Below are 55,369 nucleotides of genomic sequence, written 5' to 3' on the forward strand. Positions count from 1 at the left end.
CACCGTCACCATCGACGTCAACAACAGCTGCCTGGCCACCGGTAGTAACGTCGTTCCTAACTCGCCGCCGGTGGCGGTCGCTGACCACGTCATCACCAACGTGCTGTCGGGCACTCTCGTGGTGCCGGGTGAGTTGCTGCTGACCAACGACACCGACGTTAATGGCGATCCGCTGACAGCGACGCCGACCACGTTCAATACCGGTTGGGTGGCCAAAGGCGCGGACTTCACCGGCACCGGCGTGCTCCCATTCGCCGGCAGGGGCAACATCGCCGACAACCAGGTACAGGCCGATGTGCGCAACTTGTTTGCTGCCAATACCGCTGCGATGACGGCGGTGCTGGTGGTCAGTGGCTACCTGGGCGCGGTCAATCATGCGACCGCCAACGATGAAGACCTCATCACCGTAAATCTGAAACAAGGTGAAACCCTCAATCTGGACCACGACCTGGGGGCCGGCCAAATCAACATGGAGTACTCGCTCAACGGCGGTGCGTTCGTCACCATCCCGGACGGAGGGACCATCACGGCGCAGGCTGATGGGACCTACCAGATTCACCTCACCAACATCACCGACCCCAGTGGCAACGACGCCAAGGGCGCCGAAGACTACCAACTGACCATGACCGTCAACTACGCCGGGGCTCACGACCTCGCCCCGGACGCCCACGGCACCTACACTGCCAATGACAACCATGGCGGCAGCGACACGGCGAACGTAACCATCAGCTATCAGGACGGCCACACCCTCACCGGCACCTCGGGTGATGACATCCTGGTGGCCGGCACCGGCAACAACATCATCAATGCCGGCGACGGCAACGATGTGCTCACTGCCGGCTCAGGCAACAATGAACTGCACGGCGGTGCCGGCAATGACTTGCTGTTCAGTGGCCCGGGCAACGACCTGCTCGACGGCGGAACCGGCATCGACACCGCCAGCTACGCCCATGCCACGGCGGGCGTCACCGTCGATCTGAGCCTGCTCACCGCGCAAAACACCCTTGGCGCCGGCACCGATACCTTGACCGGGATTGAAAACCTCACCGGCTCCAACTTCAACGACACCCTCACCGGAGATAACAACAACAACATCATCGATGGTGGTTTGGGCAACGACATACTCAAGGGCGGGGGCGGCGATGACCTACTGATAGGCGGTCTTGGCGACAACACCCTCACCGGCGGCAGTGGCGCCGACACCTTCCAGTGGCGCCAAGGCAACAGCGGTCATGACGTGGTCACCGACTTTACCCCGGGCACCGACAAACTCGACCTCTCGCAGCTGCTGCAAGGTGAGAACAACACCGCGGCCTCGCTGGATGACTACCTGCACTTCAAAGTCACCGGCAGCGGCGCGACGCTGGTCACCAGCATCGACGTCAGCAGTATGGCCGGTGCCGCGCCGAATCAGACTATCGACCTTGCAGGTGTGAACCTGGCCAGCCATTACGGCGTCACGCCGGGGGCTGGCGGGGTGATTGCGGGGGGGCATGACACGGCGACGATCATCACCGGGATGCTCAATGACCATTCGCTGAAGGTCGATACGGTGTGATCTGAAACGACAAATCCCGCCATTCCGATAATAGGAATGGCGGGATTTTGTCTGGTGAGAGGTGGGTTGATATGGGTGATGTATGCCTGTTTCGCCGACTTGCTCTCGAAGAACGATAACGCGGTCAATCTGATAAAATCACATCGGCTCAGGTGGCCCGATCAAACTGCCCATCACCCCAAACAATCCCAATGCCTTGATCACCTCCAGCTCCCCTTTGGTCTCGACCATCTCCGCAATCAGCGGCAAATCAATGCTGTTGGTCGCCCTGAAGATCGCGTCGATGAACAGCCGTTTGTCACTGAACTGGTCGATGGCACGGATATAGGTGCCGTCGATTTTCAGGTACGCCAGCCCCAGTTGAGTCAGGTTGCCGATCTGGCTGAAGCTGCCCCCAAAATGTTGCAGGCCGATGTGGTATCCCGTTTGGAGCAGGCTGTGGCTCAGACGCTGGAGCTCTTCAGGGGGGGGCAGTTGGCGTTCGTCTATTTCCAGTGTCAGCAGGGGCCCCAGTTCGGGCAGTGATTGGAGCAACTCCAAGATGTGTTGCAGCTGTGCGTGATCGCGCAGGGTGCTGCCCGACAGGCTTAACGCCAGCGGCCAACGATTGACGACGAGGTAATCGAGGGTGGCTTCGAGCATCGCCCGGTCGAATCGCGCCGACCAACCCAGGCGCTCGATCCATGGCAGGAAATGCCCGGCGGCAATCGCTTCGCCCTGAGGATTGAGCAGGCGCGCGAGGACTTTGTGATGCAGCACCTGACTGGTATCGGCGCACTGCACGACGGGTTGGAAATACAGCTGCATTTTGCCGTGGGTCAGCGCGTCGTCGATCCAGTTGCTCCAGTCGAGTTGGGCCGAGGTTGGCGTGGTGTCGAAATGTTCCAGATGTATCCAAGGCCGCTCAGAGTGTTGCCGGGCCTGGGTCAGTGCCTGATCGAGGCGCAGTAGCACATGACTGGCCGGTTCGCCGGGGTGGTAGGCGACGATGCCCAGATGCGCCACCGGCATGCAATCGCTGGCGCCGGTCAGGCGCAGGTTTTCCAGAGTCGCGCTGATTTCGCACGCCAGGCGCACGGAGTCTGCGCTATCCAGGCCTGGTGTCAGCAGGCTGAATTCGCCGCCGCGATTGCGCGCCGGCAGCCAGGTGCGACGCTCCGGCAGTTGGGTCAGGCGCTTGAGCAGTTCGCCCACGGTCCTGATCAGCGCGTCGGTGCGCTGGCCGCCCATTCGCTGGTTGAGGCCGATCAGATCGTTGATCCGCAGCATCAGCAAATGGCCGTCGCTGCTTTGTTCGCTGATCAGCAGTTGATCGGCCAGTTGCTCATCCAGCAAGCGCCGATTGGCCAGCCCGGTGAGACTGTCCTGATAGGACTCGGCGCGTAGTTTTTCACTGCGTGCCGCCTCTTCGGCGTACAGCGCTTTGAGCTTCTCGACCATTTGGTTCATCGCCAGCACCACCCTCCTTAATTCGGGTGTGCGTGGCAGTTTTGGCACGCTCAAAAACTCGCGTTTGCTGATGGCTTCAGCCTGTTTGACCATCCTGTCGAGCGGGCGCAATTGCCGGCGCAACAGCCAGCCACCGAACGCTGCGCTGAGCAATCCGCACAGCAATAACCAGATCAGACTGCCAAGGGTGCTGTCCCAAAGTTTAGCCAGTGCGAACTGCGGATTGCTCAACACTTCGACCCGCGCGACTTGTTCCCAGCCACGCGTGATTAACGCATCGCCACCTACCGGGTGCAGGTTGACGAGACTCTCGAACCAGCCAGGGACAGCTTCCAGTCGCGTCGGCGCGGTGCGCTCCACCAGCACCTGGTCATCCACGATGTTGACGACACGGATACTGTTGAAATAACCGCTGTCGAAAATCGAGCTGACCATCAACTCGATCATCGCCGGGTCGTCGATTTGTGCGGTCAACGACAAACCCAGGGCAGTGGCGGCGTCCTGGGCGTGGGAGCGGAGTTGGCCGACCGTCTGGTCGCGGGTACTTTCCAGGCTGATAAAAAAACTGCCGCTGAACGCCACCAGCAAGAACAGGCAAATAGCGAGAAACAATTGTTTGCGCAGTGACATACATGCTCCTTGCCGTGATGCTAGCCATCGCCTACGGAGAATCCTTCGGCCTGCATCTTTTTCAGTACGTCTTGCCAGCGCGACAGTTTTTTCAAGTCGCTGCTGCGTTTTTCGCCATGGGCGCCTGGCATGTACAGGCCTTCAGCGTTGAAGGCGTACACCGGTAACAGGTCTTTGCGTTGGGAGGCAGGGCGGATTTCGCCGAACAAGTTGTCCAGCACCAGCGGATCGGCCGTTGGGCTGTTGTAGAAGGTCAGCACCATGTGCGCCTGGTTCTGGGGCAGGGCTTTGACGTAGGTGATGCGCAGTTTCTCGCTGGGAATCCCGAGGTGGCGCAAGCTGAAATATTTCGCCAGGGCGAAGTTCTCGCAATCGGCAGCCCCCTTGATCAGGGATTCGACGGGCGTGGCCCAGTATTCGGTCTGATACCAGATGTGGGTGTCATCCTCAAACCTCAACTGCTGGTTGAAGAAGCGATTGACCGCGATCAGTTGCTCGCGCTCAGGCGCGTTGACTTCGCCTTGCAGCATTTGATTCCAGGCCTCGATTCGTCCCCGTCCCGGACCGAGAGAGCCGTAGCGTTGTTCGGCCGTTTGCAGAATCTGCGTAAAGGACCAGCTAGCCCAGGCACTGCTTACCCCGGACAACAGCAAATTTGTCAGCAGCAGCCATCCGCCGAGCCGAAGTCGGGAGCTTGACCATCCTGGACTACGCAGGCGGCGGGGCATGTTGGGTTGCTCGGGTGCAGAGTTTGAAGTCTAGGCGGTGTTTTCAGGAAGGGAGGGTTGGTCGTCGGTTTGGTACGCGGACTGATCCGTTCAGCCACCTCGACTCTGTAGCAGCAGGCTTCGCCAGCTGCTACAGGGATCGGGGTGTTTTCAGGGTCTTTTGTCGAAGGATGTAGATTGTTACCAACACGGCGCTGGTCAACATGAATCCGCGTGCCCAGGGCAGGGGTACGAGGTAGCAGGAGAACAGGATGCTCGCCCACATCAGCCCGATGGCGTAGACCTTGCCCCTGAGCGGGATGCCGTTGCCGTCGAGGTAGTTGCCAATCCACGGGCCCAGCCGTGGATGCTCCACCAGCCACTGATAAAACCGCGGCGAACTGCGGGCGAAGCAGGCAGCCGCCAGCAGCAGGAAGGGCGTGGTGGGCAACACCGGCAGGAAAATCCCGATCACCCCCAGCGCTACGCTCAGCCAGCCGATGGCCTGCAGCACGTAACGCAACATCAGGGAGCGGTTGCCTATGGGGTTATCCATAGGCAAATCTTAGTGGTGACGTGGCTTGAGGATCGCCGGTTTTTCGTCTGGCGCGTTGCACAGCAAGTACAGTGCGGTCAGGGCTTCCGGGATTTGTACGATCATGTCGTCCATCAGATTGGCATCGGCCGCGATGTCGGAGAATTCTGGCTGCTCGTCGAACAGGCCCGAACCGACCATGATCGGCAGCAGCATTTCGCTGACTTCGTCTTCGGCGGTTTCGAACCAGGCTGCTTCGCGCAGGAACACGCCTTCCATGAAACCGATGCACCAGCCGCGCAGGTCGGAGTCATCCGGCTCTTCGCCCAGGTCCAGGTCGCATGGCAGCTCGAACTCTTCATCGGAGGCCAGTTGGCGAGCGATGTGAGCCTTCAGGGCCAATAGGGTGGATTCAATCGCTTCACGTTCGGTGTCGTCGGCGTAATGCGGCTCTTCAGCGAAGAGGGCATCGATCCATTCACGGTCGGGAACGATTTCGGAACAGATCGATAGCGCAGTGAGGTAGCCGTGGGCGGCCACGTAGTCCAGCGCCTCGTCATGCAGTTCGTCGGCGTCGAGGAAGACTTGCAGGCGGGTTAGTTGCTCAGCGAAGGACATTAAAGGGCTACCTTGGGAATTAAACAGATGCGCGAATTCTAGGCCTTCTTGAGCGCTCAGGCCAGCCGCGCGGGATATTTGCACCCTTGTGGCCTCGCGGAACACCGCAATCCCTGTAGGAGCGAGCTTGCTCGCGATGACTGAGTGTCAGCCACCATGAATGTTGAATGTGCCGCCGCCATCGCGAGCAAGCTCGCTCCCACAGGTTCTCTATTGTATTGGCGTACGTGTGTCTTCTCAGTGGCGCCCTTTGCCGGACAGCGCTCGGGTATACTCCCGCGTTTTGTGATGCCCTGCTGGCGTCGCGGCTGAAATGTGAAGCGTCATGCAATGTGCACTTACGATTTGTCAGTGCAACCTGCGTGGTTCTGAACCAGTCTTGCAGGGATGTTTCGGTGATTTTTGGAGTTTTTATGCTCGAACAGGCTCAACGCGTCCTCAAGGACATCTTCGGCTACGACAGTTTCCGTGGCCGTCAGGGTGCGATCATTGAGCGCGTGGCCAGTGGCGGCGACGCCCTGGTATTGATGCCTACCGGTGGCGGCAAGTCATTGTGCTTCCAGGTGCCGGCGCTGTTGCGTGAAGGCCTGGCGGTGGTGGTGTCGCCGCTGATCGCCTTGATGGACGACCAGGTCGCCACCCTCGAAGAGCTGGGCGTCGCTGCGGCTGCGTTGAACTCCACGCTGAGCGCCGAGCAGCAACGCGACCTCGCTGCGCGGATCAAGCGTGGCGAAGTGAAAATGCTCTATCTGGCGCCTGAGCGTCTGGTGCAGCCGCGGATGCTGGCCTTCCTGCAAAGCCTTGAAATTTCCCTGTTCGCCATCGACGAAGCGCATTGCGTATCCCAATGGGGCCACGACTTCCGCCGCGAATACCTGCAACTGGGTCAGTTGGCGGAATTGTTCCCCAACGTGCCGCGTATCGCCCTGACCGCCACCGCCGACAAGCGCACCCGCGAAGAAATCGTCGATCGCCTGCATTTGCAGGACGCCGAACGCTTCCTCTCGAGTTTCGACCGGCCGAACATTTTTTATCGCATCGTGCCCAAAGAGCAGCCGCGCAAGCAGTTGCTGGCGTTCCTCGCGGAGCGGCGCAGCGATGCCGGTATCGTCTATTGCCTGTCGCGCAAGAAAGTCGACGAAGTCGCGGTGTTCCTCAGTGAGCAAGGTTTCCCGGCGCTGCCGTACCACGCGGGCCTGCCCAACGACACCCGCGCGCATCACCAGAAGCGCTTCCTCAACGAGGAAGGGCTGATCATGGTCGCTACCGTGGCGTTCGGTATGGGCATCGACAAACCTAACGTGCGTTTTGTCGCGCACCTGGATTTGCCGAAATCCCTTGAGGCCTATTACCAGGAAACCGGTCGCGGCGGCCGTGACGGTCTGCCGGCGGATGCCTGGATGGCCTACGGCCTGCAAGACGTGGTGATGCTCAAGCAAATGCTGCAAAACTCCGAAGGCGACGAGCGCCACAAACGTCTGGAACAGCACAAGCTCGACGCCATGCTCTCGCTCTGCGAAGAGACCCGCTGCCGTCGTCAGACGCTGCTGGCCTACTTCGACGAAGACATGCCCGAGCCGTGCGGCCACTGCGACAACTGTGTCGATGGCGTACAGACCTGGGACGCCACCGAGCCGGCCCGTCAGGCGCTCTCGGCGATCTACCGCACCGGCCAGCGCTATGGCGTGGGGCATTTGGTGGACGTGCTGCTGGGCAAGGACAACGAAAAAGTCCGCAACTTTGGTCATCAGCATCTGTCGGTCTTCGGCGTCGGCAAGGCGATGGGGGAGAGCGAATGGCGGTCTCTGTTCCGACAGCTGGTGGCTCGTGGTCTGGCGGATATCGACCTTGAAGGCTACGGAGGCCTGCGTCTGAGCGATACGTGCCGGCCGCTGCTCAAGGGCGAAGTGACCCTGGAACTGCGCCGCGACCTCAAGCCGCAAACCACTGCGAAAAGCAGCAAGAGCCAGGCGAGTCAGTTGGTCCGCGGCGAAGAGCGCGAACAGTGGGAAGCCTTGCGCGCGCTGCGTCGCAAACTCGCCGAAGAGCACGGCGTGCCGCCTTATGTCATCTTCCCCGATTCGACATTGCTGGAAATGCTCCGCAGTCAGCCGACCTCGCTGGCGGAAATGGCCACGGTCAGCGGCGTCGGCGCGCGCAAGCTGGAGCGTTACGGCGAGGCTTTCCTCGAAGTGCTTGGCGGCCAGGTCGAGGCGCCAAAAGTGGTGGCCGATGTGCGCCACGAACTGATTACCCTGGCGCGGGCTGGCATGACACCGCTGCAAATCGCCGGTCAGCTGCAATGTTCGGAAAAGAACGTTTACACGATGCTGGCCGAGGCGATTGGCAAGCAGCAATTGTCGTTGGAACAGGCACTGGACCTGCCTGAAGACTTGATGGGGGAAATCCAGGACGCATTCCTCGACGGTGAGGGCGAGTTGCCGCCGGTTGCGGAGATTGCCTCACTGTTCGCCGGTCGAGTGCCGGAGGGTGTTTTGTACTGTGTCCGGGCGGCGCTACAGTCCGAATTCGAGATATGAGTCAACTGATTCGTTGATGTAACGATTCATCACAGGGCAAACCTTGCCTCCAGCCGACGGCCATGCTTAGCTGACTAATAATTAGTTTTTCTCTATTTCAGTCTGACCATGAGTTTTTTATGCCGTTAACCGATCAACACCGCTTTGGCATGCAACTGGCCCAGATGTCGCGCGGCTGGCGTGCCGAACTGGACCGCCGGCTGGCCGGCCTCGGGCTGTCCCAGGCACGCTGGCTGGTACTGCTGCACCTGGCGCGATTCGACGAAGCTCCGACCCAGCGTGAACTGGCGCAAAGCGTTGGCGTTGAAGGGCCGACCCTGGCCCGCCTGCTCGACAGCCTAGAAGCCCAAGGCCTGGTGCAACGCCAATCGGTGCTGGAAGACCGCCGCGCGAAAAAAATCGTTCTCTGTACCCCGGCACGTCCTCTGATCGAACAAATTGAAACCATTGCCACCCAGCTGCGCCATGAGCTGTTCGAAGGCGTTGATGAGGCGGATTTGAAGACCTGCATGCGGGTTCACGGGCACATCCTGGCCAACCTGGAAAAGCCTTGAGGCATAACCGCACGCCAGGTCTTTAGAGAGACCCCGTTGGGCAGACTATAAAGAACTACCAGGCAATATCGTGTTCGTAACGGATGTGCGAACACGCACAGGTTGGTTCTGGTTATCTAAGGGATGCTCATGCTCGAGAGTTGGCACGTTGTATTGCGGTGTTGCGCCAGGCTGCTGCTGGTCGGTGGTGCTGTCACTTACTCGGCATTGACGCCCGCGTTGGGCCTGGGTGATATCACCCTGCATTCCGCGCTGAATCAGCCGTTACGTGCCGATATCGCCCTGGTCGATACGGCGGGGCTGGAGGAGGGCGAACTGTCGGTCAAACTGGCAACGGCGGAGGAGTTCAGCCGCGCCGGTGTCGACCGGGTGTTCTTCCTCAACGATCTGAAGTTCACACCGATTCTGCGGGGTAACCGCAGCCTGATCCGGGTGAGCTCCAACAAACCGGTCAATGAACCGTTCCTGAATTTCCTCGTGCAGCTCAATCAGCCTAATGGGCGTTTGCTGCGTGAGTACACAGTGCTTATCGATCTGCCGGGCGCGCCGGGGATTGATCCGGTCGCTGACGAGCCGATTACCCGTTCCCAGTCTTCTGCATTCCCGACGGTCGAACCGGCCGTTGCGCCGGTACCTGCGCCGAAGAGCAAGACGCCGGCAACCCCACGGGTTGATGAACCTGCCCCCGTGCCGGGGGTTGATCCCCTTGCCGAGCAACTGGCCGCCAGCGTGCTGCAGAACCGGCAGCTACAAACAACCATTGATGAGCTGAAGGCGACGGTTCAGGGTCAGGGCGAGCAGATCGCCGGCCAGAAAAAACAGGTCACCGACCTGCACACTCAATTGGCAGAAATTAAACAGGCACCAGCGGTGACGCCGGTAGCCATTGCGCCAGTGCCCGCTCCCGTTGTCGAAGAGGCCGAAGCGAGCCACTGGTCGCTGATTTTCGGGTTGTTGGCGCTGGTCTGTTTGTTATTGCTGGGGCTGTTTATCCGTCGCCACCGACAGCAGGTTCAGACGCTGCCCGAACCTGCACCCGAACTGCCAGCGCGGCATCAGCCGGAACTGCCGGCATTGAACAGTGTGGTGTCTTTGGCTGCCACAGCGACCTTCGTGCCCCCTGATGCTGCGACAAACGAACCGGCGCCCATCGATGAATTCCAGTTGAACCTGGATGACCTGTCGATGGATTCGAGTTGGGACCCGATCAGCCCCTTCGAAAACACCTCGTCCGCCGTCCTGGACGATCATTTTCTCAACGATTTCACCTATCCCGGCGAGTCGCTGGCGCTTGAACCATTGAGCCTGGCGCCGGCGGAGCCCTGCAGCGCCGGCAAACGGGAGCAAGTGCAGAACTGCATCGATGACGGCAACCTGGACAGCGCCATCGAGTTACTCAAGGATGGTAACGAACCGCTCAAGCAGACCGCCCGGAATCTGTTGGCCGGGCTATCATAGCGACGCCCTCGGACTCAGGAGCTTCGCCGATCATGACTGCACGCAAACCGGAAATCGTCATCACTTATTGCACGCAATGCCAGTGGCTATTGCGTGCGGCCTGGCTGGCCCAGGAACTGCTCAGCACCTTCGGTGACGACTTGGGCAAGGTCTCCCTGGTGCCCGGCACTGGTGGGGTCTTTCACATTTTCTGTGACGATGTGCAGATCTGGGAGCGCAAAACCGACGGTGGTTTTCCAGAAGCCAAGGCGCTCAAGCAGCGGGTCCGTGATCAGATCGATCCGGACCGCAACCTTGGACATAACGACCGCACTCAATGAGACGCGGCTTCTGCGGCGACGATCTTCTTGCTAGAACCACCCGACAAGTTGCTGGACACTACGATTGCCACGATGATCAACGCGCCGCCCATCAGCATGCGTAGTGTCGGATTTTCATTGAACAGCAGCCAGGCCACGGTAATGCCATACACCGGCTCCAGGGCGAACACCACGGCGGCTGTCCGCGCCTTGATTACTGCCAGGCTGGCGACGAACAGGCTGTGAGCGACGGCGGTGCAGAACACCCCGAGCAGACCAATCCACAGCCAGTCGAGGGCGCGCACTTCGTTCAGCTGTGGTGCCGCCGCCGGCAGCAGGCACAGCGCGACGACTACGTTCTGACACAGCGCGGCCTGTACCGGCGCAACTCGCCCGGAGCTGGCACGGTTGGTCAGCGATAGCAGGGCGAACAGCAAACCTGATCCCACCGCCCATAGCAGACCGGTGGTGGCGCTGCTGGCCATGTCGAAGTCAGGCGTCACCAGCACCAGCCCGACAGTCACCAGTACCACCAGCAGGATTTCGTTGGCGCGAATGCGTTCGCGGAAGATCAGCCCTTCGAGGATCACGGTAAATGCCGGAAAACTGGCAAAACCCAAGGTGGCGATCGCCACGCCGGCGACTTTTACGGCAATGAAAAAGCTCACCCAATGCCCGGCCAGCAGCAAGCCACTGAGCAACAGCCGGCGCCAGTCCACGGCTTCGAGTTTCTGCCAGCGTGTATGGCCGGCGAACCGCGCGAAAACTGCCAGCGCCAGCACCGCGAACGCGGCACGACCGAAGACGATGACGGCGGGGGAGGCGGCAGCGAGTTTGCCGAACACACCGGTCAGGCCGAACATCAGTGCGCCAATATGCAGGGCGCCAAGGGCGGTACGGGGAGTCATTGCAATCCTTGATAAACGTATAAAACCCGGGCCGACAGACACCGTCACCCCTGTAGCAGCTGGCGAAGCCTGCGTTCGGCTGCGAAGCAGTCGTAAGGTGTATCTGAAAGACCGCGGTGCCTGTGATTACGACTGCTTCGTCCGAACGCAGGCTTCGCCAGCTGCTACATTTAATCGCGCAACGCTCAGCTACGTCTGTCGTCAGGCTATCGTCTTTTGTCGCGAGCCTCGCGGCGCAATTTGCCGGGCGACGCACCAAACTCCCGCAACACCGCCGCAGCGAAGGCACTTTGAGAGCTGTAACCGACCCGATTGGCAATCTCGCCGATGGGCAGCGCCGAATCCCGCAACAGCCCGACGGCCCGGTGCAATCGTCGACTGCGAATGTAATCCATCGGTGTCTGTCCACACTCAGCCACGAACCTGGCATGCAATCGAGCGCTGGACAGGCCGGCCACGCGAGCCAGATCCGCCACTTGCAGCGGATAGGCCGCGTACTGATCGATGTGCGCATTCAGTGCGGCATAGGGCAGGCGCCGACCGCCCACGACTTCAGGTTTAGAATTATTGAGACTGGCCAACAACAGCACCGCACCTTGCTGCGCGATCAACGGGTCACTGACCTGGCTTCCCGCCAGCCAACTCACCAACTGGTTCTGCCCGGCATCCAGCGGCAGGCGCCCAGCGTTGTCGAGCAATCGACGGCTGGCGTCGGCGTGATCCCCTAACGACTGAGAAACCCATTGATCGCTCGGCACATCCAGGACCAGGCAACGGCTGCCATTGCTGCTGCCACAGGCGTGATGGAACCCGGAGGGCACGACCACGAAACTCTGCTGAATCACCTGGCTGCCACGGCCGTCGACCTCGAAATCCAACGCGCCCGAGAGCCCGAACACCAGTTGGGCGTGGTCATGGCTGTGGACGATCAGGTCTTGGGTGTACTGGCGTAGCGTGAGGATCGGTCTCATCGCAGGTCTCCCGGTCAATATGCGGCCAGTCTACACCGGTCGGGAACTGTCACAGGATTGACTCTCCACTGTCATGGACAATTAACCCGATCGGCGCACGCTTGACAAAACTTGTTAAGAGGGTTGCCCATGACCAGCGCCGAGTTCGCCAAACCCAGCCGTAAGCAACGAGTGCGCACCTTGTGGATTTCCGACGTGCATCTGGGGACCCGTGATTGTCAGGCCGACCACCTGTCGCGGTTTCTCAAGGGCTACCACGCAGACAAGATCTACCTTGTCGGTGACATCATCGACGGCTGGAAACTGCGCGGCGGCATGTACTGGCCTCAAGCGCACACCAATGTGATTCGCCGTTTGTTGACCATGAGCAAACGCGGCACCGAAGTGGTCTATGTCACCGGCAATCACGACGAGTTTCTACGCCGCTATTCGACGCTGATACTGGGCAACATCCAATTGGTGGATGAAGCCGTGCACGTGACGGCCGATGGTCGACACTTGCTGGTGATCCATGGCGACCAGTTCGATGTGATCACCCGCTATCACCGCTGGCTGGCCTTTCTTGGCGACTCGGCCTACGAATTCACCTTGACCCTCAATCGTTGGCTCAACCATTGGCGCGCCCGTTATGGCTACGGTTACTGGTCACTGTCGGCCTATCTCAAGCACAAGGTGAAGACGGCGGTCAGCTTCATCAGCGACTTCGAAGAAGCCATCGCCCATGAATGCGTCAAACGCGAATTGCATGGGGTGGTGTGCGGGCACATTCACCATGCCGAGATTCGCAAGGTTGGCGGGGTGGACTATCTCAATTGCGGGGATTGGGTGGAGTCGTGCACAGCGTTGATCGAGCATTGGGATGGCTCGATCGAGTTGTATCGTTTGGCGGACGCCCAAGCCCGTGAGGCTGAGTTGAAGGCGGTGAAGGTTGCAGAACCGACCTAAAAGTCAGGTTGCCTGGTCTGGCCCCATCGCGAGCAAGCTCGCTCCCACAGTGAACCGTGTCTAACGAGAGAATTCGGTCAACTGTGGGAGCGAGCTTGCTCGCGATGGACCGCGCAGCGGTCCCGCTGGATTGATCAGGCTGGCGAATACTCTTCCATCGCGGCTATGTAAATCGAATGCCTGGGCCGCGCAAACAACCGCTCCATCATCGGTTCAAAGAAGCTCAACGGCAGCGCCTCGTAAGCCGGATCAAACGCCGCCGCATCGTATTTGGCGCAGAATTCGATGGTCGCCTGATACTGCGGATGCCCACTGAATTGCTCGCGCAAATGCCGGTCCATGCCTAAATGATGGAAGAAGTAATACCCTTGGAAAATCCCGTGTTTCTCCACCATCCACAGGTTCTCGGCACTGACGAACGGTTTGAGAATGGCCGCTGCGATGTCCGGGTGGTTATAGGAACCCAGGGTGTCACCGATGTCATGAAGCAGCGCGCAAACCACATATTCCTCGTCGCGGCCATCGCGCCAGGCACGGCTGGCGGTTTGCAGGGAATGGGTCAGCCGATCCACCGGGAAGCCGCCAAAATCACCCTCAAGCAATTTCAGGTGCGCCACAATCCGGGTCGGCAATTGTCGGGCGTATGCACCGAAATCTGCAGCAATGATCGCCCAGTCTTCCTGCGTGCCGTCCTGCATGTGGGTAAAACGGGCATTGGCATTCATCGGCTTTCCTCGTGTGACTGATTGCACCTAGAACGGCACGCGACCCAGAATCATGTCGCGGTACATGACGAAATCGCCGATCAGGCTGTAAAGCGGATGTTGGAAGGTTGCAGGACGGTTCTTCTCGAAGAAGAAATGACCGACCCAGGCAAAGCTGTAACCGGCCAGCGGCAGGGCCCATAAGAACAACCACGCGCCTACACCGACTGTCAGGGCCAAAATGAAGATGACCAGCGTCGTGCCGATGAAGTGCAATCGTCGGCAGGCGCTGTTGCTGTGTTCGCTGAGGTAATACGGGTAGAACTCAGCGAAGCTGTTGAAGCGCTTGATGTTTTCCACGACTGCCATCTCTGTGGTTGCTGTTATGACTGCAACTTGTTCTGCGGGGAGCTTATTTGAGTCTAGAGTGAACAGTGGCATCAGCCAGTGACAATAGGCGCCACTTTAGTATCCTTCGGAAATTTGCCGCGGTAGACGGCTCATCAAGACAGTAAACGCCATGAGCGAACGAACGACTTCTGCAAGCTGGGCGATGGGGATTGTCAAAGCACTGGAGATGGACGGCCTGGATTGCCGGGTTCTGTTCAATCAACTGGGGCTCGACTACGCGTCGCTGGATGATCCGGACGCACGCTTTCCTCAAGATTCCATGACGCGACTCTGGCAGCGCGCGGTCGAGCTGTCCGGCAATCCGGCGATTGGCCTGAACATGGGCAAAGTGGTGCGACCGGCCTCTTTTCATGTGGCAGGTTACGCCTTGATGTCCAGCCAGACCCTGGCTGAAGGCTTTCAGCGACTGGTGCGTTATCAGCGGATCATTGCCGAAAGCGCTGACCTGAGTTTCCGGTTGTTGGAGGAGGGCTATGCGCTGATTTTGACGGTGCATGGCGATCACCTGCCGCCGACCCGGCAGAGTGCTGAGGCCTCACTGGCCTGTGCGCTGGCGCTGTGCGGCTGGTTGACCGGACGCACCCTGCAACCGCGCAAGGTGCTGGTGCAGGGCGATCAACCCGCCAATCTCGAACCCTACAAGCAAGCGTTCCATGCGCCGTTGGTGTTCAACGCGCCTTACGATGCGCTGATTTTCGAATGCGCGGACATGGAAGCGCCACTGCCGACCGCCAACGAGGCGATGGCGCTGCTGCATGACCGTTTCGCCGGCGAATACCTGGCCCGGTTTTCCGAGTCCCGCGTGACCCACAAGGCGCGCCAGGTGCTGTGCCGGTTGCTGCCCCAGGGCGAGCCCAAGCGCGATACCGTGGCGCAGACGCTGCACCTGTCACAACGCACCTTGCAACGGCGTTTGCAGGAAGAAGGCACGAGCTTTCAGACGTTGCTGGACGACACCCGACGGGAATTGGCTGAGCAATACCTGGCGCAACCGACCATGACGCTGCTGGAAATTGCTTACCTGTTGGGGTTCGCCGATCCGAGCAATTTTTTCCGCGCCTTCCGACGCTGGTTCGACGTCACTCCCGGCGAATACCGGGTGCGGCTAATGGCGGCACCTGCGTTGGTCAGTGACGCCAGAACGCCGGAATACACAGCACAAACACCGTGATGATCTCCAGTCGGCCCAGCAACATGCCGAACGACAGAATCCATTTGGCAGCATCCGGCAGGGTGGCGAAGTTACCGGCCGGGCCAATGGTCTCGCCCAGTCCCGGACCGACGCCGGAGACGGTACTGGCCGCGCCCGTGAGGGCGGTCATCCAGTCCACGCCAAGCAGCGACAGCAGCAGCGCGATCACGCAGATGGTGATGGCAAAGAAGAACGAAAACGTCAGGATCGAACGCACAATCTCTTCGTCGAGACGGTGACCGTTGTACTTCTGTTTGATCACCGCGCGCGGGTGAATCAACTGGTTAAGGTTGGCCTTGAGCAGAATGTAAGCGACCTGGAAGCGAAAAATCTTGATCCCGCCGGCGGTCGAACCCGAGCAGCCCCCCACAAAACCCAGATAGAAGAACAGCATCAACGAGAAATTGCCCCACAGGCTGTAGTCCCCCAGTGCGAAACCTGTGGTCGTGACGACCGAAGTCACGTTCAGCGCCACGTGTCGCAACGCGTCCAGCCAGTGCATCTTGGTCGTCCACCAGTACCAGGTGCCCAGCACCAGCCACGTCACCAGCAACATGCCGAGCAAGCCTTGCACCTGCTGGTCCTTGATCAATGCTCGACGGTTACCGCGCAAGGTTGCTACGTACAAGGTGAATGGCAGGCTGCCGAGAATCATGATGACAATCGCTACCCAGTGCACCGCCGGTTGTGTCCACTTGGCCAGGGACTGGTCGGAGGTGGAAAAACCACCGGTGGAAATCGCCGACATCGCGTGGTTGATCGCATCGAACGGGCTCATGCCCGCCCACCACAGTGCGAGACTGCCCAAAATGGTAATGCCGACGTAGGCCGCCACGATCAAACGCGCCACCATGTGCGAACGGGGCATGACCTTTTCGGAACGGTCCGACGACTCGGTCTGAAACAGCCGCATGCCACCGATGCGCAGCATTGGCAGAATGGCGACCGCCATGCCGATAAAGCCGATGCCTCCGATCCAGTGCAGCAAGGAGCGCCACATCAGGATGCCGGGAGACATGGTGTCCAGGCCGCTGAGCACGGTGGAACCGGTGGCCGTGATGCCGGACATGCTTTCGAAGAACGAGTCGGTGTAGCTCATGCGCTGGGCCAAGAGGAACGGCAGCGCGGCGAAAATGCACACCACCAGCCAGCTGCTGACGGTCAGCAGGTACATGTCTCGCGGACGCAGGTGAATGTGTTCGGGGCGTCCGGGGATGACCAGGGCCAAACCGGCGACAAACGTGATCATGCTGGCCCAGAGAAACGACGGCAGGTCGCTGGTGCGATCGAAGATCACCAGTGTGGCCATGGGCACGACCATGGCGATGGCCAGGGTTATCAGGAAGATGCCGATGATGAAACCAATGATCCGTAAGGTCGGCAACGCCATGAGGTCCGCTCGGGCTGTAGGGAAGGGCGCCATTCTACCTGCGGGACTGGGCATGTAAACCGGCATGCCGGTGCTGGATACCGCTAGAATAGCCGGACAATTTTTTCAGGAGGTAGCCGATGCAGGCTCTCGACGCTTTGCTCAACCGTGTTTCCGTCCCGCGACTGCTGGAGCCAGCACCGACCGCAGAACAACGCGAGGTGCTGTTTGCCGCCGCGATGCGTGCGCCCGACCACGGCCACCTGCAGCCATGGCGGTTTTTGACGGTCGAAGGCGCAGCGCGTGAGCAAATGGGCGAATTGCTGGCCGAGGCTGTGAAATTGCAAGGCAACGAGGTGTCCGAAGCGGCGCTGGACAAGGCTCGCAATGGTCCGCTGCGCGCGCCGCTGGTCGTGGTGGTAATCGCGCGTTTGCAGGATCACGTCAAATACCCGAAGTCCGAGCAATTGCTGGCGGCTGGCTGTGCGGCCCACGGGATTTTGCTGGCGGCTTACGCGCAAGGCATTGGCGCGGTATGGCGTACGGGTGAGCTGGCTTATTCGGCACATGTCGCCAAAGGATTGGGGCTGGCGGAAGGCGAGGAGGTGATTGCGTTCCTTTACCTGGGCACGCCGCAGAAAGAACCGCGAGTGCCGGAGAAAGTCGATCTCGCTGAATTCGTCAGCGCCTGGCCCGGTAAAGCCTGAAGATCAAAAGATCGCAGCCTCGTTTCACTCGTCAGCTCCTACAGGTGTACACATAACCCTGTAGGAGCTGACGAGTGAAACGAGGCTGCGATCTTTTTGCATCACCACTGTTCTTACGGTTGTACAACAGCCCCCGGCACCAACGGTAATTCCAGGCTGGCAACAAACCCGCCTTGCGGATGATTGGCCAATACCAGGCTCCCGCCATGCCGCTCCGCCGCACGACGTGCAATCGCCAGTCCCAGACCATGCCCGGCCGCCGTCTGCCCAGGCGCCCGATAAAACGGTTCGCCTAGTTGATTCAAGTGCGCGGCGTCTACCCCCGGCCCATGATCACGCACACTGACCACAATCCGCTCACCCTGATGCACCGCCTGCAACTCGATCGATTGCCCCACCGGGTTGAACCGTTGAGCATTGCGCAGCAGGTTGTCCACGGCGCGCTCGATCATTGTCGGCCAGCCTTTAAGGCTCAGGTGCGGTTCTGCATCAAGGTGAACGTTTTGCTCTGGCGAACCTAGCTGAGCATCCTTTTGCAGCGAGTTCAGCAACGCATTCAGATCAACGTCTTCGGCGCTGGCGTTGTCGGCGTCGACCCGCGCCAGTACCAGGATTTCGCTGATCAATGCTTCGAGCCGGTCACATTCGCGGGTGAGGCGCGGCCAGAGTTTTTCCCGTTCCTCAGGAGTGGCCCGTTCGGCCAATGCCAGCGCGATGCGCAGGCGAGCGAGGGGGGAGCGCAATTCGTGAGAGACATCCCGCAGCAATTGCCGCTGACTGCCAATCAGGCTTTGCAGGCGCGCACCCATGCGGTTGAAATCGTTGGCCAGCACGCCGAACTCATCGCGGCGGTTCGCCAGTTTTACCAGGCTGTTCTGCTGATAGGTGGTTTGCCCAAGATCGTGCACCGCACCGCGTAAACGGCTGAGGGGACGCGTGATGGAAAGGGTCACGAGCAAGCTGAACAGGGTCAGTACCACCAATGCAATACCCAGCGCACTCAATGGCCAGAGCAAGCTTTCGCGATGCCATGCGTCCAGTTCCGGGTGCGGAATGCGATAAATCAGAAGGTAGGTTTCACCGGTTTTTTCGCTGGTGTACTCGGCGGTCAGACGACGCCATGGCAGGCGACGGTCGTCGTTATTCTGGCGCGCTTCGAAGGCGGCCGCACGGCGCGGAAAGGTGCCGCGTACCACCGGGTCGCCGCTCTCGTTGAGGACTTGAACGTCGATGTGATACTGGCGTTTGCGCTGCTCGAGAATGTCCTGGGCGGCTTCCTCGCCTTGGGCTTCGTAGGTTTGCGTCCATTCTTGGGCCAGGGTGTTGAGTCCAGGGTGGCGACTGAGAATCCACGCGTCCTGGTTGAGCATGTGCCCGAGGAGAATAGAGAGACCTGCAACCAGGGCGATGGCCAGCCAGAAGCTGGCCAGAATACGCCAGAACAATGAGCGCACAGAAAATCCTCAAACAAACGCAAAATCCAATGTAGGAGCGAGCTTGCTCCGGGCAGCGTTCCGACGAAAAACGAATGGACGAAACGTGCTGTCTGATGCTGCGCGTTATCGTTGACGTCCATCGCGAGCAAGCTCGCTCCTACATTGGATTGAATGGCAACAGACCCAACGGGGTTTAGCCGTTGGGTCTGGACTTAGCGCATTATTGCGCTTTTTGAGCTTTTTGAGCTTTCCAGGCCTTGAACTCAGCCCATTCGGCGCGGCGCTCAGCCTGTTTTTTCTGGATCTCGTCGAATTTCTTCTGTTGATCCGGTTTCAGCACGGCGCGCACATCGGCTTCGGCTTTCTGATGTCTGGCGGTCATTTCGTCTTTCAAGGCTTTCTGGTCGGCCGGGGAGAGTTTCTCCAGGTATTTTTCGACCAGTTGTTTGCGATCATGCATCTGTTCGCCCATGATTTTGCGGATCTGCTCACGCTGTTCGCGGGTCAGGTCCAGCTGGCTGTACGGGCCGCCTCTACCGTGCTCGTGCATCTGACCGCCGTGGCGCGAGCCGTCCATCGAACCGTCCATAGGGCCGGAACCTTCAGGCATTGCCATGGCAACGGTTGGCAGAGCGGCAGCGAACATCAGAGCGATAAGAGTCTTGCGCATGGTGAATCTCCTTGTCTCGTTCCCGGTACGTTCCGGATGAGTACAGACTACCGAGATCAAGGTCAGCGGCGGTCAGCGGAGCGTAAAGCTTGGGTAAAGACGATTTTGTAGCGGCCTGACAAATCCACCACTTTGCCGCCCAAACGCAACCTCCGTAGCAGCTGTCGAGCCCCAGCGAGGCTGCGTTCGGCTGCGCAGCAGTCGTGAAATCAGACGCTGCGGTTCGTCAGGAAAACCGCGTACTTTGGGTTTACGACTGCTGCGCAGCCGAACGCAGCCTCGCTGGGGCTCGACAGCTGCTACGGAGCCGATGGATCGTGGGCTTCAGAGGCTGTAGTAATAGCCACGACTACGCAGGGCAACGATGCGGGGGCGGCCGTCGGGGTGTGGGCCGATTTTTTTTCGCAGGTTGCTGACGTGCATGTCCAGGCTGCGGTCGTACAGGGTCAGCTTGCGGCCGAGGGCGATCTGCGCCAGTTCCTGTTTGTCCAGCGGTTCGCCGGGTTGCTTGAGCAAGGCTTCGAGCAGTCGGCTTTCGGAGACGGTGAGGGTGAATTCCTGTTCATCGATACTGACCACGCCGCGCACCGGACTGAAGCACAGGTCGCCCAGTTCCATCTGGCTGGACACCGCCGCCGGATGGCTGCGGCGCAATACCGCGCGCAGGCGGGCGGTCAGTTCCCGTGGGTCGCACGGTTTGGCCAGGTAGTCGTCGGCGCCGAGCTCCAGGCCGAGGATTCGATCCAGCGGTTCGCCGCGGGCCGACAGCATCAGCACGGGCAAGTCCGGGTGATCACTACGCAATTGCTTGAGCAGCTCCAGGCCGCTGCCGTCTGGCAACATCACATCCAGCACCACGGCCGCCGGCGCAGTTTGCGCCAGTGCGCGACGGGCGCTCTGGCCATCATGGCAGGCGCGAACCTGGAAACCTTCCTGGCTCAACCAACTGCTCAGGAGCTCACAGAGCTCCTGGTCATCATCAATTAATAACAGCTCGCTCATTACTCACTCAATTTAACCATTGCCGACGTTTTCGACTTGCACCACTGGCGAAGATACCGCAGAGCAGGGCCAATAGCGCAACCCCGCCACCGATGACGAACCATTGCTGCTGATCCGTCAACAGGCGTGGCAGTGCATTGCTGGCCTGGGTTTCCTTGAGTTGCAGCTTGAGGCGCTGATTCTCCTGGCGCAACCCGCTCAGTTGGGCGCTTTCGCGTTCACCATCGGTATTTTGCAGTTGTTTGCTCAATTCTTCTCGTTGCTGTTCGCTTACCTTCAAGCGCTGTTGCAACTCGGTGATCTGGCTGCCTGCGCTCAAGGACAGCGGTGTCGAACCACTGCCATTGGCGCTTTCTTCACCATGAGCGGGAGCCGCGATCGACAACGTCACCCACATCAGACACAACAGACCCTTGCGCATCGCGACTCCTGATTCCAATCGAATTATTGGGCAGGTTGTCGGCCGGCAATCGGGAATAATGAGCGATTGGGCGCACGATGAACCGACAAGGTCCATCGTGCGGGGGGATATTACGGCAGGACTTGCTTGAAAGGCTTGACCGAAACGTTGGCGTAGACGCCTGCGGCGATGTACGGATCGGCGTCGGCCCAAGCCTGGGCGGCGCTCAGGGAATCGAATTCGGCGACGATCAGGCTGCCGGTGAAGCCGGCAGCACCCGGATCATTGCTGTCGATCGCCGGGTGTGGGCCGGCCAATACGATGCGACCTTCGCCTTTGAGCACTTGCAGACGCTCAAGGTGCGCAGGCCGGGCGGCCAGGCGGGCTTCCAGGGAGTTGGCGACGTCTGTGGCAATGATTGCGTAAAGCATGTCAGTCCTCGGTTTTTGGCGTAGTGGTCTCGGCGTCGTGCAGGTGGCGGGACAGGTAAATGCCCTGGCCGACCAGGAACAGCAACGTCATGCCCAGGCTGCCGAAGACTTTGAAGTCGACCCAGTAACTCTGGAACGTGAACGCGACGAACAGGTTGGCGGCACCGCAAAACAGGAAAAACGCAATCCAGGCGATGTTCAGGCGGCTCCAGACCCCGTCTGGCAGGGTCAATGCGTGACCCATGATGCGTTTGATCAGCAGTTGATCACCGACGAAGTGGCTGCCGATGAACGCCAGGGCGAACAGCCAGTTGACCACAGGGGCTTTCCACTTGAGGAAAGTCTCGCTGTGGAACGCCAGCGTCAGGCTACCGAAGACCAGGCAGGCGATAAGGGTCAGCCATTGGCTCTTCTCCAGCTTGCGCTGCTTGATGAAGAGCGTGCCGTACACCACGAGGGAGCTGAAGATCAGCATCGCGGTGGCGCTGTAAATGCCACCTACCGTCAACTCATGACCGGCGATGTCGACGACCCGTGGATCGAGCTTGTAGACAATGAAAAACAGCAGAAGCGGGATGAAATCGATGAATTGTTTCACAGTGGCAGCCAGAAGCAGGATGTGGCGGCATAATAACAAACATATGGGCGCGCGATAGCGCCAGCTGATTTGAGGTAACACATCCCTGTGAATGTTGATTTGCACTGCCATAGCACGGCCTCCGATGGCGCTCTCGCGCCTGCAGTTCTGGTTGCGCGTGCGTTCGAGAAAGGCGTGCAAGTCCTGGCCTTGACCGATCATGACACCCTCGAAGGCCTCGATGAGGCCCGCAGCGCTGCGACGGCGCTGGGTATGCAACTGGTCAACGGCGTCGAGTTGTCCTGTACCTGGGGCGGCGCGACCATTCATGTGCTGGGCTACGGATTTGATGTCGATGCCGCACCGTTGGTCGAGGCGATTGCAAAATTGCACGACGGCCGCTGGCTACGGTCCGAAGAAATAAGCCGCAAGTTGGCGTTGAAAGGCATGCCGGGGGCGCTCGACGGCGCACGCAAAATCCAGCAGGAGCTGGGTGACAGCGGCAACGCGCCGGCCCGTCCGCATTTCGCCGACTGGATGGTGCGCGAAGGTTTCGTCAAGGATCGCGCCGAAGCGTTCCGCAAATGGCTGGGCGCCGGCAAGTTGGGTGACGTCAAGCAACATTGGCCAACCCTGGAAGACACGGTTGAAACCCTGCGAGCCGCGAAGGCCTGGGTCAGCCTGGCGCATCCGTGGCATTACGATTTCACTCGCAGCAAGCGTCGTCGCCTGATTTCTGACTATATTCAAGCGGGAGGCCACGCGATCGAAGTAGTCAATGGCCATCAGCCTGCCGAACAGGTGGGCAGCCTCGCGATTCTTGCCCGCGAGTTCGGTCTGCTGGTTAGCGCCGGCAGTGATTTTCATGGCCCTGGAGGCTGGTCCGAGATCGGTGAATACCGCCCGCTCCCGGAGGATCTGCCGCCACTATGGTGTCGATTCAAACATGACCCAATTATTGCCGCCGTCTGAACAGGTAGAGAATGTGAGTCAATTTTTCCAGATTCATCCGGAAAACCCGCAAGCGCGCCTGATCAAACAGGCTGTCGAGATCATCCGCAGCGGCGGGGTGGTGATTTATCCCACGGACTCGTCCTATGCCATTGGTTGCCAGATCGGCGACAAGAATGCCGTGGAGCGCGTGCGCCGGTTGAGACAGCTGGATGAAAAGCACAACTTCGCGCTGATTTGCAGCGACCTGTCGCAATTGGGGCTGTTCGCCAAGATCGACACCGGCACCTTCCGCCTGCTCAAGGCGCACCTGCCGGGGCCTTACACCTTCATCCTCAACGCCACCCGTGAAGTCCCTCGGCTGTTATTGCACCCGAAAAAACGCACCATCGGCCTGCGCGTGCCCAGCCATCCGATTGCGTTGGCGTTGCTGGAAGAACTCGGCGAGCCGTTGATGAGCGTAACGCTGATCATGCCAGGCGACACCGACCCGTTGACCGACCCTTTCGAAATGCGTCAGTTGCTCGAGCACCAGGTCGAGCTGATCATCGACGGCGGTTTCGGCGGGATCAAGGCATCCACCGTGATCAACCTCGCCGACGGCGAGCCGGAGGTCATCCGCGTCGGTTGCGGTGACCCGACGCCGTTCATGGCCGAGGCTTAGATGTCTGCAGTAGAATCTGTCGACAGTCAGGCCGGAGCCCAGCAAGAGCTGCCCTTCGCCATGGTCTATGGCCAGGCGGTCATGGAAATGCCGCTGGACCTGTACATCCCGCCGGATGCCCTTGAGGTCTTTCTCGAAGCGTTCGAAGGCCCCCTCGACCTGCTGCTGTACCTGATCCGCAAACAGAACATCAACATCCTCGACATTCCGGTGGCGGAAATTACCCGTCAGTACATGGGTTATGTCGAGTTGATGCAGTCGGTACGCCTGGAGTTGGCCGCCGAATACCTGGTGATGGCCGCGATGCTGGCCGAGATCAAATCGCGGATGCTGCTGCCGCGAGCCGAAACCATCGAAGCCGAAGAGGACGACCCGCGCGCCGAGTTGATCCGCCGCTTGCAGGAATACGAACGCTTCAAGGCGGCCGCTGAAGGCATCGATGGCTTGAGCCGGGTGGGCCGTGACGTGGTGGTGCCCAAGCTGGATGCCCCGCAAGCTCGGGCGCGCAAGCTGTTGCCGGACGTGAGCCTGGACGAATTGTTGATGTCCATGGCCGAGGTCCTGCGCCGTGGCGACATGTTTGAAAGTCACCAGGTCAGTCGCGAGGCGTTGTCCACGCGTGAACGCATGAGCGATGTGCTGGAACGGCTCAAGGGCGGCGGCTTTGTGCCCTTCGTCGAACTGTTCACCGCTGAAGAAGGACGGCTGGGGGTCGTGGTGACCTTTATGGCAGTCCTCGAACTGGTCAAGGAATCTTTGGTCGAGCTGGTGCAGAATGAGCCGTTCGCGGCGATCCATGTGCGAGCCCGAGCCGAATAACGAGTTGAATCATGAACCTGACTGAACCCCGCGAGCTGGCGCCCCTGCTTGAAGCCTTTCTGTTGGCCTCGGGAAAACCGCAATCTCTGGAACGCCTGTTCGAACTCTTCGAAGAGGGTGAGCGGCCAGAACCGCCAGTCTTCAAGAAAGCGCTGACGATTCTCGCCAAGTCCTGCGATGGCCGTGCCTTTGAACTGAAGGAAGTCGCTTCCGGCTATCGCCTGCAAATTCGCGAAAAGTTCTCGCCGTGGGTCGGACGTCTGTGGGAAGAGCGTCCGCAGCGTTACTCGCGCGCCATGCTCGAAACCATGGCCCTGATCGCTTATCGCCAGCCGATCACCCGTGGTGAGATCGAAGATGTGCGCGGCGTGGCGGTTAACAGTCACATTGTCAAAACCCTGCTGGAGCGCGAGTGGATTCGCATCGTTGGTTATCGCGACGTGCCCGGTAAGCCGGCGATGTTTGCGACCACCAAGGTCTTTCTCGATCACTTCAACCTGAAAAATCTCGACGACCTGCCTCCGCTGGCCGATCTGCGCGAGCTGGAGCCTGATCCGGTGCTCGACTTCGACGACGCGCCCGTGCCGGCCGGGCTGCAGGAACTGGCCGATGCCAGCGCCGAGCCCGAGGAGCCCAAGGAAGAGACCAGTTTCCATACGCTGTTGCTGGAACTGGACACCATGGAGGAGGGGCTCAAGACCGACTTTGATGATTTGTTACGTGATGGCGAGTTGACCCAGACCGACGAGGTTTTGGTACAGCCGGAGCCGGAAGTCGAAGTTGAGCATCGGGTCGAGCCCGAAGCCGACATCGAACAGGAGCAGGAGCAGGAAGACGACGTGCTGGGAGTCGCCGAAGCTCGCGAAAAACTCCTGGCTGCTGTCGCCGCCCTTGAGCAACACAAACCCGAGCCAGAGCTCAGTGACGAAGAAGCCGAAGCCCGGGCCCTGGCCGAAGCGATCGAGGCCGAACGCCGCGAATTCGATGACTAACCCCAACCCTGCGGACACTTGAAACCCACTGTAGGAGCGAGCTCGCTCGCGATGGTGTGTCAGGCAACGTTGTAGTCGACTGAAATACCATCGCGAGCGAGCTCGCTCCTACAGTGGATCATGAGTCAACGGGAGTAATTGATGAGCTCAACCAAAGATCCCTGCATCAGCCTCTGCAAATTCACCGACGACATTTGCCTCGGCTGTGGTCGCAGCAAGCGCGAGATCAGGGCCTGGAGGAAACTCGACAAGGATGACAAACGCACGGTCCTCGCCGAAGCCTCGCTGCGCTTGATCAAACTCGGCGCCACCGGTCGGCGGAAATCCAGGTAAGTCTTCATTCATCAACTAATCTCTGATGCGCGAACGCTCTCATGAGCGTATGATTCGCGACCCTCCGGCGATCCCTTCGCCCGAGATCCAGCTTTCAACTCTTCAGGACCCTCACTTCAGAGCTGCCTGAACAGACCACACCGGGAGGTGCCCAGATGAGTATCAACGACCAGAAAGACGACCAGGAAATCGGCCCAGCAGGCGAAAAACTGCAGAAAGTCCTCGCCCGTATCGGCGTCGGCTCGCGCCGTGACGTAGAAGCCTGGATCAGCCATGGCCGCATCAAGGTCAATGGCAAAGACGCCACCCTCGGGCAGCGCGTCGACATGCACGACGCCATCACCATTGATGGCAAGGTGATCAAGCGCGAAGAAGCCGCCGAGTCGGTACGCCGCGTGATCATGTACAACAAGCCCGACGGCGAAATCTGCACCCGTCTTGATCCGGAAGGCCGTCCGACTGTTTTCGACAAGATGCCGCGCCCGAAAGAAGGTCGCTGGATCAACATCGGTCGTCTCGACATCAACACTACCGGTTTGCTGATGTTCACCACCGACGGTGAGTTGGCTAACCGCCTGATGCACCCTTCCTACGAAATGGACCGTGAGTACGCGGTACGTGTCCGTGGCGAAGTTGACGACGAGATGATCGAGCGTCTGAAGGCAGGCGTCGTCCTCGAAGACGGCCCGGCCAAGTTCACCGACATCAAGCAGGCGCCAGGTGGCGAAGGCTTCAACCACTGGTACCACTGCGTGGTGATGGAAGGTCGCAACCGCGAAGTTCGTCGTCTGTGGGAATCCCAGGGCCTGGTGGTCAGCCGTCTGAAGCGTGTGCGTTTCGGTCCGGTGTTCCTCAACTCCGATCTGCCGATGGGCCGCTGGCGCGAAATGAGCCAGTACGAAGTCGACATTCTGAGTGCTGAAGTGGGCCTGACCCCAGTGGCCATGCCGCAGATGAATGCCAAGAGCAAAGACAAGCTTGATCGCATGCAGCGTAAATCGTCGCGTCCGATGGGTAAGACCGAGCGCGTGCGTTCGTTGCGTCCAGCCATCGGTAACCAGACCGCTGCTACACCGCGTGACTCCCGTGAACCGCAAATCGAAGGCGAGCGTCCAGCCCGCAAACCGGCAGCGCCACGCGCTGATGGCGAGCGCGGTCCACGCACGCCACGTCCGGCCAACGGTCGCACCGAGCGCGGCGAAAGCCGTGGTGCTCCGTCTGGTGGTCGTAGCGATCGCGGTGCTCCAGCCGGTCGCGGTGAGTCTCGTGGTGACTCGAGTCGCGGTACACCCGTGGCAGATCGTCCGTCCGACACCAAGCGCCCGGCCAAGCCAGCACCGAAGAAACGTCCTGGCATTGTCCTTGTCGACAAGGATGCGCCATCGGGCAAACGCCGTGGTGCGCCAGCCGGTTCGGGCCAGCGTCCGGGCTTTGGTCGTCGCAAGCCTGAGTAATCGGTAAGCGGTACCTGAAAAACGCCAACCTTCGTGTTGGCGTTTTTTTTTGCTCCGGATTTATCTCTGAGGTGTTCTTGAGGGCCACATCGCGAGCAAGCTCGCTCCCACAGGGGACCGTATCTTTCAGAAAACCCGCGAACCAATGTGGGAGCAAGCTTGCTCGCGATGGAGTCAGCGACTGCATCGCGGCACCCAGAATGGAAAACCAGCGTTACGGCGTGTAACGAAAATCTGACGAAATCCGCTGATCGCCCCCGTGGAATCGTCATCCCCCAAACGCTGTAAGAAAATACTTACGCCCATTACCTTTCCGGACTCTCTCCAGCGCTCTGCTCCGCTTGTTTCATCGGCCCGCGCAGGGTGTTATGCGCGCCATGCCTGTCGTGCAGGTGAATAACAACAAGGAGGCGCAATGAACGCCGTCACTCATTTTCACTTCTCTCTGTGGGGCGATTATTCCGTCGTCCCCGTCGAAGACCTGCAAAGGTCTGACTCTATTTTTGCAGCCGCCCGGGAACTTCGAGGCGGACACAGGCAATCCCGGCTTCCAGCACACTGATCAGTGATGTCTGGCAGCAGGGGGTTACAGGTGTACAATGCGCCGCGTTTTCCCTGTGACCTCCTGCGCATCTGCGCAAACCTCAAGGTTATCCGCCTTGTTCACTCCGGCGCGTCACGAGCGTGTCGGGTTCGATTTCGTCACAGATAAAAACAAACAGGTGACGCATGACCGTTGTAAATACGCTGAACGTGAGACCCTTTTCATGAGTGGACAAAACTCGCATTCAGGCGAGCTGAAGCGCGGCCTGAAAAATCGCCATATTCAACTGATCGCCCTCGGTGGCGCGATTGGCACCGGGTTGTTTCTGGGCTCGGCCGGGGTCCTGAAATCCGCTGGCCCGTCGATGATCCTCGGCTACGCCATTTGCGGCTTCATTGCCTTCATGATCATGCGCCAGTTGGGCGAAATGATCGTCGAAGAGCCGGTGGCCGGTTCCTTCAGCCACTTCGCGCACAAATACTGGGGCGGTTTCGCCGGCTTCCTGTCAGGCTGGAACTGCTGGATCCTGTACATTCTGGTGGGCATGTCGGAGCTGACTGCGGTCGGCAAATACATCCACTACTGGGCGCCGGACATTCCGACCTGGGTCTCGGCAGCTGGGTTCTTCGTCCTGATCAACCTGATCAACCTGGCCAACGTCAAAGTCTTTGGTGAGGCCGAGTTCTGGTTCGCGATCATCAAGGTCGTGGCGATCGTCGGCATGATTGCCCTTGGCAGCTACCTGCTGGTGAGCGGTCACGGCGGCCCGCAAGCGTCGGTCACCAACCTGTGGTCCCACGGTGGCTTCTTCCCGAACGGGGTCAGCGGTCTGGTGATGGCCATGGCAATCATCATGTTCTCCTTTGGCGGCCTGGAAATGCTCGGCTTCACTGCCGCTGAAGCCGACTCGCCGAAAACCGTGATCCCGAAAGCCATCAATCAAGTGATTTACCGGATCCTGATTTTCTATATCGGTGCGCTGGTCATTCTGCTTTCGCTGACACCCTGGGACAGCCTGCTGGCCACCCTGAACGCAACAGGCGATTCCTACAGCGGTAGCCCGTTCGTACAAGTGTTCTCAATGCTCGGCAGTAACACCGCTGCCCACATCCTCAACTTCGTGGTGCTGACCGCGGCGTTGTCGGTGTACAACAGTGGCACCTACTGCAACAGCCGCATGCTGCTGGGCATGGCCGAGCAGGGCGATGCGCCCAAAGCCTTGTCGAAGATCGACAAGCGCGGCGTGCCGGTGCGTTCTATCCTCGCCTCCGCGGCGGTGACGCTGATCGCGGTGCTGCTGAACTACCTGATCCCTCAGAACGCGCTGGAACTGTTGATGTCGCTGGTGGTGGCTACCCTGGTGATCAACTGGGCGATGATCAGCTTCTCGCACTTCAAGTTCCGCCAGCACATGAACAAGACCAAGCAGACGCCTCTGTTCAAGGCGCTGTGGTACCCGTACGGGAACTACATTTGCCTGGCGTTCGTAGGGTTCATCCTGTGCGTGATGTTGTTGATTCCGGGGATCCAGATTTCGGTGTACGCGATTCCAGTGTGGGTGGCGTTCATGTGGATCTGCTACGGCATCAAGAACAAGCGTAGCGCGCAACAGGAGTTGCCTGCCGCTGGTTCAGCTGCGAAGTAAGGTTTCACTCACAAACAACAAACCCGGCCATGTGCCGGGTTTTTTATTTTATGGGCTCCATACAAAACCCTGTGGGAGCGAGCTTGCTCGCGATGGCGGCGTGTCAAACAATGTTGAGTGGACTGACACTCCTTCATCGCGAGCAAGCTCGCTCCCACAGTTGATCTACTGCGTGCCGGAGATCCCATTCGCGGTATCCTGCGCGTTCTGAATAGGGACGCTTTTCCATGCTGGTGATTTCCAACAACGTGCATCTGCCGGATGCCGAGATCGAATTGACGGCCATCCGCGCCCAGGGCGCGGGTGGGCAGAACGTCAACAAGGTCTCTAGCGCCGTGCACCTGCGTTTCGACATTCCGGCGTCGTCGTTGCCCGAGTTCTACAAGGAACGGCTGCTGGCGCTGCGGGACAGTCGCATCACCAGCGAAGGCGTGCTGATCATCAAGGCCCAGCAATACCGCACGCAGGAAGCCAACCGGGCCGATGCACTGGAGCGGCTGACCGAGTTGATTCTCAGCGCCACCAAGGTCGAAAAGAAACGCCGGCCGACCAAACCGACCCTCGGTTCGAAGAAGCGTCGGCTGGAATCCAAGACCAAGCGGGGCAGCATCAAGGCCGGGCGCGGCAAGGTCGATTTCTAACGGGCGTCTCGCTCTTCCCGGTACTTGGGCGCCTGCCGGTACAGGTAAACGCTCAGCATCAATCCGCTTAACGCGGCGAGGGCGGCGAACAGGAAGATCGAGGCAAAGCCGAAACCCGCCGCAATTGCACCCGCCACCGGCCCGGTAATCCCCAGCGACAAATCGATAAACAGCGAATAGGCCCCGACCGCCGCACCACGACTGGAGGCTGGTACCAGGTTGACCGCTTCGACGCCCAGTGCCGGGAACACCAGCGAGAACCCGAAGCCGCTCAGTGCCGCACCTGCCAGCGCCCAATGGGCATCCGGCGCCAGCCACAACAGCAATAGTCCCAGCGTCTCCACCGACAGGCACGCAATTGCCACACGAAAGCCGCCGAGGCGGTTGATCAGGTTGCCGAACAACAATCGCGCACCAATGAAGCAGGCACCGAACAGGCTCAGGCACAGCACCGCGTTGGACCAATGCTGAGTGGCGTAATACAGCGTGATGAAGGTGGCGATGGTGCCAAATCCAATGGAGCCCAGCGCCAGTCCACATCCATGCGGCAGCACTCGCCCGAGCACGTGCATGAACGGCAAGCGTTCACCGACCACAATCGGCGCGGCGGTTTTAGGCCAGGCCAGCGCCAGCCCGAGAACGGCCAGTAGCACAATGCTCACACCCATGCTCCACAAGCCCAGTTGGCTGACCAGCAGCACCCCCAACGGTGCACCGATGGCCAGTGCGCCATAACTGGCAATACCGTTCCACGAGATGACTTTAGCGGTGTTCGCCGCGCCGACCCGGCCGATGCCCCAGCCGATCGAGCCCGAACCCACCAGGCTTTCTGCACTGCCGAGCACCAAGCGACCGATCAACAGGCTGATCAGGCTCAAGGTTGGCAGGCTCTGAGTCCAGGCCGACATCAACATGAACACACCGCTCAAGCCGCAGCCGGCGAGGCCATACATCACCGCCAGCTTGCTGCCTTTGTTGTCGATTATTTTCCCGGCATAGGGACGGCTGAGCAGGGTGGCCAGGTATTGCACGCTGATCACTAGCCCGGCAACAACTGCGCCGAAACCCAGGTCGCTGTGGACATAGCCCGGCAATACGGCGAGGGGAATGCCGATATTCAGGTAGCCGATAAAAGTGAACAGAACGATGGATACGACTTGCAGCGTGACCGCCAAGGGGCGCTGGTTTTCAGGCATGGGTAAAGGTCCACGGGGAAGCAGGATAGATAGGCTGCTTATGATAGCGGCGCGAGCGGCCGCGGGTCGTGGAAATGTAAAACTATTTACCGGGCGGCTGTGATTCAGGGCTTGGCGGGGGCGACCAGTTGCGTCGTGACCAGGGCGGCCAAGGCGTTTTCTTCGCTGCCGAAACGGGCCAGCAGGGCAGCTTGCTTCTCGGGGGAAAGGCGATTCCAGAGCTCGATCATCTTTTCGGCGGTGCCGATCAGGACGCTGGCCTGGGTGTCGCTGAAATCATCGGTCATGGGGCGGGGCTCGAGTTTCAGGCGGTGTGGAAAGCGCATGTTAGCGCTTTCCACACGGTCTGGCATTGCGGGTATTTCAGTCTTCGCTGTCAGCCTTGCGACTGTCAGTGGCTTCTTTCGGCCGGGGCTGTTGGGCGCCGGCTTGGTGCGTGGTTGTCTGCTCAGTTTCGTGCAGGCTTGGGAAGGGGAGATTAGGGATCTCGTGCATGTTCGCGCTCCTCGCAAAGTCTGTTGATAGATCTGGTAGATCCGCGCTTTTAAAAAGCCTGGGCAGGATACAGCAGGAGAAATGACAAACAGACTTTTAAATCCATTTATTACGACGGAAGGGCTTGTCTAGACAGGTCTGGAAGAGGGCGCGACACAAAACAAATGTGGGAGCGAGCCTGCTCGCGAATGCGGTGGATCAGTCAATGTTGATGTCGGCTGACACTCGGCATTCGCGAGCAGGCTCCCACAGGGGGCCGTGCAAGGCTTTATGGTTACTTGCAGACAGCGGCGATGGCCTCGGCCAACACGTCCAGACTCCCAAATGCTCCTCTGTAGAGCCGCAAGCCCTTAGCCGGCTTGGTCTGCTTCCTTTATTTCACCGCACGAATGTTTGCACAAAAAAATCACTCGAACCGTCAGCGGGAGGGGGAAGTGGGGCGAATGAACCCGGCACTGGCTGGGGGGATGCCAGAGCATGCGGCGGGTTTTGGCGATATTGAAAAGATTGATCGGATGTATACCAAAAACGAAATCCGGCCAACCAGCCAATTGTTTTTGCAGGTCAATGGGGGCTTAAGAGCAGATCGAAGAATTGGATGGCGTGAACGTGAGTAGGGTGAGCGGGAAGGGTCTGTTTTTATGCTTATATTTGGAAGATAACAGTACCCTTTTGTATAAAGGAACTGTCGCTACCCTCTCCGGCGATCAAAAAAAAGTTAAAAGAATTGTTTTAGACATCTCTTTGTCTCCTGTTGTCCTGATTAACTGCCCATCCTTGAATAGCAATATGGCGGGGAGGTGTCCGGGCTTGAAATCTAGATAATGACGCTTATTCTCATCAATGTGAGCTCTGATAAACTTCACAGGGCCTGAGAGGTCAAGTATGTTAGGGTTATTTTGATTGTAGGTGCTTGCAAGCGCATTGAAGACAGGGACTAGTTCTTTACTTAGGTTGCAAGATTTGTCCCAAAATAGAACCAAGGTCCAAATGTCGGACTGTAGGACCTCTGAAACAAATGTGGCGTCGGTAGTGTCTATTATCAATGCGTTCATTAATGAGTCCTTCTCTTTGATATGGTAAAATCATTTCTAATTGTGATGATTAACATTGCCAGGGCAGATCAACTGCGCCTCGATTCGTTGTGTGATGACGTGTCTAACCTGCACCTTGTAAGGCAAAATAGGACCTGTTCAGGTTTCAGGGGGGGCCAATGCGGGGAAAAGGGTCGTATCACCTCTCAGGATGATTTGTCGCCGGACTTCGCCAAACTCTGCTGCCAGTGTACGCCTGCAATGTGTGGCCACATGTGGGTAGCCAACCTCACGTTTTTCCACACCCTCAGCCCTTCGGCCAAGGCGGTCGGCCGTCTGTTGTTTGACCGCTTGCGCACGTTGTTCCGGGCGCATCAATGGGACTTGTTTGATCAGCTCGGCGCGGTATCAGTGTCGTAATCGCGTAACGTCTCCTCGGCGTCCTCAAATATATCCATCCGGCTTTTTTCCATACTCCGTTAACGCCAACCTGCTTCGCGCTGCCAGTTTCACATCAGACGTGCATAGATTGATGAAAGCGAGAGTGTGTGCCCGAACTCCTCAAGCTTTTCATGTATTTCAAGAGTGTGTTATTTCGATCTGAATATAACGAAAACCCATTTTTCTTTATGTTTGGCAGTCGAAAGTTTATTTGTGTTTAAAGTTTTGCGTCAAGCTTTTTTTGGTTTGGTATTTTGCAGGTTAACTCCTACTAGATAATAGGATTAGTCTTACATGATGAAGGGATTGTTCTGGTTTTTATTGGGCTGAGGTCTGTCATTCTGATGTGTTGGTTGTGTAGGGGTTTTATGGGGTTTGCAAAGGGTTAGAGTGGGGGATTAATAGTTGTTGGCTAATTTGTTGTGTGTTGATGATGTCTCTTTGTTCGGTTTGTTCGGTGATTTTAATGTGTGAGCGTGATGCAAAAAAAGGACGCCAAGGCGTAATGCCGATCAGTTAAGCCATAACGCGATCCGTAGCAGCTGGCGAAGCCTGCGTCCGGCTGTGCAGCAGTCGTAAAGTCAGACAATGCGGTGCGTCAGACTCACCGCGCCCTCAGGATTTACGACTGCTGCGCAGCCGGACGCAGGCTTCGCCAGCTGCTACGGGGTATGTGTTGCTGCTGAGTTTGCTTAACTGATCGGCATTAGGCTCAAGGGCCGCGCTTTTTTTTGCTCATTTATCAAGCATGAGACATCCCGGCTTTGTTTGCGCATTGGGCTCGAATAATCGGTCCTACACGCTTCAGCGATATATCAGAGGCTTCCCACAAAACAATCAGAAAGAAACGATATATGACGGCTGACTTAACATTCTATGGTCTTCAAAAAATTGGAGGGCATATGAAAGCACTTGCAGTAATAATTGTATTGATAGCACTTTATGGCTATGTGAATGGCCATTTTTTTCCTAAAGGATATAACCAGGAACTGGCCTATAAATGCGATATGGATCCGTACAATCCTGATTGCTTACAGCCGCCTCCAGTATTCAAAGGTCCTTAGATAACGCTATAAATTTGATTGCCATCTGCAATCCGGACTACAGCCTCCCCATCCTTGATGACCAAATTTCCATCAGCTTGCAATACCAATCGAAATCGCCCGTTCTCGGACATAAGGTACTGCCCCCGACATTGTTTGATTGGGAGGCAGCACCGGCGTGCCACTTGCCTGAAACGGGGTATATGTAATAGCCATGTGTTTTCACCTTGACCAATGAGTTGTTGAGCGCTCACTCAATCAAGTTCAAATACGGAAATGGTCTTACATATGTATTGCATGGCTTAAATATTGGCGAAACACGCTCTTGGTAGCAGCTGGCGAAGCCTGCGTTCGGCTGCGTAGCAGTCGTGAAATCAGGTGATGTGGTGTTTCAGGAAGACCTCGCGCTCAGGTTTTACGACTGCTGCTCAGCCGAACGCAGGCTTTGCCAGCTGCTACAGATCGTGTTCGGCTTCACTGACAGGCAAGGGCCGCATTTTTTTGCCGGAGAAAAACCGGAGCAGAAAATCGAATAAACCTGTCGATACAGGTGTTCTATGGTTTGTATTCACTTTTTTTCACAATTTGGCCCTTAATCTTTCCTTAACTCACCTATTTCAGACTCTTGATCGTATTTCTCGATATTTCAAAGCGAATTTTTCCGCTTTTATTCGATAGATAAATCGATAGTCTTGGGCCAGCACTCACAGGGATCTAGGCAATGCAGCTACGTAACTCTACCGCCCGCTACGGCTGGGTCAGCATCTTCCTGCACTGGGGCGTGGCGCTGGCCGTATTCGGTTTGTTCGCGCTGGGCCTTTGGATGGTCGGTCTGGGGTACTACGACCCTTGGCGTAAAGCCGGGCCGGATATCCACAAGAGCATCGGGCTGATCCTGCTGGCGGTCATGGTGTTGCGGGTGTTGTGGCGCTTCATCAGTCCACCGCCGCCGACACTGCAAAGCTACAGCCGCCTGACGCGCCTCGGCGCCAAGTTCGGCCATGGCTTTCTTTATCTCACCCTGTTCGCTGTGATGATTGCCGGTTACCTGATTTCCACCGCAGAAGGCGTCGGGATTTCGGTGTTTGACTGGTTTGAAGTACCTGCGCTGGTTTCCGGGCTACCGGACCAGGCAGATACCGCCGGTGCGATTCATCTCTACCTGGCGTGGGTGCTGGTCATTTTTTCCGGTCTCCATGCGTTGGCAGCATTGAAACACCACTTTATCGATCGTGATGTGACCCTGACACGAATGCTGGGTCGCAAAGCCTGACGTTCAAATTTGACTCCCTAGGAATACAAAGCATGTTGAAAAAGACTCTCGCCGCTCTGGCAATCGGTTCTGCGCTGCTGTCCGCTAACGTGATGGCCGCTGACTACACCGTCGACAAACAGGGCCAGCACGCCTTCGTCAACTTCAAGATCAGCCACCTGGGTTACAGCTTCATCACCGGGACCTTCAAGGACATCGACGGCAAGTTCAGTTTCGATGCCGCCAAGCCTGAAGACAGCAAGATCGAGTTCAATGTGCACACGGCCAGCGTGTTCACCAACAACGCTGAGCGCGACAAACACATCTCCAGCAAAGACTTCCTGGACGTGGGCAAATTCGCTGACGCCAAGTTCGTCTCCACCAGCGTTAAATCCACCGGCAAAAACGCCGCTGGCAAAGACACTGCCGACGTGACCGGTGACCTGACTATCCATGGCGTGACCAAGCCTGTCGTGGTCAAGGCCACTTTCCTGGGTGAAGGCAAGGATCCGTGGGGCGGCTACCGTGCCGGCTTCGAGGGCACTACCAGCATCAAGCGTTCTGATTTCGGCACGATGATGGACCTGGGGCCACAGTCCGACGCTGTTGATCTGTACGTTACATTTGAAGGTGTGAAAGCGAAGTAACTTTCGCCGCTGACACAAAAACGCCCCCGACTTCACGGTAGGGGGCGTTTTTTATTGCCTGCCAAAAGTTGAATGGGCACTACAGACCCCTGTGGGAGCGATCTCGCTCCCACAGGGGCTTTGGTAAGTTGAGTATTTGTGCGTGCCCCAGAATACAAAAATGCCCCGGATCTCGCGATCAGGGGCATTTTTGATGACTTCAAAAACTCAGCGATTGCGTGTCAGCAACGCTGGTTTTTCGCCGCGAGGACGGCCTGGCAGTTGATCAAGTTGCTCGGGAGTCGGGAAACGGTCGGTTTTCGACTCCTTGTGAATGATCTTCGGTGCCGGACCGCGCGGGTTCTGCACAGCCGGTTCCGAACGTGGCTGATCATCACGTGCCGGCCGACGGTTGCGGCCTTCTTCGCGACGGGCCTGGCCGTCACGCGGAGCACCGTTACGTGGGCCGCTACGTTTGGCCGGCGGAGTGCCGGTGGTAGCGCCATCACTGCTGCGCGGACCGCTTTGGCGACCCTGTGGCTTGCCGCCGGTGCGCGGAGCACCTGCGCCGGCTGTCGTGCCTTGTGCCGGAGCACCCGGACGGCGGCCACGGCCTTGAGCAGGTTTGGCCTGCGGCACGTAATCGACGCGGTTACCGAAGTTATCGATGTCGTCGTCCAGGAACTCGTCCGGGGCACGATCAGCGGCTGCGCGTGGCGCCGGCCGCTGTTGTTCACGGGCCGGAGTGCCTTCGCGTGGCTTGTGCTCACGTGCAGGGCGTTCACTGCGACCGCTGGCTGCAGGTTTTTCCTTGGCGCCTTTGTCTTTGCCTTTGTCCTTGCGACCGCCGCCACCACCGCTGCCGTTCGGACCGTCGCCGCGCGGGCCACGTGGGTTGCGCGGGTTCCGCACATCCGGACGCTCGCGAACTTCAGGTTTTTCGGCTTCCACAGCGCTGGAATCGAAGCCCATCAGGTTGCCGTCGGCAATCTTCTGTTTGGTCATGCGCTCGATGCTTTTCAGCAGTTTTTCTTCGTCCGGAGCCACCAGCGAGATCGCCTCGCCCGAACGACCGGCACGGCCAGTACGGCCGATGCGGTGAACATAGTCTTCGTCGACATTCGGCAGCTCGAAGTTGACCACGTGTGGCAACTGGTCGATGTCGAGGCCGCGAGCAGCGATGTCGGTGGCCACCAGAATGCGCACTTCACCGGCCTTGAAATCGGCCAGGGCTTTGGTGCGCGCGTTCTGGCTTTTGTTGCCATGGATCGCGACGGCGCTGAGACCGTGTTTGTCCAGGTACTCGGCCAGGCGGTTGGCGCCATGCTTGGTGCGGGTGAACACCAGCACCTGTTCCCAGGCGCCAGCGGTGATCAGGTGCGCCAGCAACGAACGCTTGTGGTTGGCTGGCAGGCGGAATACGCGCTGTTCGATACGCTCGACCGTGGTGTTCGGCGGCGTGACTTCGATGCGTTCCGGGTTATGCAGCAGCTTGCCGGCGAGGTCGGTGATGTCTTTGGAGAAGGTCGCCGAGAACAGCAGGTTCTGACGTTTGCTCGGCAGGCGAGCCAGGACCTTCTTCACGTCATGGACAAAGCCCATGTCGAGCATGCGGTCGGCTTCGTCCAGCACGAGAATTTCCACGTGGGACAGGTCGACGCTGCCTTGGCCGGCGAGGTCGAGCAGGCGGCCCGGGCAGGCTACCAGCACGTCAACACCACGGGACATGGCCTGAACCTGCGGGTTCATGCCAACGCCGCCGAAGATGCAGGCGCTGACGAACTTCAGGTCACGGGCATAGACCTTGAAGCTCTCGTGCACCTGCGCTGCGAGTTCGCGAGTAGGGGTCAGGACCAGTACGCGCGGCTGGCGCGGGCCGTGACGCTGGGATTTGTCCGGGTGACCGTTGGGGAACAACCGTTCCAGGATCGGAAGGGCGAAGCCGCCGGTTTTACCAGTACCTGTCTGAGCCGCAACCATCAGGTCGCGACCTTGCAACACGGCGGGAATGGCCCGCTGTTGCACCGGAGTAGGCTCGGTATAGCCCGCTGCCTCGATGGCGCGGACTAAAGCCTCGGAGAGACCGAGGGAAGCAAAGGACATGAGTAATCCTGTTTTAGTTAGGGCTTGGCCCAATGGGAGTCTTGCCTGGCGCGAATGGCGTTTAAGAGGACGCAATCCCGTCCGGTCCTGCTGGGCCTCGAAGGCTCATCTGGAGTGCTCGCGCGGGCTGAAAAGCTGCGCTGTAGCGGTGTCGAGATGCCTTTAACGAGTCCGAGCGTCCGGGCGTGAGCCTGGCGGGAAGGCCGGAGTATAACAGAGCAATCACTGCGCGCTGCTTTCCTGCTGCTCAACGGTTTTTTCGCGGGCGGTGGCGTCCCTTGCGGGGTTCACCCCGATCACTGGCTCGGCGCCATAACGCGCGCTCATTTCGGCGTAGGCAGGCTCGCGCTTGAAGCGTTTGAGTTCAGCGCTAAAACGCTGCACCAACAAGTCCATCCCCACATTGCGGCGCAAGGCGAGATACTGGTTTTTCTGACTGATGATCGTCGGGTTTTCGGAGATTTTGTTGCGGATGTCCAATTCGTCCAGCAAGTGCTGACCCACCCGGCGGTCGGTGATCAGCAGGTCAATCCGCCCGCGCAGCAGTTTGCCAAAGTTGGCTTCATGACTCGGCGCTGGCTCACGGGTGAACAGCGTCGATTCGCTGAAATCGTTGCTGTACAGATAGCCTGGCGAGGTACCGATAGTCAGGCCGCGCAGTTCGTCGAGGGTGCGGAATGGATGGGGATGCTCGTTGGCATAGAACATCACGAATTCGACTTCCGACAGCGGTTCGCTTGGATAAAGCAGGGTGGCATCGCGTTCATCGGTGTGGAAAATATCGAGTGCGCCATCCGCCTGACCTTGCTCAAGCATCGACAGGCAACGTTTCCATGGCAGGAACTGCCATTCCACTTCGATGCCCAGGCGTTCGAAAACGATGGCGGTGGTTTCGTAGTCCAGCCCTTGGGCTTTGCCGTTTTCTTCGTACACGTACGGCGCCCACGGCTCGGTGACAATGCGCAGCTTCTCGCCCCGGGCGGCGAAGCTCAGGCAAGTGAAAAGAAATAAGGTAAAAAACTGCGCGATTAAAGGCATGGCTTGAGATTACGACGAGAAATCGGAAAGAGCCAGAAGTTGGATCCAGAAGCTTTATCTCCGTGTGTTGCATCACGATAAACGCGCAATAAAAGCAAAAGATCGCAGCCTTCGCCAGCGCCTACATTGGAATGTGTATCCCCTGTAGGCGCTGGCGAAGGTTGCGATCTTTTGATCTTGCGGGTAACGGCTATTAGCGCGGCAACTTCAGATTGTTCCACACCGCCAGGCTAGGCTCGGCCTGATTCAGCGTGTAGAAGTGCAGCCCTGGAGCGCCACCTTGCAGCAGGCGTTCGCACATCTGGGTGATGACTTGCTCGCCAAAGCCTTGAATGCTCTGGGTGTCGTCGCCGTAGGCTTCCAGCTGCTTGCGGATCCAGCGCGGGATTTCCGCACCGCAGGCATCGGAGAAGCGCGCCAGCTTGCTGTAGTTGGTGATCGGCATGATCCCCGGCACGATCGGGATGTTCACGCCCATCGCCTCTACACGCTCGACGAAGTAGAAGTAGCTGTCGGCGTTGAAGAAGTACTGGGTGATTGCACTGTCGGCACCGGCGTTGGCCTTGCGCACGAAGTTGGCGATATCGTCTTCGAAATTGCGCGCTTGCGGATGCATCTCCGGGTAAGCCGCTACTTCGATGTGGAAATGATCGCCGGTCTCTTCACGAATGAATTCAACCAGGTCATTGGCGTGGCGCATTTCGCCACTGGCCATGCCCATGCCGGAAGGCAGGTCACCGCGCAAGGCAACGATGCGCGAGATGCCGGCTGCTTTGTATTGAGCCAGCAGGCCGCGCAAGTCGTCTTTGCTGTCGCCTACGCAAGACAGATGCGGTGCGGCAGGCACTTTGACTTCGCTTTCGAGTTGCAACACGGTGTTTAGGGTGCGATCACGGGTCGAACCGCCAGCGCCATAGGTGCAGGAGAAGAAATCGGGGTTATACATCGCCAGCTGACGGGCAGTGGCGAGCAGTTTTTCATGCCCAGCGTCGGTCTTCGTAGGGAAGAACTCGAAACTGTAGCGACGGTCTTGGGACATGGTCATATCCTTGGAAACACGAAAACCTTCGAGGCTGCACTATCCCATGTGGGAGCGAGCCTGCTCGCGAAGACGGTTCATCATTCAACATGGATGTCGACTGACACAACGCAATCGCGAGCAGGCTCGCTCCCACAGGGAGAGCGATCAAGCAGCGCCTGTTAGTAACGGTAAGCGTGCGGCTTGAACGGACCTTCGACGGTCACGCCGATGTAGTCGGCCTGAGTCTTGGTCAGTTGAGTCACAACGCCGCCGAAACCGCGGACCATTTCCAGGGCCACTTCTTCGTCGAGTTTCTTCGGCAGTACTTCAACGGTCAGGCGCTCGGCTTTCTGGGCTGGCGACAGGTCGGCGTACTTCTGGCCGAACAGGAAGATCTGAGCCAGGACCTGGTTGGCGAACGAACCGTCCATGATGCGGCTTGGGTGGCCTGTGGCGTTGCCCAGGTTAACCAGGCGGCCTTCGGCCAGCAGGATCAGGTAGTCGTCGTTCTGAGCGTCAAAAGCGCCAGGACCGGTACGGTGAATCTTGTGAACCTGTGGCTTCACTTCTTCCCATGCCCAGTTTTTGCGCATGAAAGCGGTGTCGATTTCATTGTCGAAGTGGCCGATGTTGCAGACAACAGCGCGCTTCTTCAGGGCTTTGAGCATGTTCGCGTCGCAAACATTGACGTTGCCGGTGGTGGTCACGATCAGGTCGATCTTGCCCAGCAGTGCTTTGTCGATGCTGGCTTCGGTGCCGTTGTTGATACCGTCGATGAACGGCGAAACCAATTCGTAACCGTCCATGCAGGCTTGCATGGCGCAGATCGGGTCGACTTCGGAAACCTTGACGATCATGCCTTCCTGACGCAGGGACTGAGCGGAGCCCTTGCCCACGTCACCGTAACCGATGACCAGCGCTTGTTTGCCGGACAGCAGGTGGTCGGTACCGCGCTTGATCGCATCGTTCAGGCTGTGACGGCAGCCGTACTTGTTGTCGTTCTTGCTCTTGGTCACCGAGTCGTTGACGTTGATGGCCGGGATTTTCAGCTCGCCCTTGGCCAGCATGTCCAGCAGGCGGTGAACGCCAGTGGTGGTTTCTTCGGTCACGCCGTGAACGCGGTCCAGGATCGCCGGGTATTTCTTGTGCAGCAGCTCGGTCAGGTCGCCGCCGTCGTCGAGGATCATGTTGGCATCCCAAGGCGCGCCATCTTTCAGGATGGTTTGCTCCAGGCACCACTCGTACTCTGCTTCAGTCTCGCCTTTCCAGGCGAAAACCGGGATGCCGGCAGCGGCGATAGCGGCAGCGGCCTGGTCTTGAGTCGAGAAAATGTTGCAGGACGACCAGCGCACTTCGGCACCCAGGGCAACCAGGGTTTCGATCAGCACGGCAGTCTGAATGGTCATGTGGATGCAGCCGAGAATCTTGGCGCCCTTGAGCGGCTGCTCACCGGCATACTTGCGGCGCAGACCCATCAGGGCTGGCATTTCGGATTCGGCGATGATGGTTTCGCGACGGCCCCAGGCAGCCAGGGACATGTCGGCCACTTTGTAATCGTTAAAATCTGCAGGCGTGATAACAGCGCTCATGATGAGCCTCCATTCGTAATGTATGCGAATGGGCGCCGTTGTGCGTTTAGTGTCTGGTCGATGACGACCAGGCAACGCCCCATCCGAGCCTGACAGGAATACCTGCTGCAGCGCCCCTCGGACAGGTGGCGGGAAAACGGTATCAATGGAACGTTACCGTTTTGAAACGGGGGCGATTATAGCTTTCTTTGAGCGCCAAGTTGCAAGCTGCAAGCGACAAGTTGCGAGTTGCAGCGACAAATCGCAAGCGCCAGGCTACAAGAAGGAGCCGCCCGGCTTTAACTTGCAGCTTGTAGCTTGTAGCTTGTAGCTTGTAGCTTGCCGCTCGAAACTGCTTTTAGGAGTGCATATGAATTTCCACACCCGCAAATGGGTAAAACCCGAAGACCTCAACCCCAACGGCACACTGTTCGGCGGCAGCCTTCTGCGCTGGATCGACGAAGAAGCGGCTATTTACGCCATTGTTCAGTTGGGCAACCAGCGTGTGGTCACCAAGTACATTTCCGAAATCAACTTCGTCAGTGCCTCGCGCCAGGGCGACATCATCGAACTGGGCATCACCGCCACCGAGTTCGGTCGCACCTCGATCACGCTGACCTGCGAAGTGCGCAACAAAATCACCCGCAAGAGCATCCTGACGGTGGAGAAAATGGTCTTCGTCAACTTGGGTGAAGACGGCTTGCCGGCCGCTCACGGTCGGACCGAGATCAAATACGTCAAAGACCAGTTCCAGGATGATGTTATCCACGACTGAGATCGGCGGTGTGCCCTTCGCGAGCAGGCTCGCACACACACAGATATTGTGTACGACCGAGATCAAGTGTGGGAGCCTGCTCGCGAAAGCGGTCTACCCGACAACGATGATTTAACGGACCACTGAACAGCGCTGGACCCCGCGTGTCGTACCTAAATGACACGCCACAGGTTCAGGAGCTTTATGGGCGCAAGACCCCGAACCTCTCGGCGCAAGAGCATGGAGAACAACGCCAGCCAGATGTTTGCCAAAGGCATTGTGTCGGGCTGGATGATCGCCACCAAGATGTGGATGAGCCGGCGCCTGACGATCGCTAAGTAGTCGGGCGAGGTTTCAGCGCTCGCCCGATCTGTCAGGAATCTGCGGTTATGAGCCCGGAATCAGCCATGCCCGGGCTTGATCGACCGTTGTCGAGTTGAAAGGACGCGACGAATTCGGGAAGTTGCGTGAGACGTACTGATCGGCAATCCGCTTGAGCACCGTGTTGTAACCCTTGGCGCTCGTGGTTGCTCGCAAGTCGACGATAGCCCTGTTTAATAATTTGACGTTCGAATCCGGCTGGTCAAGACGATACAAGGAGGGGTAGATCACTTCGCGAATGAAGTTTTCGCACGAGGTGATGATGTTGCGGATGCCCATCTCTTCAATCGCCTTGGTCAAAACCACGGATTTTGGCCCTGTTGTTCCGGCATCCATGCGTTTAACGGCTTGAAGCAGCTCCATGTAATCCGGGTGGTTTCCGTGATTGAGCTTTTTTGCCAGCCACTCGATTTTCCCTGAAGTATTGCCGAGTTCATCCAGGCGGTTGATGGCCTGACGCATGTCGTCGGTCAGTTCCATCTTGTCCGACGCCATGGCTTTTGCGGCCGTTAGCGTTTGCTGCAAATCCGCCAGTGCGAGTTGGGCTTGCTGGCGGAAGGTAATGACTGCCTCAGACGCTTGGTCGTCTTTCAGTTCAATTGCTGCGGCATTGAACAGTTGATCATCGAGGGCCAACAGTGCGCCGCCGATGGAGTTGAAAGTGTACGTTTCACTGCTTCCATGAGCGACCAGGTACTTTTCAACTTCAGTTTGCAGTTTCTTCTGCAAGTGGTCTTTATGCTCTAGCGGCATACTGAAGTTGACAGTGCCGTTCAGGGTACCGGTAAAGTCGCCCTTATCAGTCTTCAAGGGAACGATGACCGTTTTCTTCTCGAAGGCTTTGATGTCCTGGGCTTCTCGTGCGTCTTGAGCCGAGTAGTGCACGCCGACTAATTTGTCGGCCATGGCTGAGGACAGTGAGCCACGATCTTTTTTAATGCCGCCATTCTCGCTCTGGAACTTGAGAATCAACACATCTCTGTCGGGAATGGCGCTCATCGGGAATTGAGGTTCGTAAAGGTCCAGGACCGGTGTGTTGAGCATAATCCCGCCGTCCTGAAATGAAGTCCGCTCACCGTCAGCCTGAAAGGCTAATCCTTGCTCCGAAGGCTTTTGGAAAACAACAGGCAACGAACCTGAAATATGTGCGGCATGCGCCACGTCCATGTTCGGCGTCAGGTTGGCATTAAACACGACCATCTGCGGTCGTCCATCGAACATGGCCGTGCCGGTGATGTGCAGTTGCTTGATTTCAGGCATCTCCTTGTTCAGCGTCTCCAGGTCGCCAAACGTTACGAAGCCGTTGGCTTTAATGTGTTCTACGCAGGTTTTGCTCGCCTCCGAAAACTGTGGTTGCGGATTGTCAGGGGCATGGTTGAAACGCGCCAGAATCGACTCAACCATTTTTTCGCGGATCAGTGTTTCCAGCGGCATGGCTTTGGATTTGAGTCGAGGCATCAGGTCGAACAGTAGACGCCCGATGGAACCGGTCTTGCCCGGGAGCTTGGCTATACCCTTGCCCAGGGTCGAGCTGACATGCTGTATTGGCCCCAGAATTTTGCTTTGGCTGTCGAGCAGTGCGACAAGATTGGTTTCGTCCGACATCTTGTCGAAACCGGCGTGATTCATGCCGCTGGCCAGAAACGCTGCAGAGATAGCACCTGCCGATGAGCCCGAGATGCTCACAATTTTGTCCAGCGCCCGAGACTCCTCCAGCGCTTTCACCATGCCTGAGAAGGCGACACCTTTGGCGCCACCGCCGCTGAGCACCAGACGTTCGATGTCAGGGAGTTTGAGTTCAAGTTCGACTACGCCGTTTTCGTAACGGTGGATCGACAACCCTCGTTCGGTCAGCGAGTTCGCAAGCGTTTCAGACCGGCCCTGACCGACGTGTGAGGCTCCCTTCATGAAATCACCCCAATCATCGCCTACCAGCTCGGCAGATGACGTTTGAGCGGCATTGTTCGATACGGTCAAAAGGTGCGACGAAAACTGTGAATTGTTGGCGGAGCGGATCATGCTTGTCTCTTCCTTGAGGAATATCCGGGAAGTGACACTTTAGGTGTACTTGGATGCAAGCAGAGCCCTGCGCAGCAATTGGCAACAATTGCTCACAAGGGTGTCTAAAAAGTGTTCTGAAGGCTCTGGCGTGAGCCTTTCAGAGGGCTCTGGCTAATCGGCCATACGGTTCGGAAAGTATTCGCACAATGTGCGTCTCCAATGCCTCGACGCTAAAAGCAGATTTCTGAACCGGGTACTGGCTCCCGGATCAGTCAGGCATTAGGGCCAATGTTTTAACGCGACGCTGCCGAGCGATAAAGTACAGCGCCGTCAGCACGGTCAACCCACTGACCAGTGCGCCGGTCCACGGCAAGTCCGCCAGATCGGCACCACTGGCGACGACCAATCCGCCAATCCACGCACCCGCGGCGTTGCCGAGGTTGAATGCACTCTGATTCAACGTCGAACCGAGGTTTGGCGCCTCGTGGGCCTGATCGATGATCAGCAGCTGCAGGATCGGGCACAGGGCGAAGGCGAAAATCCCCCACAACACCAGGGTGATTGCCGCCGGAATGACCGAGTGACTGGTCTGCGTGAACGCGGCCAACACCAACACGACGGCCAGCGCCATGCCCACCAGCGAAGGCAGCAATCGGCTGTCCGCCAGTCGTCCGCCAAGCATGCTGCCTGCCGTCAAACCCACGCCGAACAACAGCAGCATAATGGTCACGCCATGGGGGGTGACACCGGTGATGTCCTGCAGGATCGGCGCGATGTAGGTGAAAACACTGAACAGACTGGTCGATGCCAATACGCTCATGCCCAGGGCCAGCAACACATTGACCTTGCCCAGTACTTTGAACTCACTGGCCAGGTTGGCCTTGTCCATGGCGATGTCCTTCGGCAGCCAGGACCATTGAGCGATGGCGGCAATCACGCCAATCACCGACACCGCCCAGAACGTCGAACGCCAGCCCGCGTATTGTCCGAGTGCCGTGCCCAACGGCACGCCGAGCACGTTGGCCAGTGTCAGGCCGGTGAACATCATGGCAATCGCCTGGGCCCGTTTGTTCGGAGCCACCAGGCCGGCGGCGACCACCGAGCCGATGCCGAAGAACGCGCCGTGACACAGCGCGGTGACCACTCGCGCGGCCATCAGCGTGGCGTAGTTGGGGGCCAGGGCGCACAGGATGTTGCCGAGGATGAACATCAGTGTCATGCCCAGCAGCGTCGCTTTGCGCGGCATGTTGGCGGTGCCGATCGCGAGGATTGGCGCGCCGAACACCACGCCCAGGGCGTAGCCGGTAATCAGCAGTCCGGCGTGGGGAATGCTCACCGCAAGGTCGCGGGCGACGTCGGGCAGCAAGCCCATGATGACGAATTCAGTGGTGCCAATGCCGAACGCGGCAACAGCGAGGGCAAGCAAGGCGAGTGGCATGCGCAAGGTCTCTGTCGGTAGTCTTGACGCGTTGATCAGGCATACGCATGCCATTGACCGTTCTCGACGAGAGCGGGCAGGGGCAAAAATTATTGGAATTAGTCTGTGCGCAACTGAGTGCGGCGTGGTCGCGTGCAGTATAAACAGCTACTGACCTATGGCGAATCAATTATCTCCGCGGCCTTTGTAGGAGCGAGCAAGCTCGCTCCTACCCGGGGGATTGTGGGGACATAAAAGGAGTGTGCCGTGCTTGCAACAGCACTGGTGTTGGTGGCGGCGCTGTTGCACGCGGCGTGGAATACCCTGATCAAATTCAGCGCCGAGCGGCTGCTGGTGGTGGCCTGTATGGACACGGTGGCGATGCTCTTCGTCGCCGTGATGTTGCCGTTCGTGGCGTTGCCGCCAATCGAAATTTGGCCGTGGATTCTAGCGTCGGCGGCGTTCGAGTTGCTCTATCGCTATTTGCTGATCCAGGCGTATCGGGTCGGCGACCTTGGGTTGGTCTATCCGCTGATGCGTGGTTTGTCACCTTTGGTGGTACTGGCGCTGACGCTGGTCTTTGCCGGGGAAGTGCTGACGTATCAGCAGATCTTCGGGATTCTGCTGATTCCCTTCGGCATGCTGTGCCTGCTCTGGCAGGGCGGCGGCGGTGCGCGCTTGCCGTGGTCGATGCTGCCGGTGGTGGCACTCATCGGCTTGTGCATTGGCTGCTACACGTTCATCGATGGCCAGGCGTTGCGGCGCTGGTCGCATCCACTGGACTACCTGGTCTGGGTCACGCTGCTGAGTGCCTGGCCGTTCCCGTTGCTGGCGTGGGTGTTCAAGCGCCCGGCATTCATGTTGTTTTGGCGTGAGCAGTGGCGACTGGGGTTGGCGGTCGGGTTTTGTGTGTTGTTCAGCTACGCTCTGGTGCTGTGGGCCATGCAGTTGGGCTCGATTGCCGAAGCGGCAGCATTGCGCGAAATCAGCGTGATCCTGGTGGTGCTGTGCGGCATGCGCTACCTGAAAGAACCTTTCGGCCGGCCACGGCTCTTAGCCTGTGGGCTGGTGCTGGTTGGCATGCTGGTTATGAAGTTTTGACGTGAATTCGTATTTCTAAAAAAGGGACTGCTCTATGACGGTTGCTCTGTGGTGCATTTTGATCGCGATTTTCCTGCCCTACCTCTGCGCGTGTATCGCCAGGGTCGGTGGCAGGTTTGGGCTGAAGGACAACCATGACCCCCGGGACTTTCTCGAGTCACTGAATGGGTGGGGTAGACGCGCACATGCGGCGCAACTGAACAGTTTTGAAGTGACCCCGGCGTTCGCGGCGGCAGTAATCGTCGCGCACCTGGCCGGCAATGCCGAGCTGGTGACGATCAATGTGCTGTCGGTGTTGTTCATCACCAGCCGGTTGCTGTACATCATTTGCTACCTGGCGGACTGGGCGATTTTGCGTTCGCTGGTGTGGGGCGTGGGGTTGGGATTGATTGTGAGTTTTTTTGTGGTGTCTGTTTAAGAGCAAGATCAAAAGATCGCAGGCTGCGCCAGCTCCTACATTGACCGGGTTCGCGGATGAACATCGATCCCTGTAGGAGCTGGCGCAGCCTGCGATCTTTTGACTTTAGAGCTTGTCAGCCACCTGCGGCACTTGCGGTAATACCGCGCCTTTGGGCCACAACATCCAGATCTGCCCCTGCTGTTTCATGTCCCCGGCCAGTTGCCCGGCCGCCTCACCCGTGCCCCAGAACAGATCCGCTCGAACTTCGCCGGCAATCGCGCCGCCGGTGTCTTGAGCCGCTACCGGGCGAACCAGTGCAGTACCGTCCGGTCGGGTGGTGGATAACCACAACAGACTGCCGAGCGGAATCACTTTGCGATCCACTGCCGCGCTATAACCGGCGGTCAACGGAACGTTCAGCGAGCCGCGCGGCCCTTCGTTGCTGTCGGGATTGCGGGTGAAGAACACGTAGCTCGGGTTGCTGCCGAGCAGTTCCGGGATGCGCGTCGGATTGGCTTTGGCCCAGGCGCTGATAGCGCCCATGGTCACGTCTTCTTTCTTCAATTCACCCTGGTCCACCAGCCAGCGACCAATCGGTCGATATGGATGTCCGTTTTGATCGGCATACGCAATGCGCAACTGACGACCATCGTCGAGCTGGATGCGCCCCGAACCCTGGATTTGCAGGAATTGCAGGTTCATCGGATCGGTCAGCCAGGCCACGACCGGGGCCTTGACCCCTTTGGTCTCAATCGTTGCCGCATCGTCGTAAGGCTTGAGCACACGACCTTCGAGTCGACCGCGCAGGCGTTTGCCCTTGAGTTCGGGGTAGAGGCTGTCCAGCGAGACAATGATCATGTCCTCTGGAACGCCGTACACCGGGATATTTGCGACGTTGGTCTGAGTCAGGCTGCCGGGGTAGACCGGCTCGTAGTAACCGGTGATCAACCCGTTGGGATTGTCGTTGGCGGCACGCAGGCCGTAGACGTCGAGGTTCTGTTTGAGGAAACCGCGAATGTCGTTGGCGGACTGCGGCACATTGGCGGCCGCTGCGCAGGTCGAGCCCCAGACCGGGTCGGCTTTGAGTCGGGTGCAGGCACTGCGCCATGAACCGAAACCAGCCACCAGGTCATTGTCGGATACGGTCGGAAGCGCTTCCCACGTGGCGCTGGAGTAGGTGGCCAGGGCGTGGGTTTTGGGTTTGTTGTTGTCACCACCGGTGCAGCCAGCAAGCACGGCTACCATCGGAAGGGTCCAGGCCAGGCTGTGACGCCATGCCTTGAGACGGCTGTTCATGGAGTAATTCCTTTGTCGGTTGCCTGAGTGCTCCATGCGTTCAAACAACCCGTGTTGTTAATAGGGCTATTGGTCTTTGCCGATGACGCGGGGATACTGGCCGCCGTTCCCGTGATCTGAAGCCATCATGACTCTTAAAAAACTTTCTGTTGTATTGCTGGCCTGCCTGACGTTGTCTGCTTGCGGCGGCGTAGACCCTAATTCGCCATTGGGTCAGCGCAAGGCTATTTTCAAGCAAATGCTCAAGACCGGTGAAGACCTGGGCGGCATGTTACGTGGCCGCATTCCGTTCGACGGCCCGAAATTCGCAGCAGGCGCCGAGAAACTTGACGCCTTGTCCCATGAACCCTGGAAACATTTCCCGCAGGTGCGAGAAGAAGATCACACCAGCGCCAAGGATAACGTGTGGCAGCAACAGGCACGCTTCCAGGAAATGGCCCGCAACCTTGAAGGCGCTACCGGCGAATTGGTGATGACCAGCAAAGTTGAGCCTTACAAGGTCAGCAATCTGGGACCTGCGGTGCAGAAGGTCGAAGATGCCTGCAGTGCGTGCCATAAACAGTTTCGGGATCATTGATCAGTAGCGCATTCCCTGTGGCGAGGGGGCTTATTTATCCAGCTCGTCCAGTGCGTCCTGCAATGCCTTGCGGGACTCAGCGAGTTTGTCTTTGCGGCTGTTGATCTTGTCGGGGTCGCCTTTTTTCATGGCCTTGTCGAGATCCGCCTGACGCTTGCTGACGTCGTGCTTGGCATCAAGCACATTGTTTTCCCGTTCTTTCTTCAGGGAGGCGTCGGTGCAGTGGGCGGTCACTTCACTCAGGGCCGTTTCCAGGCCTGCCTGCTGATCGGCGTTGCCGCGGGATTTGGCCAGTTCGATCTGATTGATGATGCCCTGCTTCTTGGCGGCACACCCGGTCAGCCCCGGAGCCTCTTCGCCGGCCATCAGCGGTGCGGCTATCACACTGCAAAGAGCCAGCAGGGCGAGCGGTGAAAGAAATTTCATAAAAGCTCCATGTGAAAAGGCAATCAGGTCAATGTGGCGATGAGCTGTTTGAGCCCATCGCTACCATTGGGTTCCCGGGTACGCGGGCATCATCGATCGCTAAAAACCGTCGACACCCGCCACACGTAATATTTCACTTAAGGCCAGGACCTGTGGGTCGCGGAAAAATGCGCTCAATTGCGCCGCGCGTCCCGGACCGATGCCGGCCTCAGCCTGCCATTGTTCGGTGTTTCGTTGCGCCAGCGCCTGCCAGGAATCGGCAAGCTGTGCCTGGCCAGTCGGTGGCAAACCCAAGGCTTTGAGCCAGCGAATGAATGGGCGTTGTCGGGCACTGCTGAAGCTGTGCAAAAGACGAGCGGTGCTGCGTTCGCCGAAGCCGTCAATGTTAGCAAGCTCTTGGGCATCGAGGGTCAACCAATCCAGCAGGCCATTCAGGTGGCCTGTTGCGAAAAGTTTCTCCCACGTACCAGGACCGACATGAGGCAAAGCCAGCCCCTGTTTGCCGCTGAGCCAGGTCAATCGCGCAAGAAATTGGCTCTCGCACCCTGGTGTCGGCTGCCAACAGCTTAAATGATGAAAGTCGGCGGCCACCGGTACGTTCAATAGAGGGCGCTCGGTGGCGCGTAGAACGACCCCGTCAAGCGTTGGAATAGTCAGTCCCGCCAGGCTGATAGACACCTGATCACCGGGGCGGATATCCAAGGCTTCCCATCGTTGCAGGGAGCTGACGCTGACGCGCTTGACCTGGCGGTCATCGAGCGTCACAGGGTTCAGGTCCAGCACCGGTGTGATCCGTCCGGTACGACCGATCTTGAAGTCAACGTCGCGCACCTCGGCCAGCGCCTGGGCAAAGGGGTATTTCCAGGCGCTGGCCCAGTAAGGTGTTTTCGCCTGCCAGCGTTCGGCCAAGGGGCGCTGGCTCTGGCGCAGGACCACGCCGTCACTGGCAAAGGGCAGGGGCGAGCGATACCAGTGATCGCGCCAGCGTTCAGCCTCGGCAAATGCCTTGATCGGCTGACTGTAGGCAACGGTACTCGGGAAGCCCAGTTCATCCAGCGTCACCAGGCGGGAGGGCAAATGGGCCGGGCCTTGTGGCCAATCCCAGATAAACAACCCGATACCGGCGGCTTGCTCAGCATCGAGTTGCTTGCGGGTCATCAGGCCGGCCACCGTGGAGCGGGCGTTGAGACTGCCGGATTCGGCTTGTACGTGGTCGGTCAGACGCCAATAGAGTTCGCCTTGCACCACCAGGTCCAGCGGTTGTGCCAGTTGCCGGGGGACGGCGGGGATGAGCAGCGCCGAGGTCGTCCAGTCTTGTCCATTCACTCCGTCACCGCGACTGATGGCTTGGTGCAGCACGCCACGGCGATAGACCAGCGTCACGGCCACGCCGTCGACCTTGGGTTGTACCCAGATGTCCTTGCGGCCACGCAGCCAGTGTTCGACCGCTCGACCGTCGCGCAGTTTTTCCAGGCCGGTGTGAGCGATGGGGTGGGCAATGTTGCCGCCAGCCGTGCGCAATGGTTCAGGCGCCAGACCCAAGTCAAAACACTCACGCCATTCGATCAGTCGTGCACGGGACTGATCGTAGAGTTCGTCGGCGACCAATGAGCGGCCGCGGTGGTGATAGTTGTCGTCCCAGAGATCGATTTGTTTTTGAAGTGCCGTGATTTCGTCCAGCACCCGGGCGGATGGCCAGTCGGGGCAGTTTGTGGCGTTTGAGGTCAGGCAGACCAGTGCGAGGAAGGCAGAGGAAAACAAGCGCAAAAGCATTGGGAGCGTCCTTGCTCGAGTGAGGTGTTTGAAGGCTAGTCAGTATTTTCGGGCGGGGAGGGTGGGTGTTTTGCGTTGTGTTTCCGGGTGACTGGGCCGGCCTCTTCGCGAGCAGGCTCGCTCACAAGGAATACGCGTTCTCCCTGTGGGAGCGAGCTTGCTCACGAAGGCGGCGACACGGTGTAAAGCGAAAGGCAATAAAAAGCCCCGCACGGAGAACCGTGCAGGGCTTTTGGTACCGCCGGGGAAGTGTTACAGGCCGGCAGCCGAACGCAGGTGGTCGGCGCGGTCGGTTTTTTCCCAGGTGAACGTGGTGAACGTGTCGTCGCCCACAGTCTTGGTGGCCGGGGTGCGACCGAAGTGGCCGTACGCAGCGGTTTCCTGGTACATCGGGTGCAGCAGGTCGAGCATGGTGGTGATCGCGTATGGACGCAGGTCGAACACTTCGCGAACCAGTTTGACGATTTTGTCGTCGCTGATTTTGCCGGTGCCGAATGTGTTCAACGAGATCGAAGTCGGTTGAGCGACACCGATTGCGTAGGACACCTGAATCTCGCAGCGCTCGGCCAGGCCGGCAGCGACGATGTTCTTGGCCACGTAACGACCGGCGTAGGCTGCCGAGCGGTCAACCTTCGATGGATCTTTACCGGAGAATGCGCCACCGCCGTGACGGGCCATGCCGCCGTAGCTGTCGACGATGATCTTGCGGCCGGTCAGACCGCAGTCGCCTACCGGGCCGCCGATGATGAACTGGCCGGTCGGGTTGATGTGGAACTGGGTGTCTTTGGTCAGCAGTTCGGCAGGCAGTACGTGCTTGACGATCAGCTCCATCACGCCTTCGCGCAGGTCTTTGTAGGACACTTCAGGGTTGTGCTGGGTCGACAGAACAACGGCGTCGATACCGACAACCTTGCCGCCTTCGTAACGGCAAGTCACTTGCGACTTGGCGTCCGGGCGCAGCCAAGGCAGCAGGCCGGATTTACGGGCTTCGGCCTGACGCTGAACCAGCTGGTGCGAGAAGGTGATCGGTGCTGGCATCAGCACGTCGGTTTCGTTGCTGGCATAGCCGAACATCAGGCCCTGGTCGCCAGCGCCCTGATCTTCAGGCTTGGCACGGTCAACGCCCTGGTTGATGTCAGGGGACTGCTTGCCGATGATGTTCATCACGCCGCAAGTGGCACCGTCGAAGCCGACATCGGAGCTGTTGTAGCCGATGTCCAGAATGACGTTACGCACGATCTCTTCCAGATCGACCCAGGCCGACGTGGTGACTTCACCGGCGATGATTGCCACACCGGTTTTCACCAGGGTCTCGCACGCCACGCGGGCGAACTTGTCTTCAGCAATGATGGCGTCCAGCACCGCATCGGAAATCTGGTCGGCGATTTTGTCCGGATGCCCTTCGGACACGGACTCTGAGGTGAAGAGGGAGTATTCGCTCATCTCGATTTTTTCCTGAATTTACCGATGGTGAGTGTCGCCAGTTGGCCGCTGAAAGTGGCGGACCTGAATCTGGAAACCATTACGTAAGCCTACATAGAGGCTTTCCCCGGGAACGAGTCCCGCAGCGGTGGCCCAACGGGCCAAATCGTCCTGTTCAAACCCTAACCAGAGATCACCGCAGGCCTCCTTGGCCCAACTCTGGTTGTGGCTACATAACTCTGTCACGAGCAGGCTACCGCCCGGTTGCAGCAATTGGGCCATGTGCTTGAGCGCTTCGGCCGGCGCGGCGAAATGGTGCAGCACCATGTTCAGTACAACGCAGTCAGCCTTGAGGCTTACACCGTTCAATGCATCGGCCAATTGCAGGCTGACGTTAGTGAGCGTTTCACGTTCGCAGACCTGGCGCGCCAGTTCGAGCATCGCCGGGCTATTGTCCAGCGCGGTCACCTGAGTGAAGCGGTGTGCCAGTTCCGGCAAAAATGCACCGTCGCCAGGGCCGACTTCGATGGCTGTGGCACCTGCGTTGAAACTCAGCTTATCGAGCAGCGCCACCACGCTTTCGCGGTACTGCGGCAAGCCGGCGATCAAGTCTTGCTGGGCGCGGAATTTCTCCGCGACCCGTGAGAAAAAGTCCTGGCTGGCCGCCGCTCGTTGTCCATGAACCTGACCGATCCGCGACTGCACATCGGCAGGCAGGGTCAGGTTGTCCACTTCTTCCAGTAGCGCGGCGTGCAGCTTGCCACCCAGCAAGTCGGTGTGGGGCAGGGCGCGACGGTAGAAAATCGCGTTGCCTTCACGACGAGTCGCCACCAGGTCGGCCTGTGCCAATACCTTGAGGTGGTGACTCATCCCCGACTGGCCGATGCCGAAAATCTGCGCCAGTTCCAGTACGCCAAACGAATCGTTGGCCAGCGCGCGCAATACATTCAGCCGCAGAGGATCGCCACCGGCTTTGCACAGGGCCGCCAGCTCGTCGCAATCGTCATGTTGAATGGAGGGCACACGTAGATTCATAAGGCCAGCAGTCTAGTGACCGTCAGAAATCATCGCAAGGGCAATATCAAAAAGTTTTGATATTGCTCGATAGATGGCACTTCTGAAGCCTTGTTTCACTCTACAAACGAATAGCAGAAAGGTTTCATCAGGCGAAACCGTCGCTAACCATGGGAAAAACGTCTCCAGATGACTATCTGTCATTGCCCCGAGGCGGCCCGGTGAGGGAAAATGCTCGCCTTTTTTCCGTTTCGTTTTATCTAACCCCCAGGAGATCAGCGATGCCCAGCCGTCGTGAGCGTGCCAACGCCATTCGTGCCCTCAGCATGGATGCCGTGCAAAAAGCCAACAGCGGCCATCCCGGTGCCCCTATGGGTATGGCGGATATCGCCGAAGTACTTTGGCGTGACTACCTGAAGCACAACCCGAGCAATCCATCGTTTGCCGACCGCGACCGCTTCGTGCTGTCCAACGGTCACGGCTCGATGTTGATTTACTCGCTGCTGCACCTGACCGGCTACGACCTGTCGATCGATGACCTGAAACAGTTCCGCCAGCTGCACAGCCGCACCCCGGGTCACCCGGAACTGGGCTATACCCCAGGCGTTGAAACCACCACCGGTCCACTGGGCCAAGGCCTGGCGAACGCGGTAGGTTTTGCCCTGGCTGAAAAAGTCCTGGCGGCGCAGTTCAACCGTCCTGGCCATAACGTTGTCGACCATCACACCTACGTGTTCCTGGGCGATGGCTGCATGATGGAAGGCATTTCCCACGAAGTCAGCTCGCTGGCCGGTACTTTGGGTCTGGGCAAGCTGATCGCTTTCTACGATGACAACGGCATCTCCATCGATGGCGAAGTCGAAGGCTGGTTCACCG

General features: G+C 58.6%; 56 protein-coding genes, 1 pseudogene and 1 riboswitch (1 of these 58 cut by a window edge). Of the genes and pseudogenes, 27 read left to right on the plus strand and 30 right to left on the minus strand.

Going from position 1 to position 55,369, the window contains the following annotated elements:
- Window positions 1-1,558 (plus strand): type I secretion C-terminal target domain-containing protein (locus ACM6IR_RS01975; RefSeq protein WP_414906143.1); only part of this gene is annotated, 1,558 nt, incomplete at its 5' end.
- A gap of 138 nt (window positions 1,559-1,696) precedes the next feature.
- On the opposite strand, the gene lapD is transcribed toward ACM6IR_RS01975, so the two are convergent.
- The 4 genes from lapD to ACM6IR_RS01995 all read right to left on the minus strand — a co-directional run bounded on the left by lapD (window position 1,697) and on the right by ACM6IR_RS01995 (window position 5,497).
- Entirely contained in the window at window positions 1,697-3,637 is a 1,941-nt protein-coding gene (gene lapD / locus ACM6IR_RS01980; RefSeq protein ID WP_414906144.1) for a cyclic di-GMP receptor LapD, read from the minus strand.
- A gap of 20 nt (window positions 3,638-3,657) precedes the next feature.
- Entirely contained in the window at window positions 3,658-4,365 is a 708-nt protein-coding gene (gene lapG, locus ACM6IR_RS01985) for a cysteine protease LapG (RefSeq protein ID WP_414906145.1), read from the minus strand.
- Window positions 4,366-4,495: 130 nt separating this feature from the next.
- On the minus strand, window positions 4,496-4,900 hold the full coding sequence (locus tag ACM6IR_RS01990) for a YbaN family protein (RefSeq protein ID WP_414906146.1): 405 nt from the start codon (window positions 4,898-4,900) through the stop codon (window positions 4,496-4,498).
- Window positions 4,901-4,909: 9 nt separating this feature from the next.
- Window positions 4,910-5,497, minus strand: coding sequence for a UPF0149 family protein (locus ACM6IR_RS01995; protein ID WP_414906147.1), 588 nt, complete (start codon window positions 5,495-5,497; stop codon window positions 4,910-4,912).
- A 413-nt stretch (window positions 5,498-5,910) separates the two neighbouring features.
- Here ACM6IR_RS01995 and recQ point away from each other — a divergent pair, with 413 nt between their 5' ends.
- The 4 genes from recQ (at window position 5,911) to ACM6IR_RS02015 (ending at window position 10,369) form a co-directional block, all read left to right on the plus strand.
- Window positions 5,911-8,037 (plus strand): DNA helicase RecQ, encoded by a 2,127-nt coding sequence (gene recQ / locus ACM6IR_RS02000; RefSeq protein WP_414906148.1) that lies wholly within the window; start codon window positions 5,911-5,913, stop codon window positions 8,035-8,037.
- Between the two features lie 119 nt (window positions 8,038-8,156).
- On the plus strand, window positions 8,157-8,591 hold the full coding sequence (locus tag ACM6IR_RS02005; protein ID WP_414906149.1) for a MarR family transcriptional regulator: 435 nt from the start codon (window positions 8,157-8,159) through the stop codon (window positions 8,589-8,591).
- Window positions 8,592-8,720: 129 nt separating this feature from the next.
- Complete coding sequence (locus ACM6IR_RS02010) at window positions 8,721-10,049, plus strand: hypothetical protein (protein WP_414906150.1); 1,329 nt, start codon at window positions 8,721-8,723, stop codon at window positions 10,047-10,049.
- A 32-nt stretch (window positions 10,050-10,081) separates the two neighbouring features.
- A complete protein-coding gene (locus ACM6IR_RS02015) occupies window positions 10,082-10,369 on the plus strand; it encodes a SelT/SelW/SelH family protein (protein ID WP_414906151.1) in 288 nt (95 codons plus the stop codon).
- Here ACM6IR_RS02015 and ACM6IR_RS02020 read toward each other — a convergent pair.
- Window positions 10,363-11,256 carry a DMT family transporter gene (locus tag ACM6IR_RS02020; RefSeq protein ID WP_414906152.1) on the minus strand — a complete coding sequence of 298 codons (894 nt, stop codon included), beginning with the start codon at window positions 11,254-11,256 and terminating at the stop codon, window positions 10,363-10,365. The two genes, ACM6IR_RS02015 and ACM6IR_RS02020, sit on opposite strands and share 7 nt — an antisense overlap.
- A gap of 206 nt (window positions 11,257-11,462) precedes the next feature.
- Window positions 11,463-12,227 carry an AraC family transcriptional regulator gene (locus tag ACM6IR_RS02025; RefSeq protein WP_414906153.1) on the minus strand — a complete coding sequence of 255 codons (765 nt, stop codon included), beginning with the start codon at window positions 12,225-12,227 and terminating at the stop codon, window positions 11,463-11,465.
- 129 nt (window positions 12,228-12,356) lie between these two features.
- Here ACM6IR_RS02025 and ACM6IR_RS02030 point away from each other — a divergent pair, with 129 nt between their 5' ends.
- The gene (locus ACM6IR_RS02030; protein WP_414906154.1) at window positions 12,357-13,172 is read left to right on the plus strand and encodes a UDP-2,3-diacylglucosamine diphosphatase; all 816 of its coding nucleotides are present in this window, start codon (window positions 12,357-12,359) and stop codon (window positions 13,170-13,172) included.
- A gap of 134 nt (window positions 13,173-13,306) precedes the next feature.
- Here ACM6IR_RS02030 and ACM6IR_RS02035 read toward each other — a convergent pair whose 3' ends face one another.
- A complete protein-coding gene (locus ACM6IR_RS02035) occupies window positions 13,307-13,897 on the minus strand; it encodes an HD domain-containing protein (protein WP_414906155.1) in 591 nt (196 codons plus the stop codon).
- A gap of 27 nt (window positions 13,898-13,924) precedes the next feature.
- The gene (locus tag ACM6IR_RS02040; protein WP_414906239.1) at window positions 13,925-14,236 is read right to left on the minus strand and encodes an Mpo1-like protein; all 312 of its coding nucleotides are present in this window, start codon (window positions 14,234-14,236) and stop codon (window positions 13,925-13,927) included.
- Between the two features lie 160 nt (window positions 14,237-14,396).
- On the opposite strand from ACM6IR_RS02040, the gene ACM6IR_RS02045 reads away from it, so the two are divergent.
- A complete protein-coding gene (locus ACM6IR_RS02045) occupies window positions 14,397-15,458 on the plus strand; it encodes an AraC family transcriptional regulator (RefSeq protein WP_414906156.1) in 1,062 nt (353 codons plus the stop codon).
- On the opposite strand, the gene ACM6IR_RS02050 is transcribed toward ACM6IR_RS02045, so the two are convergent.
- A complete protein-coding gene (locus ACM6IR_RS02050; RefSeq protein ID WP_414906157.1) occupies window positions 15,415-16,869 on the minus strand; it encodes a TrkH family potassium uptake protein in 1,455 nt (484 codons plus the stop codon). The genes ACM6IR_RS02045 and ACM6IR_RS02050 overlap by 44 nt on opposite strands.
- A 119-nt stretch (window positions 16,870-16,988) precedes the next feature.
- On the opposite strand from ACM6IR_RS02050, the gene ACM6IR_RS02055 reads away from it, so the two are divergent.
- Window positions 16,989-17,555: a nitroreductase family protein gene (locus ACM6IR_RS02055; RefSeq protein WP_414906158.1), complete on the plus strand. Its 567-nt coding sequence runs from the start codon at window positions 16,989-16,991 to the stop codon at window positions 17,553-17,555.
- Between the two features lie 113 nt (window positions 17,556-17,668).
- On the opposite strand, the gene ACM6IR_RS02060 is transcribed toward ACM6IR_RS02055, so the two are convergent.
- The 6 genes from ACM6IR_RS02060 to ACM6IR_RS02085 all read right to left on the minus strand — a co-directional run bounded on the left by ACM6IR_RS02060 (window position 17,669) and on the right by ACM6IR_RS02085 (window position 22,092).
- Window positions 17,669-19,009 (minus strand): ATP-binding protein, encoded by a 1,341-nt coding sequence (locus tag ACM6IR_RS02060; RefSeq protein ID WP_414906159.1) that lies wholly within the window; start codon window positions 19,007-19,009, stop codon window positions 17,669-17,671.
- Between the two features lie 202 nt (window positions 19,010-19,211).
- Window positions 19,212-19,661: a Spy/CpxP family protein refolding chaperone gene (locus ACM6IR_RS02065; RefSeq protein ID WP_414906160.1), complete on the minus strand. Its 450-nt coding sequence runs from the start codon at window positions 19,659-19,661 to the stop codon at window positions 19,212-19,214.
- Between the two features lie 324 nt (window positions 19,662-19,985).
- Window positions 19,986-20,663: a response regulator transcription factor gene (locus ACM6IR_RS02070; protein WP_223547441.1), complete on the minus strand. Its 678-nt coding sequence runs from the start codon at window positions 20,661-20,663 to the stop codon at window positions 19,986-19,988.
- Window positions 20,664-20,670: 7 nt separating this feature from the next.
- The gene (locus ACM6IR_RS02075; RefSeq protein ID WP_414906161.1) at window positions 20,671-21,084 is read right to left on the minus strand and encodes a translation initiation factor 2; all 414 of its coding nucleotides are present in this window, start codon (window positions 21,082-21,084) and stop codon (window positions 20,671-20,673) included.
- 110 nt (window positions 21,085-21,194) lie between these two features.
- Entirely contained in the window at window positions 21,195-21,494 is a 300-nt protein-coding gene (locus ACM6IR_RS02080; protein WP_110967016.1) for a YciI family protein, read from the minus strand.
- 1 nt (window position 21,495) lies between these two features.
- The gene (locus tag ACM6IR_RS02085; protein WP_414906162.1) at window positions 21,496-22,092 is read right to left on the minus strand and encodes a septation protein A; all 597 of its coding nucleotides are present in this window, start codon (window positions 22,090-22,092) and stop codon (window positions 21,496-21,498) included.
- An 87-nt stretch (window positions 22,093-22,179) separates the two neighbouring features.
- On the opposite strand from ACM6IR_RS02085, the gene ACM6IR_RS02090 reads away from it, so the two are divergent.
- The 8 genes from ACM6IR_RS02090 (at window position 22,180) to arfB (ending at window position 30,114) form a co-directional block, all read left to right on the plus strand.
- Window positions 22,180-23,043, plus strand: a complete 864-nt coding sequence (locus ACM6IR_RS02090; protein WP_414906163.1) for a PHP domain-containing protein — start codon at window positions 22,180-22,182, stop codon at window positions 23,041-23,043.
- Window positions 23,044-23,056: 13 nt separating this feature from the next.
- On the plus strand, window positions 23,057-23,686 hold the full coding sequence (locus ACM6IR_RS02095; protein ID WP_414906164.1) for an L-threonylcarbamoyladenylate synthase: 630 nt from the start codon (window positions 23,057-23,059) through the stop codon (window positions 23,684-23,686).
- Between the two features lie 60 nt (window positions 23,687-23,746).
- On the plus strand, window positions 23,747-24,505 hold the full coding sequence (locus tag ACM6IR_RS02100; protein ID WP_414906240.1) for a segregation and condensation protein A: 759 nt from the start codon (window positions 23,747-23,749) through the stop codon (window positions 24,503-24,505).
- 11 nt (window positions 24,506-24,516) lie between these two features.
- Window positions 24,517-25,497 (plus strand): SMC-Scp complex subunit ScpB, encoded by a 981-nt coding sequence (scpB, locus tag ACM6IR_RS02105; protein WP_414906165.1) that lies wholly within the window; start codon window positions 24,517-24,519, stop codon window positions 25,495-25,497.
- Between the two features lie 141 nt (window positions 25,498-25,638).
- Window positions 25,639-25,830, plus strand: a complete 192-nt coding sequence (locus ACM6IR_RS02110; RefSeq protein ID WP_414906166.1) for a DUF1289 domain-containing protein — start codon at window positions 25,639-25,641, stop codon at window positions 25,828-25,830.
- 155 nt (window positions 25,831-25,985) lie between these two features.
- Window positions 25,986-27,284: a 23S rRNA pseudouridine(2605) synthase RluB gene (gene rluB, locus ACM6IR_RS02115; protein ID WP_414906167.1), complete on the plus strand. Its 1,299-nt coding sequence runs from the start codon at window positions 25,986-25,988 to the stop codon at window positions 27,282-27,284.
- Window positions 27,285-28,051: 767 nt separating this feature from the next.
- A complete protein-coding gene (locus ACM6IR_RS02120) occupies window positions 28,052-29,473 on the plus strand; it encodes an amino acid permease (protein ID WP_414906168.1) in 1,422 nt (473 codons plus the stop codon).
- Between the two features lie 227 nt (window positions 29,474-29,700).
- Entirely contained in the window at window positions 29,701-30,114 is a 414-nt protein-coding gene (gene arfB / locus ACM6IR_RS02125) for an alternative ribosome rescue aminoacyl-tRNA hydrolase ArfB (RefSeq protein ID WP_008010994.1), read from the plus strand.
- Here the strand turns inward: arfB and ACM6IR_RS02130 are convergent.
- The 3 genes from ACM6IR_RS02130 to ACM6IR_RS02140 all read right to left on the minus strand — a co-directional run bounded on the left by ACM6IR_RS02130 (window position 30,111) and on the right by ACM6IR_RS02140 (window position 31,805).
- Complete coding sequence (locus tag ACM6IR_RS02130) at window positions 30,111-31,310, minus strand: MFS transporter (RefSeq protein ID WP_414906169.1); 1,200 nt, start codon at window positions 31,308-31,310, stop codon at window positions 30,111-30,113. The genes arfB and ACM6IR_RS02130 overlap by 4 nt on opposite strands.
- 104 nt (window positions 31,311-31,414) lie before the next feature.
- On the minus strand, window positions 31,415-31,597 hold the full coding sequence (locus ACM6IR_RS02135; protein ID WP_414906241.1) for a hypothetical protein: 183 nt from the start codon (window positions 31,595-31,597) through the stop codon (window positions 31,415-31,417).
- A 76-nt stretch (window positions 31,598-31,673) separates the two neighbouring features.
- Entirely contained in the window at window positions 31,674-31,805 is a 132-nt protein-coding gene (locus tag ACM6IR_RS02140; protein ID WP_414906170.1) for a hypothetical protein, read from the minus strand.
- 440 nt (window positions 31,806-32,245) lie between these two features.
- Between ACM6IR_RS02140 and ACM6IR_RS02145 the strand changes: the two are divergent.
- Window positions 32,246-32,422: pseudogene (locus tag ACM6IR_RS02145) on the plus strand (phage portal protein); the annotation flags it as partial.
- Between the two features lie 90 nt (window positions 32,423-32,512).
- Here the strand turns inward: ACM6IR_RS02145 and ACM6IR_RS02150 are convergent.
- A complete protein-coding gene (locus ACM6IR_RS02150; RefSeq protein WP_414906171.1) occupies window positions 32,513-32,860 on the minus strand; it encodes a thioredoxin family protein in 348 nt (115 codons plus the stop codon).
- Between the two features lie 45 nt (window positions 32,861-32,905).
- Here ACM6IR_RS02150 and ACM6IR_RS02155 point away from each other — a divergent pair, with 45 nt between their 5' ends.
- From ACM6IR_RS02155 to ACM6IR_RS02170, 4 genes are all read left to right on the plus strand, one after another.
- Entirely contained in the window at window positions 32,906-33,259 is a 354-nt protein-coding gene (locus ACM6IR_RS02155; protein ID WP_414906242.1) for an ogr/Delta-like zinc finger family protein, read from the plus strand.
- An 875-nt stretch (window positions 33,260-34,134) separates the two neighbouring features.
- A complete protein-coding gene (locus tag ACM6IR_RS02160; protein ID WP_414906172.1) occupies window positions 34,135-34,344 on the plus strand; it encodes a hypothetical protein in 210 nt (69 codons plus the stop codon).
- Window positions 34,345-35,044: 700 nt separating this feature from the next.
- Window positions 35,045-35,596, plus strand: coding sequence for a cytochrome b (locus tag ACM6IR_RS02165; protein WP_414906173.1), 552 nt, complete (start codon window positions 35,045-35,047; stop codon window positions 35,594-35,596).
- Window positions 35,597-35,628: 32 nt separating this feature from the next.
- Entirely contained in the window at window positions 35,629-36,222 is a 594-nt protein-coding gene (locus tag ACM6IR_RS02170) for a YceI family protein (protein WP_414906174.1), read from the plus strand.
- Window positions 36,223-36,429: 207 nt separating this feature from the next.
- Here ACM6IR_RS02170 and ACM6IR_RS02175 read toward each other — a convergent pair whose 3' ends face one another.
- The 4 genes from ACM6IR_RS02175 to ahcY form a co-directional block, all read right to left on the minus strand.
- Entirely contained in the window at window positions 36,430-38,304 is a 1,875-nt protein-coding gene (locus tag ACM6IR_RS02175) for a DEAD/DEAH box helicase (RefSeq protein WP_414906175.1), read from the minus strand.
- Window positions 38,305-38,526: 222 nt separating this feature from the next.
- Window positions 38,527-39,342: a substrate-binding periplasmic protein gene (locus ACM6IR_RS02180; protein ID WP_414906176.1), complete on the minus strand. Its 816-nt coding sequence runs from the start codon at window positions 39,340-39,342 to the stop codon at window positions 38,527-38,529.
- Between the two features lie 193 nt (window positions 39,343-39,535).
- A complete protein-coding gene (gene metF, locus ACM6IR_RS02185; protein WP_414906177.1) occupies window positions 39,536-40,381 on the minus strand; it encodes a methylenetetrahydrofolate reductase [NAD(P)H] in 846 nt (281 codons plus the stop codon).
- Between the two features lie 161 nt (window positions 40,382-40,542).
- The gene (gene ahcY, locus ACM6IR_RS02190) at window positions 40,543-41,952 is read right to left on the minus strand and encodes an adenosylhomocysteinase (RefSeq protein WP_033060420.1); all 1,410 of its coding nucleotides are present in this window, start codon (window positions 41,950-41,952) and stop codon (window positions 40,543-40,545) included.
- Window positions 41,953-41,975: 23 nt separating this feature from the next.
- Window positions 41,976-42,077, minus strand: a riboswitch (S-adenosyl-L-homocysteine riboswitch).
- A gap of 224 nt (window positions 42,078-42,301) precedes the next feature.
- On the opposite strand from ahcY, the gene ACM6IR_RS02195 reads away from it, so the two are divergent.
- Together ACM6IR_RS02195 and ACM6IR_RS02200 are read left to right on the plus strand one after the other, a co-directional pair.
- Window positions 42,302-42,706, plus strand: a complete 405-nt coding sequence (locus tag ACM6IR_RS02195; RefSeq protein WP_201115894.1) for an acyl-CoA thioesterase — start codon at window positions 42,302-42,304, stop codon at window positions 42,704-42,706.
- 183 nt (window positions 42,707-42,889) lie between these two features.
- Window positions 42,890-43,027: a hypothetical protein gene (locus ACM6IR_RS02200; RefSeq protein ID WP_414906247.1), complete on the plus strand. Its 138-nt coding sequence runs from the start codon at window positions 42,890-42,892 to the stop codon at window positions 43,025-43,027.
- Window positions 43,028-43,072: 45 nt separating this feature from the next.
- Here the strand turns inward: ACM6IR_RS02200 and ACM6IR_RS02205 are convergent, their stop codons facing one another.
- Window positions 43,073-45,085, minus strand: coding sequence for a patatin-like phospholipase family protein (locus ACM6IR_RS02205; RefSeq protein WP_414906178.1), 2,013 nt, complete (start codon window positions 45,083-45,085; stop codon window positions 43,073-43,075).
- A 250-nt stretch (window positions 45,086-45,335) separates the two neighbouring features.
- Window positions 45,336-46,505 (minus strand): MFS transporter, encoded by a 1,170-nt coding sequence (locus ACM6IR_RS02210; RefSeq protein ID WP_414906179.1) that lies wholly within the window; start codon window positions 46,503-46,505, stop codon window positions 45,336-45,338.
- A gap of 246 nt (window positions 46,506-46,751) precedes the next feature.
- Between ACM6IR_RS02210 and ACM6IR_RS02215 the strand changes: the two genes are divergently transcribed.
- Together ACM6IR_RS02215 and ACM6IR_RS02220 are read left to right on the plus strand one after the other, a co-directional pair.
- Complete coding sequence (locus ACM6IR_RS02215) at window positions 46,752-47,585, plus strand: EamA family transporter (RefSeq protein ID WP_414906180.1); 834 nt, start codon at window positions 46,752-46,754, stop codon at window positions 47,583-47,585.
- 34 nt (window positions 47,586-47,619) lie between these two features.
- The gene (locus tag ACM6IR_RS02220; RefSeq protein ID WP_414906181.1) at window positions 47,620-48,003 is read left to right on the plus strand and encodes an MAPEG family protein; all 384 of its coding nucleotides are present in this window, start codon (window positions 47,620-47,622) and stop codon (window positions 48,001-48,003) included.
- Between the two features lie 105 nt (window positions 48,004-48,108).
- Here ACM6IR_RS02220 and ACM6IR_RS02225 read toward each other — a convergent pair whose 3' ends face one another.
- Window positions 48,109-49,281 carry a murein transglycosylase A gene (locus ACM6IR_RS02225; protein ID WP_414906182.1) on the minus strand — a complete coding sequence of 391 codons (1,173 nt, stop codon included), beginning with the start codon at window positions 49,279-49,281 and terminating at the stop codon, window positions 48,109-48,111.
- 127 nt (window positions 49,282-49,408) lie between these two features.
- Between ACM6IR_RS02225 and ACM6IR_RS02230 the strand changes: the two genes are divergently transcribed.
- The gene (locus ACM6IR_RS02230; protein WP_414906183.1) at window positions 49,409-49,858 is read left to right on the plus strand and encodes a c-type cytochrome; all 450 of its coding nucleotides are present in this window, start codon (window positions 49,409-49,411) and stop codon (window positions 49,856-49,858) included.
- Window positions 49,859-49,888: 30 nt separating this feature from the next.
- Here ACM6IR_RS02230 and ACM6IR_RS02235 read toward each other — a convergent pair whose 3' ends face one another.
- From ACM6IR_RS02235 to ACM6IR_RS02250, 4 genes are all read right to left on the minus strand, one after another.
- A complete protein-coding gene (locus ACM6IR_RS02235) occupies window positions 49,889-50,284 on the minus strand; it encodes a DUF1090 domain-containing protein (RefSeq protein ID WP_414906184.1) in 396 nt (131 codons plus the stop codon).
- Between the two features lie 99 nt (window positions 50,285-50,383).
- Window positions 50,384-52,057, minus strand: a complete 1,674-nt coding sequence (ligB, locus tag ACM6IR_RS02240) for an NAD-dependent DNA ligase LigB (RefSeq protein ID WP_414906185.1) — start codon at window positions 52,055-52,057, stop codon at window positions 50,384-50,386.
- Window positions 52,058-52,309: 252 nt separating this feature from the next.
- The gene (gene metK / locus ACM6IR_RS02245) at window positions 52,310-53,500 is read right to left on the minus strand and encodes a methionine adenosyltransferase (RefSeq protein WP_414906186.1); all 1,191 of its coding nucleotides are present in this window, start codon (window positions 53,498-53,500) and stop codon (window positions 52,310-52,312) included.
- An 18-nt stretch (window positions 53,501-53,518) separates the two neighbouring features.
- On the minus strand, window positions 53,519-54,514 hold the full coding sequence (locus tag ACM6IR_RS02250) for an ArsR/SmtB family transcription factor (protein WP_414906187.1): 996 nt from the start codon (window positions 54,512-54,514) through the stop codon (window positions 53,519-53,521).
- A 260-nt stretch (window positions 54,515-54,774) separates the two neighbouring features.
- Here ACM6IR_RS02250 and tkt point away from each other — a divergent pair, with 260 nt between their 5' ends.
- A protein-coding gene (tkt, locus tag ACM6IR_RS02255) for a transketolase (protein ID WP_414906188.1) crosses the window boundary here: on the plus strand, window positions 54,775-55,369 show its 5' portion. Its footprint extends 1,403 nt past the window's final position; the window shows 595 of its 1,998 coding nt (coding positions 1-595); its start codon is at window positions 54,775-54,777; its stop codon lies off the right edge, out of view.

Source organism: Pseudomonas sp. IT-P253, assembly GCF_949768125.1.
Lineage (GTDB): Bacteria > Pseudomonadota > Gammaproteobacteria > Pseudomonadales > Pseudomonadaceae > Aquipseudomonas.

Excerpts from the sequence above, each read along its gene's own strand:
- lapD (WP_414906144.1), bottom strand. The coding sequence starts at position 3,637 with ATGTCACTGCGCAAACAATTGTTTCTCGCTATTTGCCTGTTCTTGCTG.
- lapG (WP_414906145.1), bottom strand. The coding sequence starts at position 4,365 with ATGCCCCGCCGCCTGCGTAGTCCAGGATGGTCAAGCTCCCGACTTCGG.
- ACM6IR_RS01990 (WP_414906146.1), bottom strand. The coding sequence starts at position 4,900 with ATGGATAACCCCATAGGCAACCGCTCCCTGATGTTGCGTTACGTGCTG.
- ACM6IR_RS01995 (WP_414906147.1), bottom strand. The coding sequence starts at position 5,497 with ATGTCCTTCGCTGAGCAACTAACCCGCCTGCAAGTCTTCCTCGACGCC.
- recQ (WP_414906148.1), top strand. The coding sequence starts at position 5,911 with ATGCTCGAACAGGCTCAACGCGTCCTCAAGGACATCTTCGGCTACGAC.
- ACM6IR_RS02005 (WP_414906149.1), top strand. The coding sequence starts at position 8,157 with ATGCCGTTAACCGATCAACACCGCTTTGGCATGCAACTGGCCCAGATG.
- ACM6IR_RS02010 (WP_414906150.1), top strand. The coding sequence starts at position 8,721 with ATGCTCGAGAGTTGGCACGTTGTATTGCGGTGTTGCGCCAGGCTGCTG.
- ACM6IR_RS02015 (WP_414906151.1), top strand. The coding sequence starts at position 10,082 with ATGACTGCACGCAAACCGGAAATCGTCATCACTTATTGCACGCAATGC.
- ACM6IR_RS02020 (WP_414906152.1), bottom strand. The coding sequence starts at position 11,256 with ATGACTCCCCGTACCGCCCTTGGCGCCCTGCATATTGGCGCACTGATG.
- ACM6IR_RS02025 (WP_414906153.1), bottom strand. The coding sequence starts at position 12,227 with ATGAGACCGATCCTCACGCTACGCCAGTACACCCAAGACCTGATCGTC.
- ACM6IR_RS02030 (WP_414906154.1), top strand. The coding sequence starts at position 12,357 with ATGACCAGCGCCGAGTTCGCCAAACCCAGCCGTAAGCAACGAGTGCGC.
- ACM6IR_RS02035 (WP_414906155.1), bottom strand. The coding sequence starts at position 13,897 with ATGAATGCCAATGCCCGTTTTACCCACATGCAGGACGGCACGCAGGAA.
- ACM6IR_RS02045 (WP_414906156.1), top strand. The coding sequence starts at position 14,397 with ATGAGCGAACGAACGACTTCTGCAAGCTGGGCGATGGGGATTGTCAAA.
- ACM6IR_RS02050 (WP_414906157.1), bottom strand. The coding sequence starts at position 16,869 with ATGGCGTTGCCGACCTTACGGATCATTGGTTTCATCATCGGCATCTTC.
- ACM6IR_RS02055 (WP_414906158.1), top strand. The coding sequence starts at position 16,989 with ATGCAGGCTCTCGACGCTTTGCTCAACCGTGTTTCCGTCCCGCGACTG.
- ACM6IR_RS02065 (WP_414906160.1), bottom strand. The coding sequence starts at position 19,661 with ATGCGCAAGACTCTTATCGCTCTGATGTTCGCTGCCGCTCTGCCAACC.
- ACM6IR_RS02070 (WP_223547441.1), bottom strand. The coding sequence starts at position 20,663 with ATGAGCGAGCTGTTATTAATTGATGATGACCAGGAGCTCTGTGAGCTC.
- ACM6IR_RS02075 (WP_414906161.1), bottom strand. The coding sequence starts at position 21,084 with ATGCGCAAGGGTCTGTTGTGTCTGATGTGGGTGACGTTGTCGATCGCG.
- ACM6IR_RS02080 (WP_110967016.1), bottom strand. The coding sequence starts at position 21,494 with ATGCTTTACGCAATCATTGCCACAGACGTCGCCAACTCCCTGGAAGCC.
- ACM6IR_RS02100 (WP_414906240.1), top strand. The coding sequence starts at position 23,747 with ATGGTCTATGGCCAGGCGGTCATGGAAATGCCGCTGGACCTGTACATC.
- scpB (WP_414906165.1), top strand. The coding sequence starts at position 24,517 with ATGAACCTGACTGAACCCCGCGAGCTGGCGCCCCTGCTTGAAGCCTTT.
- ACM6IR_RS02110 (WP_414906166.1), top strand. The coding sequence starts at position 25,639 with ATGAGCTCAACCAAAGATCCCTGCATCAGCCTCTGCAAATTCACCGAC.
- rluB (WP_414906167.1), top strand. The coding sequence starts at position 25,986 with ATGAGTATCAACGACCAGAAAGACGACCAGGAAATCGGCCCAGCAGGC.
- ACM6IR_RS02120 (WP_414906168.1), top strand. The coding sequence starts at position 28,052 with ATGAGTGGACAAAACTCGCATTCAGGCGAGCTGAAGCGCGGCCTGAAA.
- arfB (WP_008010994.1), top strand. The coding sequence starts at position 29,701 with ATGCTGGTGATTTCCAACAACGTGCATCTGCCGGATGCCGAGATCGAA.
- ACM6IR_RS02130 (WP_414906169.1), bottom strand. The coding sequence starts at position 31,310 with ATGCCTGAAAACCAGCGCCCCTTGGCGGTCACGCTGCAAGTCGTATCC.
- ACM6IR_RS02135 (WP_414906241.1), bottom strand. The coding sequence starts at position 31,597 with ATGACCGATGATTTCAGCGACACCCAGGCCAGCGTCCTGATCGGCACC.
- ACM6IR_RS02140 (WP_414906170.1), bottom strand. The coding sequence starts at position 31,805 with ATGCACGAGATCCCTAATCTCCCCTTCCCAAGCCTGCACGAAACTGAG.
- ACM6IR_RS02150 (WP_414906171.1), bottom strand. The coding sequence starts at position 32,860 with ATGAACGCATTGATAATAGACACTACCGACGCCACATTTGTTTCAGAG.
- ACM6IR_RS02155 (WP_414906242.1), top strand. The coding sequence starts at position 32,906 with ATGATTAACATTGCCAGGGCAGATCAACTGCGCCTCGATTCGTTGTGT.
- ACM6IR_RS02160 (WP_414906172.1), top strand. The coding sequence starts at position 34,135 with ATGACGGCTGACTTAACATTCTATGGTCTTCAAAAAATTGGAGGGCAT.
- ACM6IR_RS02165 (WP_414906173.1), top strand. The coding sequence starts at position 35,045 with ATGCAGCTACGTAACTCTACCGCCCGCTACGGCTGGGTCAGCATCTTC.
- ACM6IR_RS02170 (WP_414906174.1), top strand. The coding sequence starts at position 35,629 with ATGTTGAAAAAGACTCTCGCCGCTCTGGCAATCGGTTCTGCGCTGCTG.
- ACM6IR_RS02175 (WP_414906175.1), bottom strand. The coding sequence starts at position 38,304 with ATGTCCTTTGCTTCCCTCGGTCTCTCCGAGGCTTTAGTCCGCGCCATC.
- ACM6IR_RS02180 (WP_414906176.1), bottom strand. The coding sequence starts at position 39,342 with ATGCCTTTAATCGCGCAGTTTTTTACCTTATTTCTTTTCACTTGCCTG.
- metF (WP_414906177.1), bottom strand. The coding sequence starts at position 40,381 with ATGTCCCAAGACCGTCGCTACAGTTTCGAGTTCTTCCCTACGAAGACC.
- ahcY (WP_033060420.1), bottom strand. The coding sequence starts at position 41,952 with ATGAGCGCTGTTATCACGCCTGCAGATTTTAACGATTACAAAGTGGCC.
- ACM6IR_RS02195 (WP_201115894.1), top strand. The coding sequence starts at position 42,302 with ATGAATTTCCACACCCGCAAATGGGTAAAACCCGAAGACCTCAACCCC.
- ACM6IR_RS02200 (WP_414906247.1), top strand. The coding sequence starts at position 42,890 with ATGGGCGCAAGACCCCGAACCTCTCGGCGCAAGAGCATGGAGAACAAC.
- ACM6IR_RS02205 (WP_414906178.1), bottom strand. The coding sequence starts at position 45,085 with ATGATCCGCTCCGCCAACAATTCACAGTTTTCGTCGCACCTTTTGACC.
- ACM6IR_RS02210 (WP_414906179.1), bottom strand. The coding sequence starts at position 46,505 with ATGCCACTCGCCTTGCTTGCCCTCGCTGTTGCCGCGTTCGGCATTGGC.
- ACM6IR_RS02220 (WP_414906181.1), top strand. The coding sequence starts at position 47,620 with ATGACGGTTGCTCTGTGGTGCATTTTGATCGCGATTTTCCTGCCCTAC.
- ACM6IR_RS02225 (WP_414906182.1), bottom strand. The coding sequence starts at position 49,281 with ATGAACAGCCGTCTCAAGGCATGGCGTCACAGCCTGGCCTGGACCCTT.
- ACM6IR_RS02230 (WP_414906183.1), top strand. The coding sequence starts at position 49,409 with ATGACTCTTAAAAAACTTTCTGTTGTATTGCTGGCCTGCCTGACGTTG.
- ACM6IR_RS02235 (WP_414906184.1), bottom strand. The coding sequence starts at position 50,284 with ATGAAATTTCTTTCACCGCTCGCCCTGCTGGCTCTTTGCAGTGTGATA.
- ligB (WP_414906185.1), bottom strand. The coding sequence starts at position 52,057 with ATGCTTTTGCGCTTGTTTTCCTCTGCCTTCCTCGCACTGGTCTGCCTG.
- metK (WP_414906186.1), bottom strand. The coding sequence starts at position 53,500 with ATGAGCGAATACTCCCTCTTCACCTCAGAGTCCGTGTCCGAAGGGCAT.
- ACM6IR_RS02250 (WP_414906187.1), bottom strand. The coding sequence starts at position 54,514 with ATGAATCTACGTGTGCCCTCCATTCAACATGACGATTGCGACGAGCTG.